Origin of the sequence: Oceanobacillus sojae (assembly GCF_007991515.1) — a bacterium.
Taxonomy (GTDB): Bacteria; Bacillota; Bacilli; order Bacillales; family Amphibacillaceae; genus Oceanobacillus; species Oceanobacillus sojae.
This window is the reverse complement of the sequence record NZ_BJYM01000018.1, coordinates 57,672-104,254: the sequence shown is the minus strand read 5'-3', so window position 1 is coordinate 104,254 and position 46,583 is coordinate 57,672. Positions and strand designations below refer to the sequence as shown.

Genomic DNA, 46,583 nt, shown 5'->3' with positions numbered 1-46,583 from the left:
CCCGGCCATGAAACCTATCCGACTTATCATCAGACTGAGGTACAGCAAATAATTAAAAACGCTGTAGAGTGGGCGCAAAATCAAGATACACCTAAGCATACGTATGGCAATGTTCAACCAGTTGAACAAGGATAAATAATATGAGATAGAGAGGGAAATAAGTATGATATTAAATATAGCAGTAATTGGATGCGGGAGCATTGCAAAGTATCGCCATTTACCGGAATACGCACAGAACAAACATGTTAACATTGCAGCTGTCTGCGACATTGTCGGGGAACGTGCGGAAAAAGCAGCCCTACAATATGATGCCAAAGCTTATACGGATTATAAAGAGCTTCTAAAAAGCGAAAAAATTGATGCAGTAAGTGTGTGTTTACCTAACTATTTACACGCACCTGTGAGCATTGATGCGCTAAATGCAGGCGTGCATGTGCTTTGCGAAAAGCCGATGGCAACCTCTGAAGAAGAAGCGGATAAAATGATTGAAGCAGCGGAAAGAAACGGTAAGAAATTGATGATTGGGCATAATCAGCGTTTTGTAGCTTCTCATCAAAAGGCAAAAGAATTAATTGAATCAGGAGCTATTGGAAAAATCTACAGCTTCCGTACAGCATTTGGACATGGTGGTCCTGAAGGATGGAGTGCAGATGGAAAGGACAGCTGGTTCTTTCAAAAAGATAAAGCTTTCATCGGCGCAATGGGGGATTTAGGCGTACATAAAGCAGATTTAATCCGTTATCTGTTACAGGATGAGTTTGTGGAAGTCGGTGCCTTTGTGGAAACAAGTGCGAAGGAGGGCACAGATGTAGATGATAATGCAGCCTTAATTCTGAAATCGAAAAAAGGCACGATTGGTACGTTAGCAGCAAGCTGGGCATATACAGCGAAAGAAGATAATTCAACCATCATTTACGGTGAGAAAGCGATGCTCCGCTTAGAAGATGATCCAGCCTATTCTTTGGTGGCTCAATATGCGAATGGAGAAGTCGTAAAGTATGAACTTGGTGCGATTCAGTCTAATGACGAAGGCGGACAGACGACAACACATGTAATTGATCATTTTATCGAATCCATTCAAAACGATACAACGCCATTAATTAATGGTGAAGAAGGAAAGAAATCGTTAGCAATTATCCTGGGGGCATTGGAATCAGTTCAAACGAAAAGAATCTATTCATTGGAGAAGTTATGACACTGAAGCGGTTGATGCCGATGACCATGTGAGCGCGTATATCCGTTTTGATAACTAGAGCACGCTTTTTTTGAATGTTCCTGGACAGCGAAGATCAGACACATATTTCGATATCCGGAGATAAAGGCAGTTTAAGTGTTTTTCCTTATGAGGTCTATCAGCCAAAGTATGGTAAAATGATGGAAACATATACAGAAATAATAGAAGATCATCACCAGGCAGGTATATTACAAGCGAAGAATTTTATTGATGCTTGTTTAGGAAAAGAATCACTAAAGAGCAGCCCTGAAGAAGCATTACGCGTAACGAAGGTAATCGATGCTATTTACGAAAGCAGTGAGCAAGGAAAAAGCATTTTTCTATCATACTAGGGGAGGTAAAGTTAATGAAACTAGGTGTATTTACCGTTTTATTTGCAGAAAAAAAGTTTGAGGACATGCTGGACTATGTAAAGGACGCCGGATTAGATGCGGTGGAGATCGGAACAGGCGGAAACCCGGGGACAGCACATTGTCAAATTGATGAGCTCTTAGAAAATAGTGAGAAGCGAAAAGAATTCAAGGATAAGGTGGAATCACGGGGATTAACAATTAGTGCATTCAGCTGTCATGATAACCCTGTTTCACCGAATAAAGCACATGCAAAAGCCAGTCATGAAGCTTTTGTAAAAACGGTTCGTCTGGCAGAAATGCTCGATGTTCCTGTAGTGAATACTTTCTCCGGGACACCGGGATCTAATGAAGATTCTAAGTACCCGAATTGGCCGGTTACACCATGGCCAACGGAATATTCCGATATTTTGAAATGGCAATGGGAGGAAAAATTAATTCCATATTGGAAAGAACAAGGACAATTTGCTGAGGATCATGGTGTGAAGGTCGGTTTAGAGCTGCATGCAGGTTTCTTAGTCCATACACCGCATACAATGTTAAAGCTTCGTGAAGCAACAAATGATGCTATTGGTGCGAATCTTGACCCAAGTCACCTATGGTGGCAGGGAATTGATCCTGTTGCAGCAATTAAAATTCTGGGGAAAGCAGGAGCGATTCACCATTTCCATGCGAAGGATACCTATATTGATCAGGATAATGTCAACATGTACGGCTTAACCGACATGCAGCCGTATGGAGATGTGCAGACCAGGGCCTGGAGCTTTCGCTCGGTAGGGTATGGGCATAGTATTCAGGAGTGGTCAAATATTGTAAGTGCATTAAGAACGTACGGGTATGATTATGTGATTAGTATCGAGCATGAAGATCCGATTATGTCTATTGATGAAGGTTTTCATGCAGCAGTGAAAAATCTGAAACAGGTGAATATGGAAGAAGCACCAGCAGCAATGTGGTGGGCTTAGATTGAGAGAAGGTTTAATATGTTATACAAGGAAAAGAGGCCACCATAAAATATGTAGAGATTGGCAATAAGTAATGCCATCAGAATAAAGTCTTACTAGCCCAATCCAGCTAAAAATTTATTTTTTCTGGATTGGGATTTTTTTCTCAAAAAAACTGCTAACTTTAACGATAAAACAAAAAGTCTTCCCTATTTAAGGAAAGACCCGATTAGAAAAATATTAAGACTTTTCGCTAAGCTTTATAATGAAGATCAGAGATACTTTGCTCTTCATTATAAAGCAGTGGAAGGTATTGCTTATTTTGAACTGGCTTTTTATGTTTAGATTACAACAAAAGTCAGCCTCAATCTGGTCCTTAGATTAAGCAGAAAACCACTATCTTTAATTGTTTAACAGCCATAATGAGAACCAAACAATCTTTATAGGAAGAAATTCAAAATATAATAAATAACTCCACCTAATGTAGCGGTAATTGGCAAGGTGATTACCCACGTAACAACCATCCGTTTTGCTACACCCCAGTTAACACCCTTGGGCCGATGAGAAGCTCCAACCCCTAAGATACCGGATGAAATAACATGGGTTGTACTTACAGGTAAATGAATAAGTGTTGCTCCGAAGATAACGGCAGCACCAGTAAGGTCAGCTGCAACGCCGTTTACTGGACGGATTTTCATAATTTTTCCGCCAACCGTTTTAATGATTCGCCATCCGCCTACAGAAGTTCCAAGTGCCATTGCTGCAGCACAGGAAACTTGCACCCAAAATGGGATATCTGTGGTTGTGTGCATACCTCCGACAATCAATGCCATGGTAATAATCCCCATCGATTTTTGCGCATCATTCGTACCATGAGCGAAGGATTGCACAGATGCAGTTAATACCTGCACAAGTCGGAATCGTTTGTTTGTCTTTGCTAAATTACTGTTTTTAAAAATAACTTTAATAATCCCATACAGGATAAACCCGACTACAAAAGCTAAAACAGGGGAGAAAATCAAGGCTTCAAGTATAGAGAGGAATCCTTGGAAATGAATCGCATCAAACCCTGCTGACACAATAACTGCACCAGTTATGGCACCGATAATTGCGTGAGATGAGCTGCTTGGGATTCCTGCATACCACGTAACCAGATTCCAGATAATCGCCGCAATCAAAGCGGCTAAAATGACGGCCAGTCCATTATCCAATTTAAATGGGTCGGTAATGCCGCTAGTAATCGTTTGAGCGACACCAGTAAAGGTTAATGCTCCGACAAAATTCATTACAGCAGCCAATATAATTGCTCTCCTGGGTGTCAGGGCTTTCGTTGATACAGATGTTGCAATTGCATTTGCTGTATCGTGAAACCCGTTTATAAAGTCAAAGAGAAGAGCAAAAATTACAATCAATACAATAATTACAGTAAGAAACTCCATATTTTAACCACACTTTTACGCATTTTTCATAATGATGCTTTGTAATGTACTTGCTACGTTTTGACAATAATCGGCTATCTCTTCCAGAATTTCATAAATTTCTTTATACTGGATTACTTTAATGGCATCCTTTTCTTTTTGGAATAAATTCCTTAAGGATTCACGATATAACTCGTCACAGTTACTTTCATAATCTTTAATACGGATAGCATGCTCTTCCACATCTTTTAATTGATAATTCGCGATCAATTCCATTGATGTCAAAATTTCTTTGGAGCATTTTAGTATATAATTTGTAAATTGATCGATGTAATCATCGGAAGATATTATATTATAAATATCCATTCTGGAAGAGAAATCCTCCATTCCATCCATAATATCATCCAGATTATTTACAAGCTGGAGAATATCCTCCCTTTCAATAGGAGTAATAAAAGCCTGATTTAAATCTTTAATGATTTCATGAACTTTATCATCGGCAATGGATTCATGTTTTTTTATGGTATCGGAAAACTGTTGCAGTGTATCCGAATCTTTCACCTTAAAATGAAAGAAATAATCTGCCGTTTCATGTAAGTGCTTTGCGAAATCAACGAGATAAAGGGAAAATTTATCTGGTTTTTTCTTGAACATATTTTTTAACCTCCATATTAACAAAAGAAAACTTAGTATCCTTGATTATTATATATTTTTAATCCGCGTTTTGCACGAAATAAAAAAATAGCTGTCCGATTTTGTCGATTTTTCGTCACGAATTTCATTATACACTTTCATTGGATATTTTGTCGCTATCAAGTGAAGAATATCCAAAATTTTTTCTTATCTTTTTGCAGTTGGCCGATCATATTTATTTTCAATCTGGAAACTTCTATTATATATGCCCTGAAAAAATCCGCTTAAGTAGAAGGGAAATCATAAAAATATTACTTCAACCAGCATGTCCTAGACTTGGTTTATCTAATGTTATGGATTTTTAATCGCTGTAAGTTATAAGGAGAATGGCGAAGTATTTGGAGGAAACAAAAAAATCCATCTTTCTCAAGATGGATTATAAATAGGAAAGTATTCTAATGGAATAAGGGAACTGGCTGTATAAAAGTATAATTAATAACACTTGTTCAAAATGGGTACAGTAAATAGAGATAAATTCTAGTCTTATATAGATAAGACAGATTGTTTTGTTTTTAAAAATTTATCATCATTTACCATCCTTTTTAAATGCTTCTTTCTCCATCAATCTTAAGTTCATTACTTTGTTATTTCTCAGCTCTTTGGATGTTTTAGTTAAATAATCATTTAATCTTTTTTTATAAAGGTATTCAGCGACTTCTCTAAAATGGTCATTTTCCCATGCAAAGTGATCTATAATTTCATGTAAAACTTTAGCTTCTTGCTTTTCTTCTCCATCCTCTTTATATTTTTCTGCCTTTGCCCATAAATCTTCAACTATTGTCATTTCCTGTTCCAAACCTTTTATGGAATATTCTAATTGATCAGGGCTCTCTGCTACCCATTGTAACCGTTGTGAATCCTCCAATAGCAGTTCGTTAGGAGTTGTATATAGTTCGTTACATATTTTGACTAACAGTGAAAAGGAAGGAGAGAAAACACCGCGTTCTATTTTGGAAATGGTCTGTTTTATAGCTCCTACTTTGTTCGCTAATTCTTCTTGTGTAAGCTGACGTTCGTTTCTAATTCTTTTGATATTCTTTCCTACATTTTTATCGATGCTCATTTAATTACCTCTCCTTATGAAACAATATAATTTATTTTGATAAAAAAGAGAACGTACGTTTGTTTTTATAACTAAATATGTTATAATGAATTTAAAGTAACCTATAAAGTTATTTTTAAATAAAAAATAAAAGAGGTGATTTTGAATAACCCCAATTATCACCAAATATAATTTGATAGAAATTGAATGATGCGACAACTATTGAACGAATTAAATTGATCATCTTACTGGAATTTGATAACAAGTTTATTTTCATTTCTTTTATAAAAGATTATCTATTCACAGAAAGTATAACATGAAAGATATTGACTAAGGAATCTTCTTAGGGAGAGTGATAAGATGACATCAGAAAAAACACCAAAAGATTTATTAATAGACAAATTAAGCCGTAAATTAGATTTTGCAGAAATGGCAGAGAAATTACTTCATGTGACTTATAACCTGGCTTCAGATAAATTATATACAATAGATGATGCACTTCCTGAGTTAATAAGAATTATTAGATTATTGGATTATGAACAGGAAAGCATAATGGATGATATAATCCGCTTAGAAGGAGCAGTATTTGAACAAAATGAGTAAAAAAGCAGATTTTGCAGATCCAGATATTCTGTTCGTTATATTATGAGGAGGTATACAATATGATTTTTCGGAAGGCTCAAAAAGAAGATCTGTCTATAATTGTCCGCTTATTAGCTGATGATGCATTAGGTTCCGGACGTGAAAGGTATGAAGAGCCATTACCGGAGGAATACTATCAAGCTTTTGATGCGATAGAAGCGCAAACAGGCAATCAAATTCTTTTAGCCATTGAAGATAAAACGGTAATCGGATGTCTTCAATTAACCATTATACCCGGATTAGCAAGAAAAGGGATGAAGCGTGCGCAAATAGAGGGCGTACGTATTGACAAGAATTTTCGTGGGAAAGGAATAGGAGAGGCTTTGTTTAAAGAAGCAATTGCTATTGCAAAAGCTGAAAAATGCGGTCTTGTACAGCTGACAACAGATAAGCAGCGGGATGATGCACATCGCTTTTACAAAAAATTAGGATTTTCAGCAAGTCATGAAGGAATGAAGCTAGTCTTTTAAGTAATAAAATGAAGATACTCATATAAAAGGGTGCAATCCTGTAAAACAGGGATTTGCGCTCTTATTTAGTTTTTTAATTCGTTGACATAATGTCAACATTCGTATATATTATCTAATAGATTATTATTAGAATACCTAGGTGATTATATTTAAAATGATGTAGAAAAAATATTGGCAGTGTGTGCCTTTTGTGGACTGTCTTAATTCGGAATACATGCATCGTGACCAATCACCAAATATATAAATGGAAGGATAATGCATATGACTGCGGACGATTTCGGAAATAGATTAAAAGAGTTATTGCATACCCGTGCAATGTCGATAAGAAAATGCAGTGAGCACACTGGCATCGATAAAGCGACCATTTCACGTATTATCAATGGAAAACGTAAAGCAAACATTCAGCATTTAGAGAAATTTGCTTCCTGTTTGAATGTACCACTGGCGGAGCTTATGGAGGCTGCCGGTTATCCGATCCGTTCAGCAGAATCACAAGGCACTTCGGATATGTATACATCTGTAAAAGAGATTCAGCAAACGCTAAAAGCATCAGAGCTTTATGATGGTAATTTTAGTATGGATGAGGTTCAACAGCAATTAGGCAGTTATGAAAAATACGCTCAAACAGAAGAAGGAAAACAAATCATCCACAATAAATTTAAGAAAAAGATTGATGAAGTAGGCAGTATTGGACCGTTTATCAAACAGCTGAAGAATTTTTATGCCCAATTTGAGCAATATAAGGGGACACCCTTCACGCTTACAATTATGGGAGGCGTACTATTGTACTTTATTACACCGGTAGATGTTGTCCCGGATTATATCTTTCCGATTGGATATATGGATGATGCTGTTGCTGTACAAATTGCTTTAAAATCACTTTCCAATTAAAGAGGAAGTTAAAAAAGTCATCAAATGATAAGCGGCGAGATAATGAATTTCCACAGGAAGTGCGTTGACGTGGATTTTTCGATGGGCTGGGACTGCGATTACTCGTCCCACCGAAGAGCTTTTGCGATTACTCGCCCCATCGAAAAGAGTTTGCGAATACTTGTCAGAACAAAAAAAACGATGTCTACTTTTTGAACCCTCGATTAAAGAAAAATACAAGGAGCGTTACATATGAAAAGACGTGAAAGAAAATCTGCGAAACGTAAATGGAGACGTCGTGTCCTGTTGTTTATTTTTGTATGTATTATTGCAGTGGGAGCTTATGCCATAACGCAATACTACCAAGGTTTATCAATAGCAAAAGAAGGCCCATACAAAGATGACGGCACAACCTTTGTTCCTTTTGAAGGTTCAGAACCGCAATTTGGAGAAATCAATGTTTTAATGATTGGCAGTGATACTCGCGGGGAAGAACGTGGTCTTTCCGATACGATTATGATTGCCCATTATAATCAGGACACACATGACATTAAACTTGCCTCTATTATGCGTGATACTTATGTAGAGATCCCTGGACACGGAATGCAGAAGATTAATGCTGCCTTTGCATTTGATGGTCCCGAGCTGCTCAGACAGACGCTGAAGCAAAATTTTGATATAGATTTGAATTATTATGCTGTTGTCGATTTTGAAGGTTTTTCAAAAATCACAGACATTATTGCACCAAATGGTATAGAAGTGGACGTCCCGCATCAAATGTCAGAAGGTATCGGAATGACACTTGAACCGGGCAGACAAGTATTAAATGGCGATGAGCTGCTTGGGTATGTACGTTTTCGTAAAGACGCAGACGGTGATTATGGAAGAGTACAGCGGCAGCAGGAAGCAATTACCAAGCTGAAGGACGAAGCGGTTAGTCTTCATGGTTTGGTGAAATTGCCAAAGCTGTTAGGGGTTGCTGATCCGTACGTTGACACAAATGTAGATAATAAAACCATTCTTACAATAGGCAAAGGATTAATTTCCGGAAGCGATCATCCAATGGAAACCTTAAGAATTCCTGTAGATAATTCTTTTTGGAATGCCCGTACAGACGCTGGAGCTGTATTGGAAATTGATATAGAGCAAAATAAACAGGCACTGCAGGAGTTTTTATCAGGGGATACTGAATAGAAAATAGTTATCAGTCCAGACTCTAATGAATTTGTGCAAGTATAAGACAAGGCGCTATCCTGACATAGTAAGGATTAGCGTCTTTTTTATGAACTATTTTAAGAAGCTTGCCTGTTTGCATATAGAAAAATAAGGGTAAAAATATTATATAACAAAATTATGGCTTACGATCAGCCTCTTTCTAAGAAAAAGATTTACTCTATGAAAAGGAGTGATTGGGAATGACAAACAGCAAGATTAAATTAAAGAAAAAAGAATTAGTTGCGAAAGATACAATGGCTTTCCATTGGGAAATGCCAGAAGGATTTGAATTTAAAGCAGGCCAGCTGACGCACATCAAACTAATCAATCCAAGTGAGATAGATGAGGAAGGAACAAAAAGAGCATTATCATTCGTTTATGGACCAAGTGAAAATGAATTAGTTACGACAACCCGTCTGAGAGATACCGCTTTTAAACGGGAGTTGAAAAATCTTCCGGAAGGCAGTGAAGTTGAGTTTGATGGGGCAAATGGAAGCTTTACCCTGCATAAAACGGAATCAACCCCAGCTGTATTTATTATTGGCGGTATTGGTATCACTCCTATTCGAAGCATGATTGCGGAGGCAACAAATCAGAAAACAGGTCATGACCTTACGTTGCTGTATTCGAATAAAACGCCGGAGGATGCGCCGTTTTTATCTGACTTGGAGGATTTGGAAAAAAGAAATCCTAATTTTAACTTTGTCCCGGTCATGACGAGAGCAGAGGCCGGCGAATGGGACGGAGAGCGTGGGCATATTGATGCGGAACTGCTTAAACGCCATGTCTCAGATGTCAATAAACCAATCTATTATTTGTCCGGACCTGGTGATATGGTAGAAGCAATGCAGAAAATGCTTGTGGAAGCCGGTGTAAATGAAGACAATATTCGTTCAGAGGAGTTTGCAGGCTATTAAGAGAGATGAACTGCCTTTTTAATCATGCAGTATTCAAAACTTCTCAGTATGTTTACTAATATAAACCAAGTGAAATGATTTAGACTCAAACGAGCTGGAAAAGATACCAATCTAGTATCTTTTCCAGCTCGTTTTGTGCTTTATAAGAATATAACAAGTATTCTCTTATCTATCTGTTTAATTGATTAAAAAATACTATTGCCAGGTAATACAGAATCTGTATATGATAATAACAACTTCTCCTCTGTACGGAGATAAAAGAAGGAGCAGATTATGATAACAGATGAAATTCTTTCTACTCTTTTGGTAGTTGGCGGCTGTGTTGTACTTTTTATCATTATTTATATTTTCAGTAAAATACCCGGTTCCGGCCTTATTTTTGGGCTTATTCGAAGACTTTTCTTAATTCTCTGGAGTATTGTTGTTTTATGTCTCACCTTTTTTATGTTTTTTATGGTCGGCTATATGGTTATTGTATTCTTCACTTTTAACGGAAGTGAAGAAGGAATTCTGTTCCAGGGCGAGCCAATAAACTTTCTTATTGGTGATAATGCGAAGGATGCAGTATTTTTTACAATGCTCTATGCAGGGTTTTGTCTCGTGTCTGTGTATATTATTTCCATTATCCTGGTGATGGGGCGGAAAGTTACACGTATCAGCGGCAGATTTCATGCTGAAATCATTTTAGTTATTATGATAGGCCTGGTGTTTACTGTTTTCCCTATTGTAGTTGAGGCTATTTTGCCAGATTTTGAAGTTGGACGTTATGGGAGGTATGCACTTGGTGTATTGCCGTTGATGATGTATATTCAGGCACAAATAAAAAGAGCCAGAGAGCGCAGGGGACACGGACGCTATCTTTCTCGTAAGGAGCGATTTTACAGGGATTTAGATGAGAAACAGTCAAATAGAGCGGGGAAACAATAAATTATTTTATATCGGTTGTAAAGGTATAAAGAAAATGATAGGAATGGAAAAGCCTCATTTATCAGGTTTATCGTGATGATAGACTTTGTAAATGAGGTTTTTTATATCGTTGACAGTTATATCGGGTCGCGATATAATATATTGTATCGGAATACGATATAACGTAGGTAGATATAAAAAGGAGATAATAAGATGCAAAATGAACAGATAGCTTTAACAGAAGCGATTTATTATACGCTGCTTTCCCTGTATGAGCCTCTCCATGGCTACGGTATTATGCAGAAAGTAGAGAAGATGTCGGAAGGAAGAGTAATCCTGGCAGCAGGGACGTTATACGGAGCTTTAAATAACCTCTTAAAAAAGGGCTGGATTGAAGCATTACCAAAAAGCGTCAACAATCGCAAAAAAGAATACCTTATTACCACGCAAGGAAAGGAAATAGTGGAGATGGAGCTGTTAAGATTGCAGGAGCTTATTGACAATGGAATGAAAATAGTTGAATCCGGAGGTGAGAAATAATGGAGAAAAAAATAAAAAAACTATTCACCGTTTGGAAATTTGCAGAAGAAGAACAGTGGCTAAACGAAATGGCTGCAGATGGCTGGGAATTGACCAAAGTAAATGTACCTCAGTATACATTTAAAAAGAGCACTCCTAATGAATATATATACAGATTAGAACTACTTGATCCAAAATTATCAAAAAAAGAACGTGAAGATTATATCGATTTTATTGAAGAAACTGGCGCGGAGAAAATTGGTGAGTTTTCTAATTGGATTTATTTTCGTAAAAAGTCCGAACTGGGAACATTTAATCTTTTCTCTGATTTGGATTCAAGAATTGGTCATTTAAAGAGGATGTTCCGCCGCCTTTTGGGAGGATTCATTTCTATTACAGCAGTTCTGCTTTTTCTAATTATTTTAATTGCAAATCAATCTTATTCAATTATTTTACCAATCATCACAGTTACCATATTTGCACTCATTCTGTGCTTGTTCGGATACGGGTTAACCCAAATAAATAATAGAAAAAAAGTACTGGTAGAAGAACGGAAATTCAGAGAGTAAAAAAATACAAGCTTCTTTTATCCCCGATATTCAATTCCATTATCCATCATGAAACAATAAAATGATCTGCCACTTCATGTGAAAAATATCTGAGATTTTGTCTCAGGTATTTTTTATATTCAATAGCGTTGATTACTGCAATTTAAATAAGAAGAATTGGAATTTCTAAAACTGTTCAGCCAGCTCCAACTGCTAAATCAGACAGGTGTCTATCGTTTACATTACTTTATGATTTCTTTAATGCCTTTACATGAGTTTTTCTCTTATTTTTATTTCCCCGGAATTATCTTTTCTTTATTAATGGATACAACTCATCCCACCGAATTTTGATATATGTCTCTTAATTGTGAATTTACCATGCTTTCAATAAAATTTGTCACCATTTCTACAAACAATTAAAAGAAAAGTATGCTATACTATTTATAATAATTATAATTTAATATTTGTTATAAATAAATGAAAATGAGAATCAATATCAGAAATACAAATCGCATTAAAGGAGGCTTATAAAATGGAAGAAATAAAAACAAATCAGTATCCTTTTTTTATACCCAACCTTAAAATACATGGAGAAATAATTGCCGCAGCCATAAGCGGAATCCTTATTTTAATAGCCTGGGTGTTATCCAGCCGTATAGATTATGCTCTATGGGTGAGTTTATTAATTGCTTCTTTTTTGATTGGGGGCTTTGCCAAGGCAAAGGAAGGAATCACAGAAACATATAAGACAAAACAATTAAATGTAGAATTATTAATGATTATTGCAGCAATTGGAGCTGCTTCTATAGGCTATTGGGCAGAAGGAGCTATATTAATTTTTATCTTTTCCTTATCCGGTGCATTGGAAAGCTATACAGAAAATAAAAATAAGAATGAATTGCAAAGTCTGATGCAGCTGCAGCCAGAAACAGCGACTCTGCTAAACGGTGAGGTGGCAGCCATTGACCAATTAAAACCTGGAGATCAGATTACTGTGAAAACAGGAGAAAGAATCCCTGCTGACGGGTTCATTGTCAAAGGTCATACAACAGTTGATGAGAGTGCTTTATCCGGTGAATCAATCCCAATTTCCAAGGAATCAGGCGATGAGGTGTTTGCTGGAACGGTTAATCTCAGCGGCAGTCTTCAAATTGAAATAAATACATTGCCGACGGAGACGATGTTTCAAAAAATTATTGAGTTGGTTCAAAATGCACATGAAGAACGCTCGCCTTCCCAGCAATTTATTGAAAAATTTGAAGGATTGTATGTCAAAATAGTTCTTCTAACAGTCGCGGTGATGATGTTTCTTCCGCATTATCTATTCGGATGGACCTGGACGGATACCGTCTACCGTGCAATGATTTTACTGGTTGTTGCTTCACCTTGTGCTTTAATTGCTTCGATCATGCCGGCAACTTTATCTGCTATTTCCAATGGAGCCCGGCAGGGTATTCTATTTAAAGGCGGCGTCTATGTAGAAGCTTTAGCTAAATTAGATGCTGTTGCTTTAGATAAAACAGGTACGTTAACCAAAGGAGAACCAGTTGTCGTTGATTACTTTATTAATCAAGGGCAGGATACTGCGTATCTGGCAAATATAATCTATATGATGGAAAGTGAATCCATCCACCCGCTGGCTCAGGCAATGAAAAATTGGGCTGATGAACATCGGAAAATTCAAAGGGAGATAACTGCATCTGTACAACATCATAACGGCAGAGGACTGTCAGCGGGAGTAGATGATGACTACTGGATGATCGGTAATGCAGAAATGGTCGGAAAGCAAGAAGCAGATAAGTTTCTACAAACCTTTACTACTCAAGAACAAGCAACGACCAATATCTTTGTGAAAAGGAGTAAAAAAATTATTGCCGTATTTTTGCTGAAGGACACACTTCGGCAGGATGCGGTAGAAGCTATTCAAGAATTACATGGCCTTGGTTTAAGAACGATTATGCTGACTGGTGACAATCAGGCTACAGCAGAAAGCATTGCTCAGGAGGCTGGTATAACAGAGTTCCATGCCAATTGCTTACCGGAGGACAAAGTAAATTACTTAAAGCAGCTGAAACAGCAAAAGCAGCAGACCGCAATGATTGGCGATGGAGTAAATGATGCACCAGCTCTGGCTACAGCAAATATTGGTGTTGCCATGGGGACAGGGAGCGATATTGCTTTAGAAACCGCCAATGTTGTGCTTATGAAAAATAATCTGGCAAAAATGGTAAATGCGATTCGTTTATCTAAAAAAATGAATGCGATTATTAAGCAGAATATCATTTTTTCCCTTGCTGTTATAAGCATTCTGATTGCCAGTAATTTTTTACAGATTATCAATATGCCGCTTGGTGTGATTGGGCATGAGGGGAGCACTATTCTAGTTATTCTAAATGGCTTGCGGATGTTAAAGGGGAATTAAAGAATCGGATAAAAGGCTTTGAGTGTTGATTAGCATTCAAAGCCTTTTTTATTGGATAAAAATATGGTTGTGGCTTTTATCAACCTTACAATAAGTTTACAAAAGTAGTGAATTATCTTAATAAACAGTAAGTATATTAAGAGTTGTAAGTATATAGATACATTGAATATGCAAAAGGAGGACAAAGGATTGTCATTTATTCGCAGACACCAGAAATCATAAATTACTATTTGGAGGGGTCTCACAGCATAATCAGATAAAAGAGCACAATAATTCACATTGAAGGAGCATAAACAATGTATAAAAATTCATTTAAAAGTTTTCTACTTATTGGATTGATTTTATTTTTAGCAGCTTGCGGCAAGACTGGAGAAGCATCCTCCGGGAAAGGGGAAAATGGCGATTGGCCGGAGGAAATAGCTATCGTTCAAATGCCAAATGAAGACAATCCCAATTCACCAACGCTTCATACCCAGCTCAGAGAGCATATTGCAGAAGAAGTCGGTATTGATGTAGTGGAGTATCAGGGAGGAAGTTATGCAGTGGGTATTGAAGCAATGGCGAGCGGGAATATTGATGTGATGCTTGCAAGTCCGATGAGCTATTATCAGGCACAGAAAAAGGCAGGTGCAGAGCTGCTCGTAACACCGCAAGCAGATGATATCCCAGAATATTATACTTCTTTTATTACACAGGGTGATAATGACGATATTAATAGTATAGAAGATTTAGAGGGCAAGAATTTCGCTTTTGTAAATGCAGCGTCCTCCTCTGGTTATCTATATCCAAAGGGGACGCTTGTTCAAGAATTAGATCTTGATCCAGCTTTAATAGAGCAATCTGGATACTTTTTCGAAAATGTAACGTTTACAGAATCTCATCCAAACAGCCTGATGGGGGTAGCCATGGGAGACTTTGATGCGGCAGCAGTTGTTAATGGACAAATTGATCAGATGCTGGAAGCGGCAGATCTTAATCCGGATGATATCAAAATAATTGGCCGTACACAAAGTATTCCTGATGCATCTTATATCATTCGCGGTGACATGCCGGAAGACTTAAAGCAGGCTATTGAAGATGCATTTGTAAGCTTTGAGGATGAAGAATATTTTGCAGCATTACATCAGACGCCGAATGCACGCTTCTATCCGACTGAAAATAACTATTATGAGGAAACGATTGAAATGTTAGAAACGATTAATGCTTTAGAGGGGGCAGAATAATAAATGGAGCCATTATTATCCATTAAAGACTTAGTGAAGGTATATGGAAAATCAACACGTGCTTTGAACGGTATTTCCATCGATTTTTATCCTGGTGAATTCATTGTAGTTATTGGTCCTTCCGGTGCTGGTAAGTCTACCTTTATCCGCTGTATTAATCGTCTGATTGATTCAACAGAAGGGAATCTGGTTTTTGATGGAGATAATCTGGAAAAAGCCAGTGGAAGTAAGCTGAGAAAAGAACGCTCGAAAATAGGGATGATTTTTCAGCATTATAATTTAATTGGCAGGACAAATGTGATAAAAAATGTGCTGCATGGCAGATTGCACGATACGCCACTGTATAAAAGTATCTTTGGGTTTTTCAAGCATGAAGATAAAAAGGAAGCAGTAGAGCTTTTAGAAAAAGTAGGTTTAAAAGATCAAATCTACAAGCGTGCTGATGAGCTGTCCGGAGGGCAAATGCAGCGTGTAGGAATTTGCCGTGCGCTGCTGCAAAGACCAAAGTTATTGTTGGCAGATGAGCCGATTGCATCCCTTGATCCAATATCAGCTAATATTGTTATGGAGCAGCTGCATAATATTTCAAAGGAGAAGAAGCTGACATGCATCGTTAATTTGCATCAAGTGGATTATGCGAAGAAATATGCAAGCCGGATTGTCGGCATTAAGAAGGGCAGGGTTGTGTTTGACGGGAAGCCGGCAGAATTATCGGATAAAATAATTCGTTCTATTTATGAAGGAAAAGAATCACAAATGACGCTGCAAAATGATGCAGCTCAAACAGGGATATCAACCGGAGTTAAGGAAGGGCCGGCGTTACAATTAACTGGGGGACAGAAGGCATGAGTAATCTCAACCAAAAAATAAAGCTTGATCAGGAAGATTCGAAAAAGCCGTTGTTAATTGCTGCTCTTATCTGTGCAACAATTCTATTTTCTGTAATTTACCTGAAGATATCTATGATTGATATGATGATGGGGCTGCCAAACTTTATTCTCTTTTTCTTCCAGAATTTCTTTCCGCCTAGTCTAGAAAATGTGCAGCAATATATTCCGGCAGTTTTGGATACGATTGGTTATGCTGTGATTGCCACCTTTTTATCAAGCATTCTGGCGCTTATTTTGGGAATTCTTATTTCGGAGAATACGAATAAGTTTAAAAGCATCCGCATGATTTGCCGTGCACTTGTCTCAGTTATGCGTAATATTCCCTTTGTTATCTGGGGAGCATTACTCGTCTACATATTTGGATTAGGCGGTATCGTCGGTGTGCTGGCACTGATTTTTGTAACCATCGGATTTTTAGGAAAAAGTTATGCCGAATCCATTGATGAAATCTCTGGTGAAAAATTAGAGGCACTTCGGGCAAACGGCGCATCTTATTTTCAAATTTTATTGCATGGGGTCCTGCCGCAATTTGTCCCTTCATGGATAAACTGGACGTTATTTTCATTTGAGATCAATGTCCGTGCTTCAGTAGTGTTAGGTCTTGTCGGAGCTGGCGGAATCGGTGTCCTGATTGATACAAACATTAATTTATTCAACTATGGTGAGGCATTGGGGATTATTATTGTGATTGTTTCTATCATTCTGTTAACGGAGTTTGTCACCAATACACTTCGTAAAAAACTGATATAATGAAGGGAATGAATTTCAATGGAAATGAATTATATCCGTGTAACATCTAAAGGATCTATTTGGAAAATGATTCTATTGGTTGCTGCACTTGTATCGATATTTGTATTAGCTGCAATGTTGATAAATCTCAATTTAGAACAATTTTTTGCAAGGCTGGAGAATGTCCCTGGCGTTTTGAACAGTATGATGGCGATTGACGCTTCTATTATTCCAGCTGCGCTATTAGAGCTTGTGACGAGTTTATCTTTAGCCTTTTTAGCATTAGTCGTTGGGGTATTTTTAGCGATAATTCTTAGTTTCTTAGCAGCATCAAATATAACACCAAATAACTTTTTATCCAGTTTTATAAAAGGTTCCTTTGCGGTTATTCGTTCGATCCCATCATTGGTCTGGGGATTAATGGTTATCGCAAGCCTGGGTTTTGGAAATACATCCGGCTTCATTGCCATGTTATTTTCTGCCATTGCCTACCTGGTAAAAATGTTTACAGGAAGTATTGAAGATGCTGGATATGATGTTATTGAGGCAATGCGTTCAACAGGTGCTTCTTGGTTTAATATTGTCTATCACGGGCTGTTGCCGCTTTGCATCACTTCCTTTGTCGCTTGGATTACGGTCCGGTTTGAAGGAAATATATCCGAATCTATCAGTCTGGGAATCATTGGTGTGGGTGGAATTGGACTGCTGCTTACACAGGCAATAGGAACATACAATTATGCGCAAACAACAACAATAGTTATCATTATCTGCAGCTTTATGCTTATCATTGAATTTTTAATGACACGAATTAAAAGTAAAATTACACATGGCAGCAGGTAATGAATGAATAAATAAAATTATAGTGGAGGAGAGAATACTTTATGAAAAATGCAGCATTAAACTGGGTTCGTTTACCGCTTGAAGGTGTGGAGAATTGCCGTGAATTAGGCGGGTACAGTACTGAAAATGGAGAACAGGTGAAATGGCATGCATTCATAAGATCAAGTGATATGCATAATTTAACGAAGGATGACAGTTCCTTTTTAGAAGCTTATGGTGTGAAAACGGTCATTGATTTACGCGGAACAGATGAAGTGGAAGAGCACCCGAACCCGCTCGCTGAAGCTAATTTTTGTGATTATCACAACATCCCGTTTGCCGGGCAGCCGATATTGGAGGCCGACGCTTTGAAGAATCTGACTATGGGCGATTTTTATGTAAAAATGCTTGAGGAAAGTCCTTATGTACAGGTAGTTTTTAACATTATTGATCAGGCAGCAGACGGAGGCGTGCTATTTCACTGTGTAGCAGGAAAGGATCGTACCGGAGTTTTAGCCATGTTATTGCTGGGACTAGCCGGCGTGGAGAAAAAAGATATTATCTCCAACTACGAAGTGACATATACCAATTTGGAGTCTTTTCATCAATTTGATAAAGGTGGCACAGCTCTTTTTGAGGTACCTAAAGAATTCCTGTATTCCAGCAGAGAATATATAATCCGTGCTTATGATTATCTTGAGGAAACATATGGAAATGTTGAGAAATATTTATTAGCAAAAGGTGTGGAACAGGATGCTTTGGATCGGGTAAAAGGAAGGCTTGGACAAGAAACTGGTGCAGCTTCTGTTGTTGAATAGAATTTCTAGTGAAATAGCATTATACTTATGGATACATATTACTGATTGAATGATTTATAGATAGATAATTTTAATTGAAAAAGGATTTTCGTATCGAAATATGACGCGAAAATCCTTTTTCTACGGGTAAATTTTCTGTGCCCGATTCTTTTAGAGCTTACTAGCTAAAAATATCTAACGCAGATAACGTATTCTTCAGGGTTATCTCATCCCAAGGTAAAAACTCTGCTACAGTCAAGCCTACAACTTGATTTTCTTTAAAAATATCTGTCAGTATATTTAATAATTCTTCTGGTGTCATTTTGCCAGATTCTGAAGGGAATTCCGTAACTCCTGGTTCGGAAAAGTATAAAGACCGGAACAACGCAGGGCCTAACACGTCTAAATCAAGATGAACAGCTATTTTAGTAAAACCATTTTCGTTAATCCATTTTTGGATGCCTTCCATTTTTAAATGCTCTTTATCCTGCACCGTATAATTTAATTTTAAATCATTTAATATATTCGCTTCTAAATCATTTGGTGCCTGCATTCCGACATATAAAAAGGAATCAGGAGTAAAGGGGAATTTTACATCTTTAGATAATTCTAGATCTCCTTTACCTAAGAGATTACCTAGCACCATAGCGTGTTCATGATAAAAGATATCTGGAGTAGAAACATCAGGATGAGAATCTATCCAAATAACACCAAGTTCATTTCCATATTTGCCATGCAGATAATCAAAAGGGGCCTGAGATACTAAGCAGTTTCCTCCAAATGTAATAATTTTATCGGGCATTTCTTCAGCTAGCACCTGAGCTGCCATATTTACATTTTCTTTCACAACAGATTGAGCAACGACACCATTTTCTTTTTCTAATCCCTCGCCTTTTGGCTTTTCAATCTCTAATTTAATCTCTTTTTGATTATCATTTTTCGGAGCTAACCATGAAAGCAGCTCCGCACCCAAATAATACGCCTGCTTGTTACCTCCTTGCCAGTCGGGAGCTATTAACCGAATTGTTTTCATCATATTATCTACTCCTTTCATGGTTAAATCATAAAGTCTATAGCAGCTATAGAGTCAATCTTTTTCTTTTAATTTAATTCTAAGTTCTGTTATAAAATCATCTTCTTCATAGGAGAAGTATCTATTAGGCAAAGAAACCTCGTAGACAGGCCCTGTAGTATTCAGTTTATTTTTACGAAGGTAATCATATAACGTTTTGTAGTATTGAAAATATTGAGCCTCAGACCATTGAAAGCAAATGCAGATATACCTTCCTTCTGAAATATGTTTTTTTGTTATATCTGATTGTGATTCTTCAGGTAATTGTTCATCTCCAAGTAAGGTTGTATAGATACTGGAATAAATAATGTGATCAGTACCCTGATAGTCTTTCAAATCATAAACACATCCATAGAAGTTATCAACGGACCTATTTTTCTGTGTTTCTAATAAGTATGCCAAATCACGCATGTATACGTCCGGATTGCCGTAAGGGGTAAGGTCTGTTGTAGAGAGATGCAGCTGAACCTGTTCTGCTACAGAACGGGTATAAATTTGTCCATGTGGCCGATTTGCTAACGTGTTTTGTTCTTTTATCTGGAGTTTGCGGTGATGAAGCATTCTTTGGGCTTGTTTAAGCTGATGTATTTTATTATCAATAATATCCCCTTGCTCCTCTAAAAAAGGCAGCATTTGTACGGCGTCTTTTTTCATTACTTCTCTAATTTGATTTAGTGGTGTATCTATATATTTTAGGTATTTTATAATATCCAGATAAAAGAATTGTTTTTCATGATAATATCTGTAATTACTTTCAGGATCTATAAAAGCGGGTGTGAATAAACCCATTTTATCGTAATATCTTAATGTCTGGATAGGAATATTATTTAATTTAGCCGTCTCTCCAATAGAGTACAAATTTTTGTACATATAACATTCTCCTCGTTTGGTTAATCTCTTTCTAATAATAAGGTAAACAATCGCTCTAACAAAAGAATTTAACTTCAAATAAGAGCATCAAGACATAGTCATTGCTATTATTTCTGCGAAGTATATCCCTGTTTGTTTATATTGTGATTATTATAAAGTCATGAAAAATGTCGTTTTCTCAGTATTTATTGTCGCAATATTTTGCCCTTTTTGTCTCACTTTGTAATATTTTAGATAGATTCTACTTCTGATTATTCAAAAATCAAAGGATTCAAAATGCAAATGTGGGAGGAATATCCATGAACAGTCTCAGGCATTTGTCAGATGAACTCTTAAAGGAGTCTCTGAGAAATGCAACCGAATTAAAGCTGGAACAGAATTTTTGTACAACTTTAAAGAATGAAATCAAGAAACGGGAAGAAAGCAGTGGGGAAAAATACTACGAAAGCGGTGACATGAAGAATACTTTAGAATGATGATAGAGATAGAATAATTATAGTTTCATCGCTCTGTAATCAGTAATTGTCGAAATCAGAAGTAGAATCCTTCCAGCCTTATACTGAGGCTGGAAGAGGCAGCGTTCGTACTGAATTGTACGTAACGCTGTCTTTTTTTATAGCTAGGTCATTATTTGTATATAGGCGGGCAGAGGAAGCATAGTTTTTACTTTTTCAAAAAACGGGTATATGTAGAAGCAAGACATTCATGTGTTATAAAGAAATATTGAATAATCTGGGAGGAGAGAAAAACATGGAACAAATGATATTTATTCAGACAGGTACAGGAGTAGATTTACATGGGCAGGATGTCAATCAGGCAGCAGAACGTGCTGTTATCAACGCGATTTATACTAATTCAATGCCAGGCATTCAGAACAGCCTGCCTGATCAAAATCTAAATAATATGAAGGTAAATGTGAAATTAGGTATTCCTAGGGATATAGAACATTTGGATGAGGAAAAAATTAAAAAATTGGTACCGTATGGAACAGTAACGGTGGAAAAATTAGAGGGCGGATTAGCTACTACGAGTGGAATCTATTTAAGCGATCAAGAGGATAAAAATGATTTAATGTACATTGTTAATGCAGTAGTTGAAGTGGGATATTAGGAAGAATGAGAAGGGCATGAAGGCAAATCTTTGAGCAGTACCAGTATCCCATATTGGCATGAAATATGACTAGTTATGCAAAAGAAGTTGGGTGACCCCCAGCTTTTTTTGCGCCAAAGTATAAAACTCTCCTACTGCATAAGCGCAACTAACGGTTATCATTTAAAAGCTTGATGACTACTAAGTTTTATAATAAAAAAACCACCCTTTGTAAAAAGAGTGGGAAATTCCACAAGAACCAGTCACGAATCACAGAAATTACCTTAGCCAGGTTGGCGAGGCTTCTAGGTTAAGATAGCTTTTTTGAAGAAAAAAGGATTAAAGAGCCTAAAGCTGGTCAAAAGAAAATGTAGAAGAGCACTTTAAGCATTAATCTTTCTTCGGCGCAATTCCTTTAATTAACATTTCTGTCCACTCTTCCGTATAAGGTGCAATTCTTTCATATATCTGCGGGCTGGAAATTCCTTCTACAATCGCTTGAAAATACAAAAGCAGAAATTCATCTGAATATTTTAAGTCCACCTTTCCTTCTTTACGGCCCCTATGAAATAAATCCAGCATCATGCCGTAATTTTCCTGAGTATATTTTTGCATCATGACGGACCAGCCTTCCTCGTCTTTTTCCGTTAAATATGCCATCATTTTAAGATAGAAGGATTGATTAATTTGATTTAAAAATTTGATTTTATTTTGACTTAATGCAATGAGTGTTTCATCAAATGGCTTATTTTCATTCATAATATCACTTGCAGTATCGATCATTTTTTCTAAGTAATACTTAAAAACCTCATGAATAAGATTGTCTTTGCTGCCAAAATACTTAAAGAGGGTGGCTTTCCCCACATTGGCATGTTTAGCAATTTTATCCATGGTTATATTTTTGCCTACCTCATTTCTATTCATCAGCTCAAAGGCTGCTTCCAATATATTCTTTTTCTTTTCTTCTGTTCTTTTTTCAAAACCATTCAAATTTATTACCTGCTTTCTGTCACGCATTCATTTCAAAAATTTCTTCACAGAAGCGTGTTTCTTCCTATTTATTATATATGTCTAATTATGAACTGGCAAATAAAAAATAGTATTTATCTTATTGACTAATGAATAATAAAGGAATAATATTGAACTACAAAATATTATTATGGTTTAAAATTTTATTTTTAATGCATTAAAATGAACTAAAATCATATTAATAGTTTTATTCGGATGTATTACGTTCTTAAATGAAAAAGCAAGCTAAAACAGGATATTAAATTGCAGAAAGAAGGAGTGTCAGCATTATGACAGAAATTGTGAAGATAAAAGGTCTGCAAAAGAAGTTTGGTAAATTTCAGGCGTTAAGTGATGTGACATTCAGAGTTGGAGCAGGAGAAGTTGTCGGCTTTATCGGCCCCAATGGAGCTGGTAAATCAACAACAATCCGTGCTTTATTAGGAATTATCAAGCGCGATGCCGGGAAAGCAGAGATTTTTGGAAAGGACGTCTGGAAGGATAGCTTGGAAATTCATAAACGTATTTCATATGTTCCAGGAGATGTTGCACTTTGGGGGAGCCTGACAGGTGGAGAAATTATTGACTTGTTTATGAAGCTGCATGGCGGCGGAGATAAGCAAAAACGTGATTATTTAATTAAACGTTTTGAATTGGATCCGAAGAAAAAATCGAAAGGGTACTCGAAAGGCAACCGTCAAAAGGTTGGGTTAATTGCAGCATTATCCGTGGATTCTGATTTATATATTTTTGATGAGCCGACTTCCGGACTTGATCCTTTAATGGAAGCAGTTTTTCAGGAGGAGGTAGAAAAAATCAAGGAAGCAGGGAAATCTATTTTGCTCTCTTCTCATATTTTGAGCGAGGTAGAGCGTTTAGCTGACAGGGTTGTTATTATTCGTCAGGGGGAGATTGTAGAATCGGGGACATTGGATGAATTAAGGCATCTGACCCGTTCTGCTGTAACCTTAGCAACGGAAAAAGATGTTTCGAAAATGGAGACTGTAGAAGGTGTGCATGATTTTATGCAAAAAGATAATCAAGCAACCTTTTCTGCTGACAACAAGTATATCAATGACATTTTAATGGAAGCAACCAAGCTGGGTGTGAAGAAATTTGAAGCGGTTCCGCCAACACTTGAGGATTTATTTATGCGTCATTATGAGGGTTAAGCGTTGATGGGGAGGTGAAAGAACAATGAAAGAAAAATTTGCACGATGGGATATATTGTTTTTGCAATATCTGAAGCGTGATTGGAAAAAAATTATTTTTTGGATTCTCGGAATTGGCTTATTTTCAGGAGGATTTGTACCTGCTTTTGAAGAAATAGCAAAAGGGCAGGGTTTGATAGGGATGTTTGAGACATTGCAAAACCCGGCGATGGTTTCCATGGTTGGTCCTACCCCGGTTGAAACAGCGGCTGATTATACAATAGGCGCGATGTATGCGCATGAAATGTTATTGTTCTGCGGTTTGTTTGCAATGATTATGGCTGTTTTACACGTGATTGGACATACACGTAAGGAAGAAGATCTCGGATTGACAGAGCTGGTACGCTCCTTTCAAATTGGACGGCAGGCCAACTCACTTGCGGCAATGGCAGAGGTTGTTGTCATTAATATCATATTAGCGCTTTTCATTAGTGCTCTGCTTATCGTTTTTAATGTAGATACGATTTCATTCCAAGGCTCCTTTTTATTTGGAGCATCTATTGGAATGGCTGGTGTCATTGGAGCAGTAATCGGCCTGGTGATGGCGCAAATTATGCCGGCTTCCTCCAGTGCAACAGGTTCTGCCCTGGGAATCGTTGGTCTGCTTTATATTGCTCGTGCCGGTACGGATGTTTCCAATGTGGACTTTTCTATGTTTAATCCGCTCGGCTGGACGTACTTGACCTATCCATTTACAGATAACAACTGGCTGCCGATTATTTTTGCCTTGATTTTCAGTGTTGTGATGGTAATCCTTGCTTTTGCGCTCGAGGGCGGTCGTGATATAGGCGCTGGTTATCTGCCGGAAAGAGAAGGACGGGAAAATGCAAAAAGGTCTCTATTATCTGTTCGGGGATTATTCATCAAGCTGAATAGAGGAGTTACTATCGGCTGGCTGATTGGTTTTGGAGTAATGGGCGCTGCTTACGGTTCCATTTACGGAGATATGCAAACCTTTCTGGAAAGTAATGAGATGATGAAGCAAATGTTTGCCCAATCTGGTGTATCCATTGAAGAATCTTTTACTGGTACGATTATGATGGTGATGATGGTGTTAGTTTCGATTCTGCCGATTGTGGTTGTGAATAAGCTTTTCGCTGAAGAAAGCCGTCAGCATTTAAGTCAGCTTTACGCTACCAAAGTCACCCGGGGCCAATTTTATTGGACGACAATCGGTTTAGCTGTTATTGCCGGATTAATCGGTACGCTGCTAGCTGCGGGAGGGCTTGGCGGTACAGCTATTTCAGTAATGGAAGACAGTGCTGCAATGGATATCAGTGATTTTCTGGCAGCGGGTTATAACTTCCTTCCATCGGTTTTATTCTTTACGGCATTGGCAGCTTTAGCACTTGGCTGGGCTCCTAAGCTCGGGAAGGTTGTTTATGCGTATCTCGGTTATTCCTTTATCTTAAATTACTTTGACAGTATTTTGGACTTACCGGAGTGGTTTTTAAAAACAGCTGTACAAAGCTGGATTCCACAAATGCCGACAGACAGCTTCGATGCGCCTGTGTTTATTACGATTACCGTAATCAGTATCGTTCTGATGATTGTTGGTTATCTCGGCTATAACAGACGGGATATGATAGAAGGAGCTTAACCCTGAGTAAGTAAATATATGTTTAAATATTAAAAGTCAATTTGATCCATATGTATATGGGGCGGATTGGCTTTTTCTATATTCGATTCGTTTGTAAAGTTTATGTAAAGTCTTATTGTAATGGGTTGCAAGGGTTATGTACCGATGATAAATTAATAACGAAATCCGATATCAAGTTTCGATATTGATAATGCAGGAGACGATTCCATTGGAAGATAAATTATTAAGAAAGTTATTTTTAGGATTTATGCAAATACATATTCTGTATCATGCAATGGAAGAACCTATTTTTGGTGCATGGATGCTGGGTGAGTTGAGAAGGCATGGCTATATGATAAGTCCTGGCACCCTGTACCCAATTCTTCATTCCATGGAAAAGGATGGACTTTTGCGTATGGAGGAACGTAATGTAGACGGGAAAATAAGAAAATATTACACTGCTACAGAAAAAGGGGAGGAGGTTCTGGTGGAAGGCCGGGAGAAGGCATATGAACTGTTTAAAGAAATAATAGATTGATAGGAAAGGGTGTGTAAAATGAAGCATAGTGAAGAAAAAGGAAAATTAAAGCTTCTATTAGAAATTCTGTTTATTTCTGCACGGCTGGGATTGACATCCTTTGGCGGACCGATAGCGCATCTTGGATATTTTCATGAAGAATATGTCCGGAAAAGAAAATGGATGGATGAAAGAAGTTACAGCGATCTGGTTGCCCTGTGTCAATTTTTGCCGGGGCCTGCCAGCAGTCAAGTCGGCATAGGAATCGGCGTCATGCGTGGAGGGGTACCCGGAGGAATTCTTGCTTTTATCGGCTTTACACTTCCTTCTGTACTGGCATTAATTATACTTGCTTTGTTTTTACAAGGCTCATCTATGGAAGGAGCCGGTTGGATTCAGGGACTAAAAATTGTCGCAGTAGCTATAGTGGCGCATGCGATTTTGGGAATGGCCCCAAAATTGACACCTGATTTAAAGCGCAAATCGATTGCATTGTTTGCTTTAATAATAACTTTATTATGGCAAACTGCCTTTATACAAGTTGGTGTTATTTTACTAGCAGGACTGATTGGCTATATAGTTTATAAAAATCATGCTGATAATGAGAAAGCGGATTTTATTTTCCCGATTTCCCCAAAGCTGGGGGTAATCTGTTTATCGTTATTTTTTGGACTGCTTGTTTTTCTTCCTATTTTAAGAGAGATGACCGCATTGAATTGGATTGCTATGTTTGATAGTTTTTATCGCTCTGGATCTCTTGTTTTTGGTGGAGGACATGTTGTTTTGCCGTTGCTGGAGCGTGAATTTGTCCCGACAGGCTGGATGGACGAAGCTTCGTTTTTAGCTGGCTACGGGGCCACACAGGCAGTTCCCGGGCCATTATTTACATTTGCTGCCTATATCGGAGCTGTTATCAGCGGGTGGAAGGGTGGATTAGTAGCAACTGTGGCTATTTTTTTACCGGCATTTCTGCTTATCTTAGGCGCACTGCCTTTTTGGAATCAAATAAGAAGCAATCAGAAAATGAAAGGTGCGCTTATGGGTGTGAATGCTGCTGTAGTAGGAATATTAATTTCCGCTTTCTATCATCCTATTTGGACGAGCGCAATTCTTGAGCCGATTGATTTTGCTTTTGCTGCCATCCTTTTTAGTATGCTGGTTTACTTCAAGCTGCCTCCTTGGATCATTGTTGTGACTGGAGCTCTTGGGGGTACGTTTATATCCATGTTATAAAGTGAATTCTAAAAACAGTGGGCCACGAAGAAGAACCCGCTGTTTTAGGATGATAGCTGAAGCTGTTTCACCATATAATGCCAAGCTATTAAATGTGATTAATTTCCTAACGCTTTATGAACAGCCTCTATGGCATGTATTTCAGCAGTATCAAATAAAGGTACTTCGGAATCCTCCTGCTTAATTAACATTCCAATTTCCGTACATCCCAGAATGATTCCTTCTGCACCCTGATTAATTAAGTGATGGATAACTTCCTTGTAATCGTTTCTTGATGATTGTTTAATATTACCCAAACACAGCTCTTCAAAGATAATCTTATTAATTATTTCTCTTTCCGTATCGTCAGGTATTAAAATGTTTATCCCATTTGACTTGATCCGTGCTTTATAAAAATCCTGTTCCATCGTGTATTTGGTGCCCAGCAATCCAACTGTATGCAGATTGGACTTTGCTATTTGATTGGCGGTTGCATCTGCAATATGAAGGACAGGAATTTTAATTCTTGCTTCTATATCCTTCACTACTTTATGCATGGTGTTCGTACAAATAACGATAAAATCTGCTCCTGCTTTTTCTAATGAATAAGCTGCATCTCCTAATCGTTTCCCTGCTTCGTCCCATCTGCCTTCTGCCTGGAATTGTTCAATTTCTTCAAAATCAACGCTGTATAAAAGACATTTAGCAGAGTGTAATCCACCTAACTTACTTTTAACTTCTTCATTGATGATTCGATAATATTCAGCTGAAGATTCCCAACTCATTCCACCTATCAGGCCAATTGTTTTCATAAGAATACCTCCGCTATCTGTTAATTTTATTTCCCCCTCTGATTATCTCATTATTATACTTTCAATTCTATATCAACCTTCGGGCGGACCATTAAAGCCTGCTCCAAATCATTGATTAAATCCTTTGCATTCTCTAAGCCTAAAGAAAGCCGGATTAATCCATCGGTAATCCCGAATTTTTCTCTTTCTTCCATCGGGATAGAAAAATGTGTCATGGAAGCGGGATGCTGCACTAAAGTTTCAGGATCTCCCAGACTAAAAGAAATAATAATCAGCTTCAGCGAATCAATAAACCTTTTTCCAGCTTCTTTTCCGTCTTTTAATTCAAACGATACAATTCCTCCCATGCCCTTCATTTGCTCTTTAGCAAGTTCGTGCTGAGGATGAGATGGCAGCCCGGGATAATAAACCTTTTCCACCTGCGGATGATTTTCCAGAAATGTTGCAATTTCCAGTGCATTCTTGCAGTGGCGCTCCATCCGTACACCTAATGTTTTTAAGCCTCTTAAGATTAAAAAAGCATCCCAGGCGCTTAATACCTGGCCAAGATCACCCATCAGGCTGTTTCTCATAAAGGTTATGTCATCAGAATTTCCCACAATAAAACCGGCAATCGAATCCCCATGTCCATTTAAGTATTTGGTTGCGCTGTGTACCACGATATTTGCCCCTAATTCAAGCGGATTCTGCAGATAAGGAGACATGAATGTGTTATCGATGATAAGCGGAATTCCATAAAGCTTGGAAATTTCGGAAATCTTTTTGATATCCAGTATGGTTAAATGGGGATTGGAAGGCGTCTCAATATAGATGGCTCTCGTATTTTCTTTGATATGATTGTGAATAAATTCAGGATTGGTACAGTCAACAAAGTTATATTCGATTCCGTAGCGAACGGCGATATTTGTTAGAAATTTATATGTACCCCCATAGACATCCTTTGTTACGACTACATGGTCTCCTTGTTTTAAGTAAGCAAGCAGAGCAATAGAAATAGCAGCCATCCCGGAACTGACCCCAAGCGCTGCCTCTCCACCTTCTAAGGAAGCAATTTTCTCTTCTAATGAAAAAAGGGTAGGATTACCGTAGCGGCCATAATAAACACCTTCTTTTTCCCCGGAAACAACCGCAGCTGCAGTGTCCGTATCAGGAAAAGCGTATGCTACTGCCGGAATGATTGGCTCTACTACAGCTCCTGAATGTGTCGCACCCCGTTTACTATGGTGGATTAAAGCGGTATCAATATCCCAATTATTTTTCAAGAAAAACTCCTCCTCTAAAACTATAAATACAGTAAGAATACTATTCTGGCTTTATTATAAATATCCTATAAATATTAATCAAATGAATATTTATGATATAATACATGAATAAAATTAATGTGAAGGAGGTTATATTTTGACACTTGCAAGGTACGAAATTTTTCGTTCAATTGTTGAAACTGGAGGCTTTTTTAAAGCAGCTAATGTATTAGGTCTTACACAATCAGCTGTCAGCCATGCGATTTCAAGTCTGGAGTCTGAATTTGGCTTTACACTTTTAACAAGAGGACGTTCCGGAGTGAAGCTGACGAATAACGGAGAAAAAATGCTGCTTCATGTTCACCGGATTTTGAATTCTTATGAACAGATGATGCAAGAGGCAGCGGAAATTGAAGGAGTTAAAACAGGAATTGTCCGAATTGGAACATTTCCAAGTGTCTCCATAAATTGGCTTCCTAAAATAATTAAAGAATTTAAACAGCAGTACCCCCATATTGAAGTGAAGCTATTAGAGGGAGATTATGATGATATAAATAAATGGATTTTAAATGGAAGCGTTGATTTTGGTTTTCTTTCCTTACCGGCAGACAATATATTCGATACTATTCCATTGAAAAAAGACAGGATCTTATGCGTCATGTCCAATCAGCATCCGCTCAGCAATCAAAAGACCATTACGTTTGAACAATTAAAGGAAGCACAATTAATTATGCCTAAAACAAACATCGATAAAGACGTGAGGGATATTTTAAAGGAAAATAATATCACACTGAGCATAGGTTATGAAATGGAAGAAGATCAGGCTATCATTGCGATGGTTCAAAACAATTTGGGGATTAGTATACTTCCTGAATTAATTTTATACAGGCTGCCGGAAGATATTCGGATTAGAAGCTTGGAAAAAGAATACTATCGGACAATTGGGATGGCTGTACAATCCTTGGAAAAAGCGGCACCTGCGACAAGAGTATTTATGGAAACTGTGCAGGAATGGATTGAGGAGAATTATGTTTAGTAAGGAAAATAGGATAGGAAATGATTTTATTTAGGGGACATGACAAGCTGTTAATAATCAAAATGGGATCTTCAGAGGGAATCAGCGCAGCTCATATATGCTATATTTATACTAACCCCAGATTGAAAGGTTGGATAAACAGATGAATCATAATAAAAGTTCCATACTTATTCTCGAAAACGCCGAAACTGTTTGGAATGCTATTACAGATGATGAAAAATTTTCTGAATGGTATGCTCCAGGTTCAACGTGGTCAATTCCTGAGCTTGAAGTTGGAAAGCAGGCAAACTTTACGCTTATGCCAAGTGCTTATAATAACCTTCAAGAAGGGGAAAGCATTCCAATGAGCTTTGTAATAAAAGAGATGAAGACGAATAACGTTTTTTCGCTTTATTCTGAGGATGACGAATTTCTGCTTGCATTCGAATTAATTTCTCAACCTGACGGAACACAAGTTACCGTAAATATGGAGGGGTTTGAGGAGTCTCTGGAGAATTTGAAAGCTTTTCTTGCTGGGAAGGAATTACCCTATGCATAAAAGCAGTTAAGATGTTAAAGTGTTATACAATATAGCTGCAGGATATTATTCAACATAATATTTTAAAGGAATAACCAGTTAAAAATAATCGAATAATAAATAAAAAAGCTGAAAAGTTCTAAATTAAAAATAAAACTTTTCAGCTTTTTATTTTAGTGTTTTTAAATATAAATGAATATAATCAAGTACTTTATACATACTATCTGACGGTATACCAATTGAATCCTGTTTTCCTATGTAGATAAAATAATTTGACATACCATATAGGGGTATATTATGATAAGTTTATAAACAAATTAGTCTTAACTAATCCTTGAAATAAGAGAGGAGAATAGATATGGGGAAAACAGCGGAACAAATGAATCCGATAGATCAGAAGAAAATGTGTTGTATGGAAGAAGGAGAAGAGTCCGGCACGCATATGCCGGATGAGCTTCAACGAAATTTAATGAATCGCATGAGCCGGATTGAAGGACAGGTCAAAGGAGTTAAACGAATGATTGACCGGAATGTATATTGTGATGATATTTTAACGCAAATGTCGGCGGTACAATCTGCACTGCATTCTGTTTCACGCCTGCTTCTGGAAAGTCATATAAACACTTGTGTCATTGAAAGATTAGAGAATAAAGATCCAGAAATTGTGGCAGAATTTATGACAACAATTTCAAAAATAATGAAATAAAAAATTTTATTATTGACAATACCTATCTGGGGTATGGTAATATGAAGGTGGATTAAAAATTAGGAGGTAATTTACATGGAAAATATAACACTTAATGTACAAGGAATGTCTTGTGGCCATTGCGTCAATTCTATTGAAGGAAACGTAGGAGAATTAGATGGAGTTGAATCAGTAAAAGTGCATTTAGAAAATGGAAAAGTAGATGTAACATACAATGCTGATAAAGTAGAATTAAAAGATATTACAGAAGTAATAGAAGAACAAGGCTATGATGTTGCTTAAATAAAAGGGAATAATCGTGCTGTTTCAGCACGATTCCCTTTTTGAAATTTCAATACCCCTATACGGTATATAAAGAGGTGAGAACAATGGGAGCACAAAAGGAAGTAAACTTACAAATACAAGGGATGACTTGTGCTGCATGTGCTAATAGAATTGAAAAAAGTCTCAATAAAATAGACGGTGTGGAAAATGCAAATGTCAACTTTGCTATTGAAAAAACAAAAGTTGTTTATGATCCTGACAAAACAAATGTACAGGATTTTGAAGATAAAATTGAGAAATTAGGCTATCACGTTGCACACGATAAACAAACATTCGATATTTCGGGTATGACCTGTGCTGCATGTGCTAATAAAATTGAAAAACGTTTAAATAAAATGGAAGGCGTCTCTAACGCTTCTGTTAACTTTGCTTTAGAAAATGTGGCAGTAGATTATGATCAGGGTCAGGTCACTGTCAACGATATGATGGAGGCAGTAAAAAAGTTAGGATACAGCTTAAAAGTGCAGGCATCTAAAGAAGAAACAGCAAATAATAAAGAGGAAGAAATTCGTCATCAGACAGGGAAATTTATCTTTTCAGCTATTTTGACATTACCATTATTGTGGACGATGGTAACACACTTTGAGTTTACGTCGTTTATCTATTCCCCGGATATGTTAATGAATCCGTGGGTACAATTAGCTTTAGCTGCACCTGTACAATTTATTGTCGGGGCACAATTTTATAAATCTGCATATAAAGCACTGAAAAACGGCAGCGCTAATATGGATGTCCTTGTCGCATTAGGTACATCGGTTGCTTTCATTTATAGTATTTTCTTAGGGATTGAGTGGCAAATACAAGGCCAGGTTGGCATGCCAGAGCTTTATTTTGAAGCAGCTGCAGTAATTATCACTTTAATCCTGCTTGGAAAACTATTTGAAGTTCGTGCTAAGGGAAGAACAGGTCAGGCAATACAAAAATTGCTTGGTATGCAGGCAAAAACTGCCCGTGTGATAAGAAATGGGGAAGAACAGGAAATTGCAATTGAAGAAGTAATCGTTGGCGATACTGTTATGGTTCGTCCTGGTGAGAAAATTCCTGTGGATGGCCAAATCGTTAAAGGGGAGTCCGCAGTTGATGAATCGATGATTACTGGGGAAAGTATCCCTGTTGATAAGAAAACAGGCGACGCAGCTATTGGTTCCACAATTAATAAGAATGGATTGTTAACCATTGAGGCTACAAAGGTTGGTAAGGATACGGCCCTTTCTCAAATTGTAAAGGTCGTTGAGGAAGCACAGGGAAGTAAAGCTGATATTCAGCGCGTTGCTGACCGTGTATCTGGCGTATTTGTTCCCATTGTTGTAGGAATAGCACTGGTGACCGGGCTTGTATGGTATTTCTTCGTAGCACCTGGTGACTTACGTTCTGCTTTAGTCCCTGCGATTACAGTATTGGTTATTGCCTGCCCTTGTGCGCTTGGTCTGGCTACTCCGACATCTGTGATGGCTGGTTCAGGAAGAGCAGCAGAGCTGGGAGTCTTGTTTAAAGGTGGAGAGTATTTAGAAAATACACGTAACCTGAATACGATTGTTTTAGATAAAACAGGAACGGTAACCAAGGGGGAACCTGAATTAACAGATGTTCTTCCAGAAAAAGGATTTTCAGAAGAAGAAGTGCTTGCTTTAGTGGCTTCTGCTGAAAATAATTCAGAACACCCGCTTGCAGAAGCAATTGTAAAAGGTGCAAAAGCAAAAGGTGTTCAGATTAGAGAAACCGATTCTTTTGAAGCAATACCGGGATACGGTATCCAAGCTTCTGTAGATGGAAAAATGATTTTTGTCGGTACAAGGAAACTGATGAAACGGGAGAATATTGATGTTTCTTCTGTAGAAGGTAACATGGCAAAGCTCGAATCAGATGGGAAAACAGCGATGTTAATCGGTTTGGAAAATCAATTAGCGGGCGTTATCGCAGTTGCTGATACAGTAAAAGAGACATCTAAAGCGGCTATTCAGAGAATGCACGAGCAAGGGCTGGAAGTCATTATGCTGACCGGGGATAATCAAAGGACTGCCAACGCAATCGGAAAACAGGTAGGAATTGACCGTGTAATCGCAGAAGTAGTACCGGAACAAAAAGCAGATGAAATAAAAAATCTTCAACTGGAAGGTAAAAAAGTAGCTATGGTAGGTGACGGTGTTAATGATGCACCGGCATTAGCTGTAGCAGATATTGGAATGGCGATTGGTACAGGAACAGATGTAGCGATTGAAGCGGCTGATATTACACTGATGCGCGGCGATTTAAATAGTGTGGCAGACAGTGTAGAAATTAGTGCGAAAACAATGCGTAATATTAAACAAAACCTGTTCTTTGCCTTCTTCTATAATTCAGCTTCCGTTCCGATTGCAGCAATTGGACTGCTCGCTCCATGGGTTGCCGGAGCAGCAATGGCGTTTAGTTCTGTATCTGTGGTACTAAACGCATTACGATTACAACGTTTAAAGCTGAAAGGAGGCCAATAATATGTCCATCAAGAAATGGGTTTCCTTAGGAATTATCTATGTAGCAGCTGTTTTCGCGGTTTTTGCTATTATTACCGGGCAAAATCCGCTGGCAAGTGGAGAAATGGAACGCAATGAACACGCAGGTGAACATGAAGGGATGGACCACTCAGCTGAAGAAATGTCCAGTTCTGGGGATATCCCTGCTGGCCTTCAAGAAGCAGAGGACCCGACATTTGAAGTCGGCAGTGAAGCAATAATCAGTGCCGACCATATGCCAGGAATGGACGGTGCTGTTGCGAAAATCTCCGGTGCGTTTAATACGACTGTTTATACCGTATCTTATACGACAGATGATGGGCAGGAAATCGAAAATCATAAGTGGGTTATCCATGAAGAATTAGAAAATCCAGATGCTGCACCATTAGAACCTGGTACGGAGGTTGTATTGCATGCAGACCATATGGAAGGAATGCATGGTACTCATGCAGAAATCGATTCGGCAGATGAAACGACTGTCTATATGGTTGATTTTGAAACAGCAGATACTGGAGAAAAAGTCCAAAACCATAAATGGGTAACAGAGGAAGAGTTATCACCGGCAGATTAAGTTTTATCGCCGTGTAACTAACCGCAAGATTTCTGTTTCAAGATATGAAAGAAAATCAAAGGAGGAAGATAGTATGGATCATAGTCATCATCATTCAGGTGAGTCAGAGGTAAAAGCAACGGTAACGTATAAGAGTGGAAAAATATCTATAGCCTTAGAGGATAGTACCGGAAAAGCGCCCGAACTGGCCTTGGCACACGAAAAAGAAATGCATTTTATTATGGTATCCAATGATTTGGAGCATTATTATCATTTGCATCCAGAAAAAGAGCAGGAAGGACTTTATACGATTAACCACTCTTTAAATGATGGTACGTATCAAGCCTTTGTTGATATTACGCCAAAGGAAAAAGCATATCAGGCAGCTCCAAATACGATTCAGGTCGGAACGAATGAAACAGGTAAAGCCGCCTTAAAGTCTGACGATAATTGGACCAAAGAAGTGGATGGAAAAACTGTTACGTTAGAGAATGTCAAAGCAGAGGCTGGTAAAGCAGTGCCTTTAGATTTTAATATGCACGGAGAAACTCCTGAGCCGCATCTAGGGGCTTTAGGTCATGTGGTCATTGTGGATGAAGCTGCAGAACAATATATCCATGTTCATCCGGATTCAGATGACACAACAACATTCCATGCTCATTTTCCGAAGCAGGGAATGTATAAAATTTGGGCAGAATTTCAATTTGGTGATAAGGTGCACACTTATTCATTTATTATTGAAGTAAGTAAATAAGCAATTGCATCATACCTGGGGGAGGGAAGTTAACAGATGGCTGAATATCATTTGGAAATCTATACAAGACCGACTTGCTCAGATTGCCAGGACTTGAAAAATTTCTTGGAAGAACATCAAATCCCGCATAAACAATACGACTTAGCAAAGCAGCCTGAAAAAGAGAAAGAATTAAAAAAGATAACAGGAAACAGAATCGTCCCCGGCATCGTTTTTTCTCGATCTTCTATGCTGGGTTTAAGGAAAAAAGTGAAGAGTATGACTGGATTTGAGCAAAATAAAAAAGAATTTAAGAAGCTGTTAGAAGTCAGCTGACAGAAATATACAGATCCCATAAAGAAATTTGAAGAATATTTTATTTCTTTATGGGATCTAATTATTTTTATCATTATAAATACCTTACAGGCGTATTGTATAAAAGATGATAAAAGTAGGGATAGGGGGACTCCATATGGAAAGTGATGATAAAAAAATAAAAATAGCTGTCAATGGAGGTATTGGATTTGGATCAAAACTAAATGCCAAGCAGCTGCTGACCATTTCCAAATATATGGATGGAAATGAGGAGCTGGAATTAACCACTTTTCAACAGCTTTATATTGAAATTGCAGAAAACAAAAAAGAAGAGATTATAAAGGAATTTGAAAGTGTAGGATTAGCTTGTTATCCAGTCGGAAGTTATGTTAAGAGCCTGAAAACCTGTAATTTCTGTAAAGGGGAAGAACGGGAAGGGATGCCTGTAGCGAAAGAGCTCAATAAACGGTTTGCAGGCAAACAAGTTCCTTTTACATTAAAGATGGCTTATACAGGTTGCCCGATCGGCTGTGGAGAACCAATGATCAGTGATATAGGCGTGATGAAATTCAAGGATCAATACAATTTATATGTAGGCGGAAAAGGCAAGGGTTTTGATGCAGAAGTTGGGATGCTTTTGAAAGAGAATCTCGAGCCGGAAGAATTATACGAAATTGTAGAGAGAATTATTGATAATTATTCACAGTTTGGCAAGAAAAGAGAGTCTTTCTTTAAATTCTGGAGAAGAATCGGGAAGGATCAGTTGGTAAAAATATAAAATGAAGCTTCACTCAGTGGGAGCTTTGCGAACGCTTCTTCGTGATAAATAAGCGTTTACGGCTGCTAATTTAATTGCTAAATCGTATTTTGCCATATAAAACACCCCTAGAATTAGATTTTTGGTCTAACTCTAGGGGTGCATATCAGCCATCAGCTTGGTGTGTTTTCCTTATTACCCTGTCCCCACCAGCCTGCTTTTTTGTAAATGACAATAACAACAGTAGTGCCAAGAAGGAGTATTACTGGAATCAACCATGTGAATCCAAGTGCAAAAAGAATTGGGGCAAAGGTAACAATAATAATATCAACAGGTGCAACACCTACATAACCCAATGCATAATCTTCAGGGGTCCGGCTTTTCAATTCAGGATCGACAATTCGTAAAAGTGCAAGTCCCATAGCCACAGTACCTGTACTCCAGCCCCATCCGAAAATAGATTTTTCCAGCCAGAAATCTCTGAATACATTTGGGCCGACGAAACGGAACATAATATATGCCCACAGTGTTCCAAATGCAAATAATAGAAGAAGAGAGTACAAACCATACATCAAATAACGCCCTAATGTAATTTCCAATGATGAAAAAGCAGAAAGCATATTCGGAATCAGAAAAGCCAATCCCCAAGCTGCTCCTGCAACCATACCAAATATAACTCCCAGAAAGGATGAATGATTACGGTTCAAGACTGTCCTCCTTCCTATAATAAATCCGCATCGGCAGATTATTTTTAAATCCTATAGTAATAAAATCTCTCCAAACTTATCTATCATAAGCTGATTAGTTTCGCCGTTAATCATGGGAATGAGCTGAGTCGTCAGAAGCAATTCCATAGAGGAAGGTATCGATCGCTTTTGCGTAAAGGTCAAGTGTTTCTTTCATGTTTAAGTCCCTGCAAATATTGTTTAATCCGTATAGTAAGGTATCAAAAATCTTTGCTAATAATAGAGAATCGTCTGTTTTAAACTCGCCGGAGGCTATTCCTTCTGACAGGAGTTTTTGACTGTAGGATATTCTGGTATTAATCGTTTTATAGAGCTGGTTTTGTATTAAAGTATTGGAATTTTCATGACTGAAAAATTCATCAGCAACATTTGTCAGAGGATGATTGTAATCGTTGATAACAAAATGCTTTGCGATGCCGTGCAGCTGTTCCGTTGTAGAGGAATATTGTTTTTTTTGTTCCTCCCATTGCTCCATCCATTCTTTTTCCCATTCGTCTAAAACGTAAATAAAAAGACCTTCTTTATTTTCAAAATGATAATAAATATTTCCTTTGCTTACCCCGGTAGCATCCGATATATTTTCAATGGATGTTGCTGTATAGCCTTTTTGAATAAAGAGATGCTTTGCGGCGTCAGCGATTTTCTTTTTAGTTAACATACTTTTGGTCTGTTTCTTGTTCAAAAAGCTCACTCCCTGTTTATTTCTAATCTTTGATTTTTGAGTTATTTTGGCTTTTGTTAAGAAAACCTGTCCATCAATTTAATATTCAATCTTACTTTTAATGGTTACTGACCAATTGTTCTAAATTTATCATAATTAAGATGTGGAAACAAGTAATCTTCAGCAGGATGTTTATTTATTGACCATCAGAGAACTCTATGATATTATTTTAGAACGATTGTTCAGTTTTTAGTCTGGGAGGGGATTATGTATATCATTTATAAAAAAGAGTTAGAGGGATTAGGTTTTGAATATGAGGTAAACACAACATTTGGTGATTCTTTTCAAGTGATTCAGCATTTAGATGGAATGTACGAAATCTTTTTTCAGGACGGCCAGGAAAAGACTGGATCGGTCTTATTGAATTCAAACGAAGCTAAAATATTATCCCGGCTATTGGACCCGGAACAGGAAACCTAATATCGTTTTAGTGACGGATAAGAAATTAAAGACAGCTTTTTCTGGTTTTTACGCGTGAAAGAACCTCATATAGAGCAGAACCAAGAAATCACAGCAAAGTTTTACAGCAGTTGATTCCTATGATTTATCAGATTTGATAAAATAGGGTCTATTTTTTTAGATTATTTTAGAACGATCATTCAGTTTTATTCAGAAATATAATAGAATTTAAAGTGAAAGGGAGGTGAAGAGTGTGACTGATTCAGATTCTGACCCCAATTTTAATAAAATTCCGGGTTAAGGATATACGTGTTTATCTTTGGAGCAAGGGCAAAGACGTATATCCTTAACCCTTCGAAAAATGCAGCTCTGTTTTCGAATATCTTCCAGATGGATAAAGTGTGTAAACAGAGTGCGCAAGGAGGAAAAATGACACTAAAAATAAGACATCATGTATTGGTTTGTTTAGAAGAAAAGAATTATAGCCGCAGAGTTCTCTTAAGAGGGGCTTCATTGGCGAGGAAATATGGTTATACCTTTGAAGTTTTATTTTTCTGTTCTATAGAAAGCGAATATACAATGTTTCACTTATTAAATTTAGCAGAGAGCAAAAAATTAAGTGAAGAATTAGGAGCCGTCAGATTTATTGTTAAGCGGGTAAAAGATGAACGAGATACTGCAAGAGAATTAGTAGAAACTGCAAAAAATAATAATGCGAAAGAAATTATTATGTCAGGAGCACAGCCAAAAAGTAACTTGAAAGCATCGCTGTGGAGAAGAATATTTTTCTGTGATAAATACAACTATATTTTGAACCATCTACCAGATATCATTCTTGTTTTGATTAATCACCATGAATATAATCCTTTTGAAAAAGGAGAGTACAGAAATGGAAAACAAGCATTTCTGGTAAAGAAAAGCAATCATCCAATTGCTTATTTTCTTCGGGATAGGCCTTTTAGAGCGACAGATACTTCCGGACTCTTTTTTCAGAAAAAGGATACGGATGAACGTACCGGCATTTTTGCTTTTATCCGCAGAGGAAGGGTGAGATATGTTTATATATACCATGGAAAAATTGGTGATAGCACAGAGGACGCGTTGCAGCTAAAACATGCTTTGCAATAGTAAGTAGACTTTTAATAGATGAATTTGGAAGGGGCGGTAACCATGATTGTACAAAAATCTTCCCATACAATAGAATCAGCAGGGAGCTTAGAGAAAGCAAAAGAAAAATTAATGGAAATAAGTAAGAAACAAGATGTGCTTACGCATGAAAAAGTGGCTGTTATTTTATCTGAATTTGATATAGAACCTGAAAAAATAGATGAGGTTTACGAATACCTGGAAAAGCGGACTGTTCATGTAGTTGATGGTCCAGACGATGCGCATGAAATAGAGGAAATGAATTTCACTGAAACTAATGTTCCAATAGGAAACAAGCGAGGTGATTCTGTCCGGATGTATTTAAGAGAAATCGGCAACGTGGATTTACTATCTAAGGAAGAGGAAATTGAACTTGCTTTCCGTATTGAAGAGGGCGATTTAGAGGCAAAAAAAAGATTAATAGAAGCGAATCTTCGTCTCGTGGTTAGTATAGCCAAACGCTATGTTGGGAGGGGAATGCTTTTCTTAGATCTAATTCAAGAAGGGAATATGGGGTTATTCAAAGCTACTGAAAAGTATGACTACCGAAAAGGTTTTAAATTCAGCACCTACGCAACCTGGTGGATTAGACAGTCAATCACCCGTTCAATAGCTGATCAGGCGCGGACCATCCGAATTCCGGTACACATGGTTGAAACCGTTAATAAATTAATCCGTATTCAACGTTCCTTACTTCAAGATTTAGGCCGTGAACCAGCCCCGGAGGAAATAGGAGAAGAAATGGGGCTAAAACCGGATAAAGTAAGATATATTCTAAAAATTGCTCAAGACACCATATCTCTGGAAACGCCTATAGGTGATGAAGAAAGTTCATATTTGGGTGATTTTATTGAGGATGAGGAAGCAGAATCTCCTTACAACTATGCTGCAAACCAGTTACTAAAAGAACAATTGGAGGATGTGATGAGTAAGCTCCCTGTCCGGGAAGAAAGCATTCTCCGTCTCCGGTTTGGCCTGGATGACGGCAAAACAAGAACATTGGAAGAACTGGGGAAAGTATTCGGTGTAACCAGAGAGCGTGTCCGTCAAATTGAAGCGAAAGCATTGCGTAAATTAAGGCATCCGAGACGCAGCAAAAAATTGCAGGATTTTTTGGTAAGGTGATTAATAATCAGGTTACCTGAATAGAATGCTATATTATCGCTCTGTCATTTTTTACAGATGGAGCGATAATATATTAATAAAACATAATAGGTTTATTGCTTGTGAGAATCCTTTTGGAACAGTCATCTTTATTTAGATTCCTCTATACAAGCTTGTTGTTATCTAATAGCTGATATGTTAAATTTATAATGACCGTTCTATATAAAAAGGAGTTATGATATGAGGAAATCTCAGAAAAAAGCAGCCATTATGCAGACAGCTGAAGAATTATTTTATGAACATGGGTTTCATGCAGTCGGTGTGAAAAGTATATTGGAGCAAGCCGGTGTAGCACCGATGACAATGTATTATCATTTTCAATCCAAAGAAGAAATGATCAAAGAAATATTAATGCAGAGAGAAGAGCGGTATTTTCAATTGCTGGAAGATAAATTGAATAAGGAAAACGGTGCTAATGCATATATCCGATCATTAATTCATGCGCACATTGATTGGTTGAGTGCTGCTGGTTTTAATGGATGTTTATTTCTAAGAGCAAAACAGGAGTATGAAGGTGTAAATGACGAAATTGCTTTGCTGAGCAGAGACCATAAAAAGAAACTATTAAATAAAATTGACAATGATATGAAACATCTTCAGGCTGCCCCATCCCTTAGTATACAAATCTCTATTATATTAGAGGGATTAACATCAATGGACCAAATACTCGGTCTGGATAAATTAAAAGATATTGCAATGGATTTGGTAAGAAGTCTCGAAGCTACTGAATGATATATTTGATAAATATAGGGGAAAGAATAGGGATTTTAAAATCTCATATTATACCCTATATATTTTTTGATTTTATTATAATGAACGTTATATATAAAAAGGTGGGAGTTATGTGAATGGAAAGAAGTTAATAGCAGTGGGATTGCCGATGATAGCCGTTACTTATGGGCTGTCCCGGTTCAGTTATGGTTTAATGCTTCCATATATTAATGAAACACTTAACATGGAGCCATCTGTCAGCGGCTTTATTTCATCTTTATCCTATATCGCTTATTGTCTCGCCATTATATTCGCAATGGTATGTTCAAATAAGATTTCCCCAAAATCTATTCTTATCATAGCAGGGTTATCATCTATTATCGGTTTGAGTATCATCGCTGTCTCTCCTAATGCTGCAGTACTCGGTTTAGGAATATTTCTGGCAGGGTTAAGTACAGGATTTTCCTCTCCTCCATATGCTGATATTGTCAGCAGGGAAGTAGAGATGAAATTACAGAATCAGACCAATTCATGGATTAATTCTGGTACAAGTATTGGAACAGCTTTTACTGGAGCTGTTGCTGTTTATATGGCTGACAGCTGGAGGGAAACGTACTTCATCTTTGCGCTTATTGCTGTTTTAGTGCTTATCGTCAATTATAAAGCACTGCCCCAAAACAGTATTACAGAAAAGAAAGTGGCGGCCAGTTTCTCTGGAAAAGAGTGGATACGTTCTGTCCAGCTAATTTTTGCTTCGTTACTTATTGGTATATCCTGCTCCGCCTATTGGACATTTTCCAGAGATTTTATGATAAATTTAGAAAATGTTCCGCCATACTTGAAAGAGTGGTTTTGGGTAATTATAGGAGCAGCAGGTTTATTAGGCGGAACAGCCGGTGTATATATAAATCGTTTTGGCTTAGTGAATGCGTATAGAATTTCTGTGCTGGTTCTTTCGACTTCATCCTTGTTTTTGGGAATCTCTCCAGGAAATAATATTTTGGGATTTCTTTCACCAGTACTTTTTGGGAGTTCTTATATTTTTATGACAGGAGTTTTAATCGTATGGGGAATTTCTGTATTTAGGATTACGCCAGCATTCGGGCTGGGAGTGCCGTTCTTATTACTGGCATTCGGGCAGGCGGCAGGAGCAATTATTTCCGGTCAGATAGCTGGTGTATCAGGATACTATACTCTTTTTGTCAGTGCTTCTATCGTTGGTTATCTAACCTTGGTATTTAAACCAAAAATAAATTAGATGCTTTGCTGTTCAATCTTTTAATATAAAAGGTCATTCAGATCCAGCAGCAATGACGGGATTGTGGGAAAACCACGGAAACAACTGCCATTACCGTATTACTGTGGTTTTCCTGTCTAGCTTGGAAGTATAGTTTACTCTGTATACATTTCATATATCTGATCCAGCTTCTCTTCTAATTGATCAAAACGGACGAAGCGGTCCTCACGTATATATTCCTTGCCCTCTATCATCAAAAGCATGATGGGAACAGTGAAGATCAGGAACTTTTCTGCTACTTCTTCTACCTTGGAAGCATCAATATGTCCAAGATGGATCTGAGGATATTTATCCAGCAGCTCTCTTAACTTTGGTAATACAGCATGACATACACTGCAATCCGGTCTGGATACGAAAAGGAAGCTTAACGCATGATTTTGCAAAAATTCTTCAGTCATTTTTATGGTGGTCAGTTCATGTACTTTTTTCACACATAGTCCTCCTCGTATAAATAAACATCAATTCATTTATTTTCTCTATATTATATGACAGAAATATTTTTTTCAAAAATGATACGGGTTTCTTACACGGGAACAATACGTAAATCAAAAGAGAAAATTAATTATCCAAAAAAGAAATAATCTGAAACAGTCTAAAAGAACATGTTACACTAAAATAAATCTGTATATAATAACTTTGCCTTTGAAGCAGTATTAGATGTAGGGAGCGGCAACTATATACCGTAATAAGGAGGAATAGGATAATGACAAAACAAATGAAGCGTTTTGAAAACAAAGTTGCACTGGTGACAGGAGGGCGCTCAGGGATTGGTCATGCCATCGCCCACAGGCTGCATGATGAAGGAGCGACTGTGATCACTGCACAACGCAGGAAGGACGAAGAATTTGACTGGATAGAGGCGGATTTTTCTGATTCACAAACACCGAATCGTGTTATTGAAGAGGTTATTACCCGTGCTGGAAGGCTGGATGTGCTGGTTAATAATGCAGGTATGATGCAAGAGACTGGAGTTGAAGAAACGAGCCTAGAGGATTGGGAACGTAACCTTAATGTGAACCTGACTACACCCTTTCTCCTGATCAAGGCAGCGCTTCCCTACCTGCGTAAAACACAGGGCAGTATCGTAAATACTGGTTCAGTGGAGGGCTTGTCCGCTAATCCTGGGCATGCGGCATATAGTGCTTCAAAAGCGGGATTGCATGGGCTGACGCGTGCGGTAGCTGTAGATCATGGCCATGAAGGAATTCGCTGCAATGCAGTGGCCCCGGGATGGATTGATACGGAGCTTAACCTTAACTTTATTGAAAACACATCTGATGCAGAGGCATTCCGTAACGACATCGCACGTATTCACCCTGTTGCCCGTACAGGTTCTCCGGAAGAAGTAGCAGCACTTGTTGCCTTTCTTGCCGCCGATGAGGCAGCATTTATCACTGGGCAGGTCTATACAGTGGATGGAGGCAGAATGGCCAAGCTTAGTTTGCCTTGAATAAAAGGGGACATCGCAGGTAAGATACGTGTTTAGAATGATAAAAGGCAGCAATTAGTATTAAAAAAAGAAGAATCCATTTGATATACTGATGATTTCAAATGGATTCTTCAGATGACATATTTACATTTTTCGATCCAGCAGCATGGTAGTCAATTCATACAAAGTCTCCTTATAGTCCCCGTCCGGCAGTTTGCTAAGGGATTTTAATGCTTTGTCTATATACTTTCGGGCAAGCCGCTTTGATTTCTCTATCCCTTTCGTCTGTTCAACAATAGCAAGTACCTCCATTAACTCATCATCAGTCAAATCCGCTTTTTTATTTAGATAAGGAGACAATTTCTCCGGCTGCTCACGTAAGGCATAAATCAGCGGAAGCGTGTAGATGCCCTGACGAATATCTGCCAGGGTTGGTTTTCTCACAGTGTTAAAATCCCCTTTAAAATCTAACACATCATCAATAATTTGGAATGCCATGCCGATATAGTGTCCCATACTCCAGGCAAGCATCGTCTGTCTTCGTGTTGCCTGGCTGGTAATGGCACCTGAATAGCAGCTGACGGCAAACAGCTGTGCGGTTTTACCAGAAATACGGGCTAAATAGTCTTTGATACTGGTACCTATTTGATAACGTGCATGGAGCTGATCCAGTTCACCTGTTAAAATTTTTTCCATACTGCGTGCATTAAATTCAAGATGTGCTAATGTACGGGCATACTTGGACAAAATGGTAAAGCAGACACAAAATAAATAATCACCGGAATAGATGGCAAATTGGTTACCCTGCTGTGTATGAACAGTGGGGGCTCCATGACGAAAGTCTGCTTCATCAATGACATCATCATGAATCAGCGTTGCCATATGCAATGTTTCCAGTGCTGCAGCAACGGCTATGGACCTTTCTTTATCATGGTTTGATGCATCGCCAATCTGAGCACATAAAAGCGTATAGGCCGGACGCAGTAATTTCCCGCCGGAATAGACTAATTCTTTAATCGTAGCTTCAATACGCTTATCATGGATTTGCAGGTGAGATTCAATCACCTGTAAAACCGATTGTAAATCAGATTGTAAGCGGGGGTAAGGCCCCCACATCGGGTGAACTGGGATAGCCATGGCTATAACCTCCATTTAACGAGCATAGGGATTTTGTTTCACGCTAAGACACTTGATTGAGCGGTGTGTATTTCATTTCCTGCAGACTTCGATAATAGTGAAGCTGTTCCACGTGATTTAATAAATAATTAGCAACCATTCCCATAGCAATACCGGATAGAATACCGAAAAAAGATAGAACGGGAAGATAGAGCAGAACGGTCCATGTTTGGGCAACCCAGCTGGCGATCGTTAATTGTCCGATATTATGCAGGATGGCTCCGGCGACACTGACGCCAATTAAGCTGATGCGGGACGGACCGAGCTTTTTTACGCTGCACATCCCAATAAAACTTAAAGCAGCTCCGGCGGCACTATACATAAAGGATGAAATTGTGCCGCCCAAGAGTGTAGCAAGGATAATCCGTATCATGACAACCTTGGATGCGTCTTTTACAGGCAGTGTATATAATGCCATACATGTAATAATATTTGCTAAACCAAGCTTTGCGCCTGGAGCGATGGCGAAGGGAGAGGGAATAGCTCTTTCTATTAAACTGATAATGACCGCCTGAGCAGCTAACAATGCGATATATACTAGACGCTGATTATTTGTCATTGCAGACCCTTCCTATCTGTTTCAGAGCGTTGATACATTTTCACATACAGGATTAAGAACTGATAATAATATCCTCTGTCTCGCCCCTGTCAGATTGAATTTCTACTACGAGCTTATGCGGCAGGCAGACAATAGTCTGGCCCGGTCTTGAGATATACCCTGTGCGGACACATATCTGATCGGGACAGGTGGCGCTTTTTATATGAATGCGCTCATTGTCCACCTCAATAATATTATTATCATGATCGGATATCGCAATCTCTATTTCTCTTGTTTCCATATTATCTGTCAGTTGGATTTCTTCTACGACTTCATTATCTACTGTAATCACTGCAACATTTACTGAATCCTCTTCGGCGTACTGAGACTGCTGAGAAACAAAGATGGCAATAGGAAGAAAAGATAGAAGCACCAACAGAACAGTCAAGATAACATCCCATGGTTTCAGCATATGATAAATATCCTTCATTCCCATTCACCCCCTTGCGGCTTCACCTGTAAGCCTTCATAATAATCTATAAAATATATAATCTTGTTTTCTAAGCAAGC

52 protein-coding genes and 1 pseudogene are annotated in these 46,583 nt (G+C 37.9%); 39 read left to right on the top strand and 14 right to left on the bottom strand.

Features of this window, described 5'->3' with window-relative positions; all coding sequences use genetic code 11:
- The 4 genes and pseudogenes from OSO01_RS23785 to OSO01_RS18885 form a co-directional block, all read left to right on the top strand.
- Positions 1–135: pseudogene (locus OSO01_RS23785) on the top strand (ThuA domain-containing protein); the annotation flags it as partial.
- 28 nt (positions 136–163) lie between these two features.
- Positions 164–1,195, top strand: coding sequence for a Gfo/Idh/MocA family protein (locus tag OSO01_RS18895; RefSeq protein WP_147212040.1), 1,032 nt, complete (start codon positions 164–166; stop codon positions 1,193–1,195).
- A 74-nt stretch (positions 1,196–1,269) separates the two neighbouring features.
- Positions 1,270–1,566 (top strand): Gfo/Idh/MocA family oxidoreductase, encoded by a 297-nt coding sequence (locus OSO01_RS18890; protein WP_147212039.1) that lies wholly within the window; start codon positions 1,270–1,272, stop codon positions 1,564–1,566.
- Between the two features lie 14 nt (positions 1,567–1,580).
- Positions 1,581–2,549 carry a sugar phosphate isomerase/epimerase family protein gene (locus tag OSO01_RS18885; RefSeq protein WP_147212038.1) on the top strand — a complete coding sequence of 323 codons (969 nt, stop codon included), beginning with the start codon at positions 1,581–1,583 and terminating at the stop codon, positions 2,547–2,549.
- 419 nt (positions 2,550–2,968) lie between these two features.
- On the opposite strand, the gene OSO01_RS18880 is transcribed toward OSO01_RS18885, so the two are convergent.
- From OSO01_RS18880 to OSO01_RS18870, 3 genes are all read right to left on the bottom strand, one after another.
- Positions 2,969–3,967: an inorganic phosphate transporter gene (locus OSO01_RS18880; RefSeq protein WP_147212037.1), complete on the bottom strand. Its 999-nt coding sequence runs from the start codon at positions 3,965–3,967 to the stop codon at positions 2,969–2,971.
- A 15-nt stretch (positions 3,968–3,982) separates the two neighbouring features.
- Complete coding sequence (locus OSO01_RS18875; RefSeq protein ID WP_147212036.1) at positions 3,983–4,600, bottom strand: DUF47 domain-containing protein; 618 nt, start codon at positions 4,598–4,600, stop codon at positions 3,983–3,985.
- A 565-nt stretch (positions 4,601–5,165) separates the two neighbouring features.
- On the bottom strand, positions 5,166–5,702 hold the full coding sequence (locus OSO01_RS18870) for a helix-turn-helix domain-containing protein (protein ID WP_147212035.1): 537 nt from the start codon (positions 5,700–5,702) through the stop codon (positions 5,166–5,168).
- A 339-nt stretch (positions 5,703–6,041) separates the two neighbouring features.
- Here OSO01_RS18870 and OSO01_RS18865 point away from each other — a divergent pair, with 339 nt between their 5' ends.
- The 14 genes from OSO01_RS18865 to OSO01_RS18800 all read left to right on the top strand — a co-directional run bounded on the left by OSO01_RS18865 (position 6,042) and on the right by OSO01_RS18800 (position 18,669).
- Positions 6,042–6,284, top strand: coding sequence for a hypothetical protein (locus OSO01_RS18865; protein ID WP_147212034.1), 243 nt, complete (start codon positions 6,042–6,044; stop codon positions 6,282–6,284).
- A 59-nt stretch (positions 6,285–6,343) separates the two neighbouring features.
- Positions 6,344–6,793, top strand: coding sequence for a GNAT family N-acetyltransferase (locus OSO01_RS18860; protein ID WP_147212033.1), 450 nt, complete (start codon positions 6,344–6,346; stop codon positions 6,791–6,793).
- A 261-nt stretch (positions 6,794–7,054) separates the two neighbouring features.
- Positions 7,055–7,684, top strand: a complete 630-nt coding sequence (locus OSO01_RS18855) for a DUF1232 domain-containing protein (RefSeq protein ID WP_246145228.1) — start codon at positions 7,055–7,057, stop codon at positions 7,682–7,684.
- Positions 7,685–7,915: 231 nt separating this feature from the next.
- Entirely contained in the window at positions 7,916–8,857 is a 942-nt protein-coding gene (locus tag OSO01_RS18850) for an LCP family protein (protein ID WP_147212031.1), read from the top strand.
- Positions 8,858–9,078: 221 nt separating this feature from the next.
- Positions 9,079–9,795 (top strand): ferredoxin--NADP reductase, encoded by a 717-nt coding sequence (locus tag OSO01_RS18845; protein WP_147212030.1) that lies wholly within the window; start codon positions 9,079–9,081, stop codon positions 9,793–9,795.
- A 273-nt stretch (positions 9,796–10,068) separates the two neighbouring features.
- Positions 10,069–10,722: a hypothetical protein gene (locus OSO01_RS18840; RefSeq protein ID WP_147212029.1), complete on the top strand. Its 654-nt coding sequence runs from the start codon at positions 10,069–10,071 to the stop codon at positions 10,720–10,722.
- A 192-nt stretch (positions 10,723–10,914) separates the two neighbouring features.
- Positions 10,915–11,241, top strand: a complete 327-nt coding sequence (locus OSO01_RS18835; RefSeq protein ID WP_147212028.1) for a PadR family transcriptional regulator — start codon at positions 10,915–10,917, stop codon at positions 11,239–11,241.
- Entirely contained in the window at positions 11,241–11,789 is a 549-nt protein-coding gene (locus tag OSO01_RS18830; protein WP_147212027.1) for a DUF2812 domain-containing protein, read from the top strand. The genes OSO01_RS18835 and OSO01_RS18830 overlap by 1 nt, the downstream gene beginning before the upstream one ends.
- A 511-nt stretch (positions 11,790–12,300) precedes the next feature.
- Entirely contained in the window at positions 12,301–14,190 is a 1,890-nt protein-coding gene (locus tag OSO01_RS18825) for a heavy metal translocating P-type ATPase (RefSeq protein ID WP_147212026.1), read from the top strand.
- A 296-nt stretch (positions 14,191–14,486) separates the two neighbouring features.
- Positions 14,487–15,413: a phosphate/phosphite/phosphonate ABC transporter substrate-binding protein gene (locus tag OSO01_RS18820; RefSeq protein WP_147212025.1), complete on the top strand. Its 927-nt coding sequence runs from the start codon at positions 14,487–14,489 to the stop codon at positions 15,411–15,413.
- A 3-nt stretch (positions 15,414–15,416) separates the two neighbouring features.
- Entirely contained in the window at positions 15,417–16,262 is an 846-nt protein-coding gene (phnC, locus tag OSO01_RS18815; protein ID WP_147212024.1) for a phosphonate ABC transporter ATP-binding protein, read from the top strand.
- Positions 16,259–17,053: a phosphonate ABC transporter, permease protein PhnE gene (gene phnE, locus OSO01_RS18810; protein WP_147212023.1), complete on the top strand. Its 795-nt coding sequence runs from the start codon at positions 16,259–16,261 to the stop codon at positions 17,051–17,053. Before phnC ends, phnE begins: the two co-directional genes overlap by 4 nt.
- A gap of 18 nt (positions 17,054–17,071) precedes the next feature.
- Positions 17,072–17,872, top strand: a complete 801-nt coding sequence (locus tag OSO01_RS18805) for a PhnE/PtxC family ABC transporter permease (protein WP_147212022.1) — start codon at positions 17,072–17,074, stop codon at positions 17,870–17,872.
- 41 nt (positions 17,873–17,913) lie between these two features.
- Positions 17,914–18,669 carry a tyrosine-protein phosphatase gene (locus tag OSO01_RS18800; RefSeq protein WP_147212021.1) on the top strand — a complete coding sequence of 252 codons (756 nt, stop codon included), beginning with the start codon at positions 17,914–17,916 and terminating at the stop codon, positions 18,667–18,669.
- Positions 18,670–18,829: 160 nt separating this feature from the next.
- Here OSO01_RS18800 and OSO01_RS18795 read toward each other — a convergent pair whose 3' ends face one another.
- Positions 18,830–19,684 carry an arginase family protein gene (locus tag OSO01_RS18795; RefSeq protein ID WP_147212020.1) on the bottom strand — a complete coding sequence of 285 codons (855 nt, stop codon included), beginning with the start codon at positions 19,682–19,684 and terminating at the stop codon, positions 18,830–18,832.
- Positions 19,685–19,735: 51 nt separating this feature from the next.
- The gene (locus OSO01_RS18790) at positions 19,736–20,590 is read right to left on the bottom strand and encodes a MerR family transcriptional regulator (RefSeq protein WP_147212019.1); all 855 of its coding nucleotides are present in this window, start codon (positions 20,588–20,590) and stop codon (positions 19,736–19,738) included.
- 299 nt (positions 20,591–20,889) lie between these two features.
- On the opposite strand from OSO01_RS18790, the gene sda reads away from it, so the two are divergent.
- Positions 20,890–21,066, top strand: coding sequence for a sporulation histidine kinase inhibitor Sda (gene sda, locus OSO01_RS18785; RefSeq protein ID WP_147212018.1), 177 nt, complete (start codon positions 20,890–20,892; stop codon positions 21,064–21,066).
- Positions 21,067–21,340: 274 nt separating this feature from the next.
- Positions 21,341–21,700 (top strand): Lin0512 family protein, encoded by a 360-nt coding sequence (locus OSO01_RS18780; protein WP_147212017.1) that lies wholly within the window; start codon positions 21,341–21,343, stop codon positions 21,698–21,700.
- Positions 21,701–22,069: 369 nt separating this feature from the next.
- Here the strand turns inward: OSO01_RS18780 and OSO01_RS18775 are convergent, their stop codons facing one another.
- Positions 22,070–22,669 carry a TetR/AcrR family transcriptional regulator gene (locus tag OSO01_RS18775; RefSeq protein WP_147212016.1) on the bottom strand — a complete coding sequence of 200 codons (600 nt, stop codon included), beginning with the start codon at positions 22,667–22,669 and terminating at the stop codon, positions 22,070–22,072.
- Between the two features lie 308 nt (positions 22,670–22,977).
- Between OSO01_RS18775 and OSO01_RS18770 the strand changes: the two genes are divergently transcribed.
- The 4 genes from OSO01_RS18770 (at position 22,978) to OSO01_RS18755 (ending at position 27,227) form a co-directional block, all read left to right on the top strand.
- A complete protein-coding gene (locus OSO01_RS18770; protein WP_147212015.1) occupies positions 22,978–23,859 on the top strand; it encodes an ABC transporter ATP-binding protein in 882 nt (293 codons plus the stop codon).
- A gap of 25 nt (positions 23,860–23,884) precedes the next feature.
- Positions 23,885–25,498, top strand: a complete 1,614-nt coding sequence (locus tag OSO01_RS18765) for an ABC transporter permease (protein ID WP_147212014.1) — start codon at positions 23,885–23,887, stop codon at positions 25,496–25,498.
- A gap of 208 nt (positions 25,499–25,706) precedes the next feature.
- Positions 25,707–26,015 (top strand): PadR family transcriptional regulator, encoded by a 309-nt coding sequence (locus OSO01_RS18760; protein WP_147212013.1) that lies wholly within the window; start codon positions 25,707–25,709, stop codon positions 26,013–26,015.
- Positions 26,016–26,033: 18 nt separating this feature from the next.
- On the top strand, positions 26,034–27,227 hold the full coding sequence (locus OSO01_RS18755; protein WP_147212012.1) for a chromate transporter: 1,194 nt from the start codon (positions 26,034–26,036) through the stop codon (positions 27,225–27,227).
- Positions 27,228–27,325: 98 nt separating this feature from the next.
- Here the strand turns inward: OSO01_RS18755 and OSO01_RS18750 are convergent, their stop codons facing one another.
- Together OSO01_RS18750 and OSO01_RS18745 are read right to left on the bottom strand one after the other, a co-directional pair.
- Positions 27,326–28,018: an aspartate/glutamate racemase family protein gene (locus OSO01_RS18750; protein ID WP_147212011.1), complete on the bottom strand. Its 693-nt coding sequence runs from the start codon at positions 28,016–28,018 to the stop codon at positions 27,326–27,328.
- A gap of 53 nt (positions 28,019–28,071) precedes the next feature.
- The gene (locus tag OSO01_RS18745) at positions 28,072–29,280 is read right to left on the bottom strand and encodes a trans-sulfuration enzyme family protein (RefSeq protein ID WP_246145227.1); all 1,209 of its coding nucleotides are present in this window, start codon (positions 29,278–29,280) and stop codon (positions 28,072–28,074) included.
- A gap of 136 nt (positions 29,281–29,416) precedes the next feature.
- Between OSO01_RS18745 and OSO01_RS18740 the strand changes: the two genes are divergently transcribed.
- From OSO01_RS18740 to OSO01_RS18700, 9 genes are all read left to right on the top strand, one after another.
- Positions 29,417–30,295 carry a LysR family transcriptional regulator gene (locus OSO01_RS18740; protein WP_147212009.1) on the top strand — a complete coding sequence of 293 codons (879 nt, stop codon included), beginning with the start codon at positions 29,417–29,419 and terminating at the stop codon, positions 30,293–30,295.
- A 142-nt stretch (positions 30,296–30,437) separates the two neighbouring features.
- Positions 30,438–30,833, top strand: a complete 396-nt coding sequence (locus tag OSO01_RS18735) for an SRPBCC family protein (protein ID WP_147212007.1) — start codon at positions 30,438–30,440, stop codon at positions 30,831–30,833.
- A gap of 337 nt (positions 30,834–31,170) precedes the next feature.
- Positions 31,171–31,518, top strand: a complete 348-nt coding sequence (locus OSO01_RS18730; protein ID WP_246145226.1) for a metal-sensing transcriptional repressor — start codon at positions 31,171–31,173, stop codon at positions 31,516–31,518.
- Positions 31,519–31,593: 75 nt separating this feature from the next.
- Positions 31,594–31,800, top strand: coding sequence for a copper chaperone CopZ (copZ, locus tag OSO01_RS18725; RefSeq protein ID WP_147212005.1), 207 nt, complete (start codon positions 31,594–31,596; stop codon positions 31,798–31,800).
- Positions 31,801–31,886: 86 nt separating this feature from the next.
- Entirely contained in the window at positions 31,887–34,313 is a 2,427-nt protein-coding gene (locus tag OSO01_RS18720) for a heavy metal translocating P-type ATPase (protein WP_147212003.1), read from the top strand.
- 1 nt (position 34,314) lies between these two features.
- A complete protein-coding gene (locus OSO01_RS18715) occupies positions 34,315–34,902 on the top strand; it encodes a YdhK family protein (protein ID WP_147212001.1) in 588 nt (195 codons plus the stop codon).
- Positions 34,903–34,975: 73 nt separating this feature from the next.
- Complete coding sequence (locus tag OSO01_RS18710) at positions 34,976–35,635, top strand: DUF8832 domain-containing protein (protein WP_147211999.1); 660 nt, start codon at positions 34,976–34,978, stop codon at positions 35,633–35,635.
- 36 nt (positions 35,636–35,671) lie between these two features.
- Positions 35,672–35,950: a glutaredoxin family protein gene (locus OSO01_RS18705; RefSeq protein WP_147211998.1), complete on the top strand. Its 279-nt coding sequence runs from the start codon at positions 35,672–35,674 to the stop codon at positions 35,948–35,950.
- Positions 35,951–36,086: 136 nt separating this feature from the next.
- On the top strand, positions 36,087–36,707 hold the full coding sequence (locus OSO01_RS18700; protein ID WP_147211997.1) for an NAD(P)/FAD-dependent oxidoreductase: 621 nt from the start codon (positions 36,087–36,089) through the stop codon (positions 36,705–36,707).
- 152 nt (positions 36,708–36,859) lie between these two features.
- Here the strand turns inward: OSO01_RS18700 and OSO01_RS18695 are convergent, their stop codons facing one another.
- Together OSO01_RS18695 and OSO01_RS18690 are read right to left on the bottom strand one after the other, a co-directional pair.
- The gene (locus tag OSO01_RS18695) at positions 36,860–37,393 is read right to left on the bottom strand and encodes a sodium/glutamate symporter family protein (RefSeq protein WP_246145225.1); all 534 of its coding nucleotides are present in this window, start codon (positions 37,391–37,393) and stop codon (positions 36,860–36,862) included.
- A gap of 106 nt (positions 37,394–37,499) precedes the next feature.
- Positions 37,500–38,114 carry a TetR/AcrR family transcriptional regulator gene (locus OSO01_RS18690; RefSeq protein ID WP_147211995.1) on the bottom strand — a complete coding sequence of 205 codons (615 nt, stop codon included), beginning with the start codon at positions 38,112–38,114 and terminating at the stop codon, positions 37,500–37,502.
- Between the two features lie 246 nt (positions 38,115–38,360).
- Here OSO01_RS18690 and OSO01_RS18685 point away from each other — a divergent pair, with 246 nt between their 5' ends.
- The 5 genes from OSO01_RS18685 (at position 38,361) to OSO01_RS18665 (ending at position 42,831) form a co-directional block, all read left to right on the top strand.
- The gene (locus OSO01_RS18685) at positions 38,361–38,573 is read left to right on the top strand and encodes a cation:proton antiporter regulatory subunit (protein ID WP_147211993.1); all 213 of its coding nucleotides are present in this window, start codon (positions 38,361–38,363) and stop codon (positions 38,571–38,573) included.
- A 408-nt stretch (positions 38,574–38,981) separates the two neighbouring features.
- On the top strand, positions 38,982–39,680 hold the full coding sequence (locus OSO01_RS18680; protein ID WP_186813707.1) for a universal stress protein: 699 nt from the start codon (positions 38,982–38,984) through the stop codon (positions 39,678–39,680).
- A gap of 45 nt (positions 39,681–39,725) precedes the next feature.
- A complete protein-coding gene (gene rpoD, locus OSO01_RS18675) occupies positions 39,726–40,823 on the top strand; it encodes an RNA polymerase sigma factor RpoD (RefSeq protein WP_371863310.1) in 1,098 nt (365 codons plus the stop codon).
- A 219-nt stretch (positions 40,824–41,042) separates the two neighbouring features.
- A complete protein-coding gene (locus OSO01_RS18670; protein WP_147211989.1) occupies positions 41,043–41,594 on the top strand; it encodes a TetR/AcrR family transcriptional regulator in 552 nt (183 codons plus the stop codon).
- Positions 41,595–41,706: 112 nt separating this feature from the next.
- Positions 41,707–42,831: an MFS transporter gene (locus tag OSO01_RS18665; RefSeq protein WP_147211987.1), complete on the top strand. Its 1,125-nt coding sequence runs from the start codon at positions 41,707–41,709 to the stop codon at positions 42,829–42,831.
- Positions 42,832–42,965: 134 nt separating this feature from the next.
- On the opposite strand, the gene OSO01_RS18660 is transcribed toward OSO01_RS18665, so the two are convergent.
- A complete protein-coding gene (locus OSO01_RS18660; RefSeq protein WP_147211985.1) occupies positions 42,966–43,301 on the bottom strand; it encodes a thioredoxin family protein in 336 nt (111 codons plus the stop codon).
- A 314-nt stretch (positions 43,302–43,615) separates the two neighbouring features.
- Here OSO01_RS18660 and OSO01_RS18655 point away from each other — a divergent pair, with 314 nt between their 5' ends.
- Positions 43,616–44,320 carry an SDR family NAD(P)-dependent oxidoreductase gene (locus tag OSO01_RS18655; protein WP_246145224.1) on the top strand — a complete coding sequence of 235 codons (705 nt, stop codon included), beginning with the start codon at positions 43,616–43,618 and terminating at the stop codon, positions 44,318–44,320.
- Positions 44,321–44,443: 123 nt separating this feature from the next.
- Here OSO01_RS18655 and OSO01_RS18650 read toward each other — a convergent pair whose 3' ends face one another.
- Genes OSO01_RS18650 through OSO01_RS18640 form a run of 3 tightly spaced genes read right to left on the bottom strand, consistent with a single transcriptional unit; the run spans position 44,444 to position 46,503 of the window.
- Positions 44,444–45,430: a polyprenyl synthetase family protein gene (locus OSO01_RS18650; protein ID WP_147212046.1), complete on the bottom strand. Its 987-nt coding sequence runs from the start codon at positions 45,428–45,430 to the stop codon at positions 44,444–44,446.
- A 49-nt stretch (positions 45,431–45,479) separates the two neighbouring features.
- A complete protein-coding gene (locus OSO01_RS18645) occupies positions 45,480–46,034 on the bottom strand; it encodes a Gx transporter family protein (RefSeq protein ID WP_147211983.1) in 555 nt (184 codons plus the stop codon).
- Between the two features lie 52 nt (positions 46,035–46,086).
- On the bottom strand, positions 46,087–46,503 hold the full coding sequence (locus OSO01_RS18640; protein ID WP_147211982.1) for a NusG domain II-containing protein: 417 nt from the start codon (positions 46,501–46,503) through the stop codon (positions 46,087–46,089).
- Between the last annotated feature and the right edge of the window lie 80 nt (positions 46,504–46,583).

Excerpts from the sequence above, each read along its gene's own strand:
- OSO01_RS18895 (WP_147212040.1), top strand. The coding sequence starts at position 164 with ATGATATTAAATATAGCAGTAATTGGATGCGGGAGCATTGCAAAGTAT.
- OSO01_RS18890 (WP_147212039.1), top strand. The coding sequence starts at position 1,270 with ATGTTCCTGGACAGCGAAGATCAGACACATATTTCGATATCCGGAGAT.
- OSO01_RS18885 (WP_147212038.1), top strand. The coding sequence starts at position 1,581 with ATGAAACTAGGTGTATTTACCGTTTTATTTGCAGAAAAAAAGTTTGAG.
- OSO01_RS18880 (WP_147212037.1), bottom strand. The coding sequence starts at position 3,967 with ATGGAGTTTCTTACTGTAATTATTGTATTGATTGTAATTTTTGCTCTT.
- OSO01_RS18875 (WP_147212036.1), bottom strand. The coding sequence starts at position 4,600 with ATGTTCAAGAAAAAACCAGATAAATTTTCCCTTTATCTCGTTGATTTC.
- OSO01_RS18870 (WP_147212035.1), bottom strand. The coding sequence starts at position 5,702 with ATGAGCATCGATAAAAATGTAGGAAAGAATATCAAAAGAATTAGAAAC.
- OSO01_RS18865 (WP_147212034.1), top strand. The coding sequence starts at position 6,042 with ATGACATCAGAAAAAACACCAAAAGATTTATTAATAGACAAATTAAGC.
- OSO01_RS18860 (WP_147212033.1), top strand. The coding sequence starts at position 6,344 with ATGATTTTTCGGAAGGCTCAAAAAGAAGATCTGTCTATAATTGTCCGC.
- OSO01_RS18855 (WP_246145228.1), top strand. The coding sequence starts at position 7,055 with ATGACTGCGGACGATTTCGGAAATAGATTAAAAGAGTTATTGCATACC.
- OSO01_RS18850 (WP_147212031.1), top strand. The coding sequence starts at position 7,916 with ATGAAAAGACGTGAAAGAAAATCTGCGAAACGTAAATGGAGACGTCGT.
- OSO01_RS18845 (WP_147212030.1), top strand. The coding sequence starts at position 9,079 with ATGACAAACAGCAAGATTAAATTAAAGAAAAAAGAATTAGTTGCGAAA.
- OSO01_RS18840 (WP_147212029.1), top strand. The coding sequence starts at position 10,069 with ATGATAACAGATGAAATTCTTTCTACTCTTTTGGTAGTTGGCGGCTGT.
- OSO01_RS18835 (WP_147212028.1), top strand. The coding sequence starts at position 10,915 with ATGCAAAATGAACAGATAGCTTTAACAGAAGCGATTTATTATACGCTG.
- OSO01_RS18830 (WP_147212027.1), top strand. The coding sequence starts at position 11,241 with ATGGAGAAAAAAATAAAAAAACTATTCACCGTTTGGAAATTTGCAGAA.
- OSO01_RS18825 (WP_147212026.1), top strand. The coding sequence starts at position 12,301 with ATGGAAGAAATAAAAACAAATCAGTATCCTTTTTTTATACCCAACCTT.
- OSO01_RS18820 (WP_147212025.1), top strand. The coding sequence starts at position 14,487 with ATGTATAAAAATTCATTTAAAAGTTTTCTACTTATTGGATTGATTTTA.
- phnC (WP_147212024.1), top strand. The coding sequence starts at position 15,417 with ATGGAGCCATTATTATCCATTAAAGACTTAGTGAAGGTATATGGAAAA.
- phnE (WP_147212023.1), top strand. The coding sequence starts at position 16,259 with ATGAGTAATCTCAACCAAAAAATAAAGCTTGATCAGGAAGATTCGAAA.
- OSO01_RS18805 (WP_147212022.1), top strand. The coding sequence starts at position 17,072 with ATGGAAATGAATTATATCCGTGTAACATCTAAAGGATCTATTTGGAAA.
- OSO01_RS18800 (WP_147212021.1), top strand. The coding sequence starts at position 17,914 with ATGAAAAATGCAGCATTAAACTGGGTTCGTTTACCGCTTGAAGGTGTG.
- OSO01_RS18795 (WP_147212020.1), bottom strand. The coding sequence starts at position 19,684 with ATGATGAAAACAATTCGGTTAATAGCTCCCGACTGGCAAGGAGGTAAC.
- OSO01_RS18790 (WP_147212019.1), bottom strand. The coding sequence starts at position 20,590 with ATGTACAAAAATTTGTACTCTATTGGAGAGACGGCTAAATTAAATAAT.
- sda (WP_147212018.1), top strand. The coding sequence starts at position 20,890 with ATGAACAGTCTCAGGCATTTGTCAGATGAACTCTTAAAGGAGTCTCTG.
- OSO01_RS18780 (WP_147212017.1), top strand. The coding sequence starts at position 21,341 with ATGGAACAAATGATATTTATTCAGACAGGTACAGGAGTAGATTTACAT.
- OSO01_RS18770 (WP_147212015.1), top strand. The coding sequence starts at position 22,978 with ATGACAGAAATTGTGAAGATAAAAGGTCTGCAAAAGAAGTTTGGTAAA.
- OSO01_RS18765 (WP_147212014.1), top strand. The coding sequence starts at position 23,885 with ATGAAAGAAAAATTTGCACGATGGGATATATTGTTTTTGCAATATCTG.
- OSO01_RS18755 (WP_147212012.1), top strand. The coding sequence starts at position 26,034 with ATGAAGCATAGTGAAGAAAAAGGAAAATTAAAGCTTCTATTAGAAATT.
- OSO01_RS18750 (WP_147212011.1), bottom strand. The coding sequence starts at position 28,018 with ATGAAAACAATTGGCCTGATAGGTGGAATGAGTTGGGAATCTTCAGCT.
- OSO01_RS18735 (WP_147212007.1), top strand. The coding sequence starts at position 30,438 with ATGAATCATAATAAAAGTTCCATACTTATTCTCGAAAACGCCGAAACT.
- OSO01_RS18730 (WP_246145226.1), top strand. The coding sequence starts at position 31,171 with ATGGGGAAAACAGCGGAACAAATGAATCCGATAGATCAGAAGAAAATG.
- copZ (WP_147212005.1), top strand. The coding sequence starts at position 31,594 with ATGGAAAATATAACACTTAATGTACAAGGAATGTCTTGTGGCCATTGC.
- OSO01_RS18720 (WP_147212003.1), top strand. The coding sequence starts at position 31,887 with ATGGGAGCACAAAAGGAAGTAAACTTACAAATACAAGGGATGACTTGT.
- OSO01_RS18715 (WP_147212001.1), top strand. The coding sequence starts at position 34,315 with ATGTCCATCAAGAAATGGGTTTCCTTAGGAATTATCTATGTAGCAGCT.
- OSO01_RS18710 (WP_147211999.1), top strand. The coding sequence starts at position 34,976 with ATGGATCATAGTCATCATCATTCAGGTGAGTCAGAGGTAAAAGCAACG.
- OSO01_RS18705 (WP_147211998.1), top strand. The coding sequence starts at position 35,672 with ATGGCTGAATATCATTTGGAAATCTATACAAGACCGACTTGCTCAGAT.
- OSO01_RS18700 (WP_147211997.1), top strand. The coding sequence starts at position 36,087 with ATGGAAAGTGATGATAAAAAAATAAAAATAGCTGTCAATGGAGGTATT.
- OSO01_RS18685 (WP_147211993.1), top strand. The coding sequence starts at position 38,361 with ATGTATATCATTTATAAAAAAGAGTTAGAGGGATTAGGTTTTGAATAT.
- OSO01_RS18680 (WP_186813707.1), top strand. The coding sequence starts at position 38,982 with ATGACACTAAAAATAAGACATCATGTATTGGTTTGTTTAGAAGAAAAG.
- OSO01_RS18670 (WP_147211989.1), top strand. The coding sequence starts at position 41,043 with ATGAGGAAATCTCAGAAAAAAGCAGCCATTATGCAGACAGCTGAAGAA.
- OSO01_RS18645 (WP_147211983.1), bottom strand. The coding sequence starts at position 46,034 with ATGACAAATAATCAGCGTCTAGTATATATCGCATTGTTAGCTGCTCAG.
- OSO01_RS18640 (WP_147211982.1), bottom strand. The coding sequence starts at position 46,503 with ATGAAGGATATTTATCATATGCTGAAACCATGGGATGTTATCTTGACT.